52 protein-coding genes and 1 other annotated feature (2 of these 53 running past the window's edge) are annotated in these 57,671 nt (G+C 34.9%); of the genes, 48 read left to right on the top strand and 4 right to left on the bottom strand.

Annotated elements, in window-relative coordinates; genetic code table 11:
* From CHB72_RS03195 to CHB72_RS03185, 3 genes are all read left to right on the top strand, one after another.
* Positions 1-656: the 3' portion of a permease gene (locus CHB72_RS03195; protein ID WP_089281428.1), read on the top strand. The gene continues 328 nt to the left of window position 1, outside the view; only the last 656 of its 984 coding nucleotides appear in the window; the start codon falls outside the window, past its left edge; its stop codon occupies positions 654-656.
* 68 nt (positions 657-724) lie between these two features.
* Positions 725-937 carry a hypothetical protein gene (locus CHB72_RS03190; protein ID WP_089281427.1) on the top strand — a complete coding sequence of 71 codons (213 nt, stop codon included), beginning with the start codon at positions 725-727 and terminating at the stop codon, positions 935-937.
* A 207-nt stretch (positions 938-1,144) separates the two neighbouring features.
* On the top strand, positions 1,145-1,375 hold the full coding sequence (locus CHB72_RS03185; protein WP_089281426.1) for a glutaredoxin family protein: 231 nt from the start codon (positions 1,145-1,147) through the stop codon (positions 1,373-1,375).
* 148 nt (positions 1,376-1,523) lie between these two features.
* On the opposite strand, the gene CHB72_RS03180 is transcribed toward CHB72_RS03185, so the two are convergent.
* On the bottom strand, positions 1,524-3,338 hold the full coding sequence (locus CHB72_RS03180) for a heme NO-binding domain-containing protein (protein WP_089281425.1): 1,815 nt from the start codon (positions 3,336-3,338) through the stop codon (positions 1,524-1,526).
* A 259-nt stretch (positions 3,339-3,597) separates the two neighbouring features.
* Here CHB72_RS03180 and CHB72_RS03175 point away from each other — a divergent pair, with 259 nt between their 5' ends.
* From CHB72_RS03175 to CHB72_RS03155, 5 genes are all read left to right on the top strand, one after another.
* On the top strand, positions 3,598-3,789 hold the full coding sequence (locus CHB72_RS03175) for a hypothetical protein (protein WP_089281424.1): 192 nt from the start codon (positions 3,598-3,600) through the stop codon (positions 3,787-3,789).
* 88 nt (positions 3,790-3,877) lie between these two features.
* Positions 3,878-4,109, top strand: a binding site (T-box leader).
* 61 nt (positions 4,110-4,170) lie between these two features.
* Entirely contained in the window at positions 4,171-5,166 is a 996-nt protein-coding gene (gene trpS / locus CHB72_RS03170) for a tryptophan--tRNA ligase (protein ID WP_089281423.1), read from the top strand.
* 21 nt (positions 5,167-5,187) lie between these two features.
* On the top strand, positions 5,188-5,871 hold the full coding sequence (locus tag CHB72_RS03165; protein WP_089281422.1) for a YczE/YyaS/YitT family protein: 684 nt from the start codon (positions 5,188-5,190) through the stop codon (positions 5,869-5,871).
* 70 nt (positions 5,872-5,941) lie between these two features.
* Complete coding sequence (locus tag CHB72_RS03160; protein ID WP_089281421.1) at positions 5,942-6,124, top strand: alpha/beta-type small acid-soluble spore protein; 183 nt, start codon at positions 5,942-5,944, stop codon at positions 6,122-6,124.
* Positions 6,125-6,456: 332 nt separating this feature from the next.
* Positions 6,457-7,167 (top strand): DUF881 domain-containing protein, encoded by a 711-nt coding sequence (locus tag CHB72_RS03155; protein WP_089281420.1) that lies wholly within the window; start codon positions 6,457-6,459, stop codon positions 7,165-7,167.
* Between the two features lie 61 nt (positions 7,168-7,228).
* On the opposite strand, the gene CHB72_RS26240 is transcribed toward CHB72_RS03155, so the two are convergent.
* The gene (locus tag CHB72_RS26240) at positions 7,229-7,402 is read right to left on the bottom strand and encodes a hypothetical protein (RefSeq protein ID WP_176431165.1); all 174 of its coding nucleotides are present in this window, start codon (positions 7,400-7,402) and stop codon (positions 7,229-7,231) included.
* Between the two features lie 141 nt (positions 7,403-7,543).
* The gene (locus tag CHB72_RS03150) at positions 7,544-7,816 is read right to left on the bottom strand and encodes a hypothetical protein (RefSeq protein ID WP_089281419.1); all 273 of its coding nucleotides are present in this window, start codon (positions 7,814-7,816) and stop codon (positions 7,544-7,546) included.
* Between the two features lie 164 nt (positions 7,817-7,980).
* On the opposite strand from CHB72_RS03150, the gene CHB72_RS03145 reads away from it, so the two are divergent.
* From CHB72_RS03145 to CHB72_RS03040, 22 genes are all read left to right on the top strand, one after another.
* Positions 7,981-8,589 (top strand): hypothetical protein, encoded by a 609-nt coding sequence (locus tag CHB72_RS03145; protein WP_089281418.1) that lies wholly within the window; start codon positions 7,981-7,983, stop codon positions 8,587-8,589.
* Positions 8,590-8,940: 351 nt separating this feature from the next.
* Positions 8,941-10,305 carry a putrescine aminotransferase gene (locus CHB72_RS03140; protein WP_089281417.1) on the top strand — a complete coding sequence of 455 codons (1,365 nt, stop codon included), beginning with the start codon at positions 8,941-8,943 and terminating at the stop codon, positions 10,303-10,305.
* Entirely contained in the window at positions 10,302-10,520 is a 219-nt protein-coding gene (locus CHB72_RS03135) for a hypothetical protein (RefSeq protein WP_207652480.1), read from the top strand. Before CHB72_RS03140 ends, CHB72_RS03135 begins: the two co-directional genes overlap by 4 nt.
* 134 nt (positions 10,521-10,654) lie before the next feature.
* Positions 10,655-12,448, top strand: a complete 1,794-nt coding sequence (locus CHB72_RS03130; protein WP_089281416.1) for a sigma 54-interacting transcriptional regulator — start codon at positions 10,655-10,657, stop codon at positions 12,446-12,448.
* A gap of 487 nt (positions 12,449-12,935) precedes the next feature.
* Positions 12,936-14,195 carry a saccharopine dehydrogenase family protein gene (locus CHB72_RS03125; RefSeq protein ID WP_089281415.1) on the top strand — a complete coding sequence of 420 codons (1,260 nt, stop codon included), beginning with the start codon at positions 12,936-12,938 and terminating at the stop codon, positions 14,193-14,195.
* 37 nt (positions 14,196-14,232) lie between these two features.
* The gene (locus CHB72_RS03120) at positions 14,233-14,628 is read left to right on the top strand and encodes a 4Fe-4S binding protein (RefSeq protein ID WP_089281414.1); all 396 of its coding nucleotides are present in this window, start codon (positions 14,233-14,235) and stop codon (positions 14,626-14,628) included.
* Between the two features lie 2 nt (positions 14,629-14,630).
* A complete protein-coding gene (locus CHB72_RS03115; RefSeq protein ID WP_089281413.1) occupies positions 14,631-16,421 on the top strand; it encodes an aldehyde ferredoxin oxidoreductase family protein in 1,791 nt (596 codons plus the stop codon).
* A gap of 9 nt (positions 16,422-16,430) precedes the next feature.
* Positions 16,431-16,661, top strand: coding sequence for a MoaD/ThiS family protein (locus CHB72_RS03110; protein WP_089281412.1), 231 nt, complete (start codon positions 16,431-16,433; stop codon positions 16,659-16,661).
* A gap of 165 nt (positions 16,662-16,826) precedes the next feature.
* Positions 16,827-18,449 (top strand): sodium:solute symporter family transporter, encoded by a 1,623-nt coding sequence (locus CHB72_RS03105; protein ID WP_089281411.1) that lies wholly within the window; start codon positions 16,827-16,829, stop codon positions 18,447-18,449.
* A 92-nt stretch (positions 18,450-18,541) separates the two neighbouring features.
* The gene (gene speB, locus CHB72_RS03100; protein WP_089281410.1) at positions 18,542-19,441 is read left to right on the top strand and encodes an agmatinase; all 900 of its coding nucleotides are present in this window, start codon (positions 18,542-18,544) and stop codon (positions 19,439-19,441) included.
* 141 nt (positions 19,442-19,582) lie between these two features.
* Positions 19,583-20,410, top strand: a complete 828-nt coding sequence (speE, locus tag CHB72_RS03095; RefSeq protein WP_089281409.1) for a polyamine aminopropyltransferase — start codon at positions 19,583-19,585, stop codon at positions 20,408-20,410.
* Between the two features lie 86 nt (positions 20,411-20,496).
* On the top strand, positions 20,497-20,952 hold the full coding sequence (locus CHB72_RS03090; protein WP_089281408.1) for a pyridoxamine 5'-phosphate oxidase family protein: 456 nt from the start codon (positions 20,497-20,499) through the stop codon (positions 20,950-20,952).
* A gap of 161 nt (positions 20,953-21,113) precedes the next feature.
* The gene (locus tag CHB72_RS03085; RefSeq protein ID WP_089281407.1) at positions 21,114-22,070 is read left to right on the top strand and encodes an ROK family protein; all 957 of its coding nucleotides are present in this window, start codon (positions 21,114-21,116) and stop codon (positions 22,068-22,070) included.
* A gap of 81 nt (positions 22,071-22,151) precedes the next feature.
* On the top strand, positions 22,152-23,210 hold the full coding sequence (locus CHB72_RS03080) for an oxidoreductase (RefSeq protein ID WP_089281406.1): 1,059 nt from the start codon (positions 22,152-22,154) through the stop codon (positions 23,208-23,210).
* Positions 23,211-23,636: 426 nt separating this feature from the next.
* Positions 23,637-24,644, top strand: coding sequence for a sugar-binding protein (locus CHB72_RS03075; RefSeq protein WP_089281405.1), 1,008 nt, complete (start codon positions 23,637-23,639; stop codon positions 24,642-24,644).
* Between the two features lie 11 nt (positions 24,645-24,655).
* Positions 24,656-26,182 (top strand): sensor histidine kinase, encoded by a 1,527-nt coding sequence (locus tag CHB72_RS03070; protein ID WP_089281404.1) that lies wholly within the window; start codon positions 24,656-24,658, stop codon positions 26,180-26,182.
* Positions 26,160-27,764 (top strand): response regulator transcription factor, encoded by a 1,605-nt coding sequence (locus CHB72_RS03065; RefSeq protein ID WP_089281403.1) that lies wholly within the window; start codon positions 26,160-26,162, stop codon positions 27,762-27,764. The genes CHB72_RS03070 and CHB72_RS03065 overlap by 23 nt, the downstream gene beginning before the upstream one ends.
* Positions 27,764-28,843, top strand: a complete 1,080-nt coding sequence (locus CHB72_RS03060; RefSeq protein ID WP_089281402.1) for a sugar ABC transporter substrate-binding protein — start codon at positions 27,764-27,766, stop codon at positions 28,841-28,843. Before CHB72_RS03065 ends, CHB72_RS03060 begins: the two co-directional genes overlap by 1 nt.
* Before the next feature lie 346 nt (positions 28,844-29,189).
* Positions 29,190-30,251: a sugar ABC transporter substrate-binding protein gene (locus CHB72_RS03055; RefSeq protein WP_089281401.1), complete on the top strand. Its 1,062-nt coding sequence runs from the start codon at positions 29,190-29,192 to the stop codon at positions 30,249-30,251.
* A 79-nt stretch (positions 30,252-30,330) separates the two neighbouring features.
* Positions 30,331-31,863, top strand: a complete 1,533-nt coding sequence (locus CHB72_RS03050; RefSeq protein ID WP_089281400.1) for a xylose ABC transporter ATP-binding protein — start codon at positions 30,331-30,333, stop codon at positions 31,861-31,863.
* 26 nt (positions 31,864-31,889) lie between these two features.
* The gene (locus CHB72_RS03045) at positions 31,890-33,095 is read left to right on the top strand and encodes a sugar ABC transporter permease (RefSeq protein ID WP_089281399.1); all 1,206 of its coding nucleotides are present in this window, start codon (positions 31,890-31,892) and stop codon (positions 33,093-33,095) included.
* 258 nt (positions 33,096-33,353) lie between these two features.
* The gene (locus CHB72_RS03040) at positions 33,354-34,616 is read left to right on the top strand and encodes a competence/damage-inducible protein A (protein ID WP_089281398.1); all 1,263 of its coding nucleotides are present in this window, start codon (positions 33,354-33,356) and stop codon (positions 34,614-34,616) included.
* 150 nt (positions 34,617-34,766) lie between these two features.
* On the opposite strand, the gene CHB72_RS03035 is transcribed toward CHB72_RS03040, so the two are convergent.
* On the bottom strand, positions 34,767-35,789 hold the full coding sequence (locus CHB72_RS03035; protein WP_089281397.1) for a LacI family DNA-binding transcriptional regulator: 1,023 nt from the start codon (positions 35,787-35,789) through the stop codon (positions 34,767-34,769).
* Positions 35,790-36,601: 812 nt separating this feature from the next.
* Here CHB72_RS03035 and iolG (CHB72_RS03030) point away from each other — a divergent pair.
* The 18 genes from iolG (CHB72_RS03030) to CHB72_RS02950 all read left to right on the top strand — a co-directional run.
* Complete coding sequence (gene iolG / locus CHB72_RS03030) at positions 36,602-37,615, top strand: inositol 2-dehydrogenase (RefSeq protein ID WP_089281396.1); 1,014 nt, start codon at positions 36,602-36,604, stop codon at positions 37,613-37,615.
* A gap of 116 nt (positions 37,616-37,731) precedes the next feature.
* Positions 37,732-38,691 (top strand): sugar ABC transporter substrate-binding protein, encoded by a 960-nt coding sequence (locus tag CHB72_RS03025; RefSeq protein WP_207652479.1) that lies wholly within the window; start codon positions 37,732-37,734, stop codon positions 38,689-38,691.
* 100 nt (positions 38,692-38,791) lie between these two features.
* Positions 38,792-40,297 carry a sugar ABC transporter ATP-binding protein gene (locus CHB72_RS03020; RefSeq protein WP_089281395.1) on the top strand — a complete coding sequence of 502 codons (1,506 nt, stop codon included), beginning with the start codon at positions 38,792-38,794 and terminating at the stop codon, positions 40,295-40,297.
* A gap of 32 nt (positions 40,298-40,329) precedes the next feature.
* Positions 40,330-41,346, top strand: a complete 1,017-nt coding sequence (locus CHB72_RS03015) for an ABC transporter permease (RefSeq protein WP_242975015.1) — start codon at positions 40,330-40,332, stop codon at positions 41,344-41,346.
* Positions 41,347-41,610: 264 nt separating this feature from the next.
* The gene (gene iolG, locus CHB72_RS03010; protein WP_089281394.1) at positions 41,611-42,639 is read left to right on the top strand and encodes an inositol 2-dehydrogenase; all 1,029 of its coding nucleotides are present in this window, start codon (positions 41,611-41,613) and stop codon (positions 42,637-42,639) included.
* A gap of 230 nt (positions 42,640-42,869) precedes the next feature.
* Entirely contained in the window at positions 42,870-43,880 is a 1,011-nt protein-coding gene (gene iolC / locus CHB72_RS03005; protein WP_089281393.1) for a 5-dehydro-2-deoxygluconokinase, read from the top strand.
* A gap of 146 nt (positions 43,881-44,026) precedes the next feature.
* Positions 44,027-45,406: an aldehyde dehydrogenase family protein gene (locus tag CHB72_RS03000; RefSeq protein ID WP_089281392.1), complete on the top strand. Its 1,380-nt coding sequence runs from the start codon at positions 44,027-44,029 to the stop codon at positions 45,404-45,406.
* Between the two features lie 14 nt (positions 45,407-45,420).
* Positions 45,421-46,248: a class II fructose-bisphosphate aldolase gene (locus CHB72_RS02995; protein ID WP_089281391.1), complete on the top strand. Its 828-nt coding sequence runs from the start codon at positions 45,421-45,423 to the stop codon at positions 46,246-46,248.
* A gap of 61 nt (positions 46,249-46,309) precedes the next feature.
* Positions 46,310-47,119 (top strand): 5-deoxy-glucuronate isomerase, encoded by an 810-nt coding sequence (locus tag CHB72_RS02990; RefSeq protein ID WP_089281390.1) that lies wholly within the window; start codon positions 46,310-46,312, stop codon positions 47,117-47,119.
* Between the two features lie 20 nt (positions 47,120-47,139).
* Positions 47,140-49,080, top strand: a complete 1,941-nt coding sequence (gene iolD / locus CHB72_RS02985) for a 3D-(3,5/4)-trihydroxycyclohexane-1,2-dione acylhydrolase (decyclizing) (protein ID WP_089281389.1) — start codon at positions 47,140-47,142, stop codon at positions 49,078-49,080.
* Between the two features lie 170 nt (positions 49,081-49,250).
* Positions 49,251-50,147, top strand: a complete 897-nt coding sequence (gene iolE / locus CHB72_RS02980) for a myo-inosose-2 dehydratase (protein ID WP_089281388.1) — start codon at positions 49,251-49,253, stop codon at positions 50,145-50,147.
* Between the two features lie 378 nt (positions 50,148-50,525).
* On the top strand, positions 50,526-51,365 hold the full coding sequence (locus CHB72_RS02975; protein ID WP_089281387.1) for a sugar phosphate isomerase/epimerase family protein: 840 nt from the start codon (positions 50,526-50,528) through the stop codon (positions 51,363-51,365).
* 233 nt (positions 51,366-51,598) lie between these two features.
* A complete protein-coding gene (locus tag CHB72_RS02970; RefSeq protein ID WP_089281386.1) occupies positions 51,599-52,615 on the top strand; it encodes a Gfo/Idh/MocA family protein in 1,017 nt (338 codons plus the stop codon).
* Between the two features lie 34 nt (positions 52,616-52,649).
* Positions 52,650-53,519 (top strand): sugar phosphate isomerase/epimerase family protein, encoded by an 870-nt coding sequence (locus CHB72_RS02965; protein ID WP_089281385.1) that lies wholly within the window; start codon positions 52,650-52,652, stop codon positions 53,517-53,519.
* Between the two features lie 309 nt (positions 53,520-53,828).
* The gene (locus tag CHB72_RS02960; protein ID WP_089281384.1) at positions 53,829-54,554 is read left to right on the top strand and encodes a GntR family transcriptional regulator; all 726 of its coding nucleotides are present in this window, start codon (positions 53,829-53,831) and stop codon (positions 54,552-54,554) included.
* A gap of 732 nt (positions 54,555-55,286) precedes the next feature.
* Positions 55,287-55,457, top strand: coding sequence for a hypothetical protein (locus tag CHB72_RS26965; protein WP_207652477.1), 171 nt, complete (start codon positions 55,287-55,289; stop codon positions 55,455-55,457).
* Positions 55,458-55,505: 48 nt separating this feature from the next.
* Positions 55,506-56,315 (top strand): Cof-type HAD-IIB family hydrolase, encoded by an 810-nt coding sequence (locus CHB72_RS02955; RefSeq protein WP_176431163.1) that lies wholly within the window; start codon positions 55,506-55,508, stop codon positions 56,313-56,315.
* A gap of 870 nt (positions 56,316-57,185) precedes the next feature.
* Positions 57,186-57,671 carry the 5' portion of an HAD family hydrolase gene (locus tag CHB72_RS02950; protein ID WP_089281382.1) on the top strand. 264 nt of this gene lie beyond the right edge of the window, so the window shows 486 of its 750 coding nt (coding positions 1-486); the start codon lies at positions 57,186-57,188; its stop codon lies beyond the right edge, outside the window.

Raw genomic sequence — 57,671 nt, 5'->3', positions numbered from 1 at the left:
AGGCTGGGATCCCTCTGGGGGTTACTTTTACTTTTTTAGTGACTTCTCCCATAGTAAATGAAATTGCCTTAGGATATCTCTTTGTTAGCTTTGGACCTAAAATTGCCATTCTATATACCCTAGCTGGTATGGCTATCGGGATTGTAACGGGACTAGTGATTGAAAAATTCAATTTATACCATCTAGTAGAAGAATATGTTTTTAAGATAAAAATAGGAGAGACAGCAGTAGAAGAAATGACCAAAAAACAGCGATTAATTTATGCAAAGGATAGTGTTGTAGATATCGTAAAGGATATTTGGATTTATGTTGTAATTGGTATTGGTATAGGAGCATTAATCCATGGATGGGCTCCAGAAGAATTATTAGCCAAATATGCTGGTCCAAATAATCCACTAGCTGTTTTTGTAGGTGTTCTCTTTGGAATTCCGCTATATTCTAATGCGGTTGGCACAATCCCTATAGCGGAAGCCCTTATTAATAAAGGGGTCGGTGTTGGTACAGCCTTGGCTTTCATGATGTCTGTTGTAGCTTTATCTTTACCCTCTATTATTTTATTAAAGAAGGTAATAAAACCAAAACTAATAGGCATTTTCGTGGGCATTACCGGCATAGGGATTGTATTAGTAGGATTTTTATTCAATTGGATATTGTAGTTTTTGTATATATTTTCTAATTATGTGTCAGAATAGAACTAGAAAATCTATAGAATAGAGGTGATTTTGTGCAAGAAAAGAGAGATATCGTTTCCTTTATTGAAGAGCTGGACAAAACAGATGGTTTTTTTAATAATATCAATGAAATCAATAAGTATAACATGGGGGCGATTATTGAACTGATACAATACAACAATATGAAAGAATTCGGAAATCCCATATATACAAGAGATGAAATACGAAGAGGAATCAAAAAATATTTGACAAAAGTAAGCAATTAATGGAAAATATATAAATATAATTATATTATTATTTTTGTTGAATAACATAAGATAGTAAAGATACTATGATTTAGAACTTCAACAAAAGTATCTAGGCGTAATTATAAGAGAAGATATTCTTTAAGTTTGCAATACAAACTCATTTGATTAAGATAAGAAAATCATGGGTATGTAAAACTTGAAACATTATTATAAGGAGGAATAAAAATGAGTAAAGAAGTAGTGGTTTTCACCAGCAATACATGTCCACATTGTGTTACTGCAAAAGAATATTTTAAAGAAAAAGGTATTGAATTTACAGAAAGAAATGTTCAAACGGATCCAGAAGCTCGAAAGGAATTAATGCAAAAGGGTATTATGGCAGTTCCCGTTGTAGTAATTGGTGGAGAAACAATTGTTGGCTTTGATAAGAATAAAGTTGAAGAATTATTAGGGTAAATACAACAGGCGGAGAATTTCTCCGCCTGTTGTACTGTTGAAAAACTCTCATCTTCTTCGTTGCTTCTAAAAACCAGCACCCTCGCGTATTACTGTATACCCGAGGATGCTGGTTTTTTTGCCTCGAATCTGAAGATTTTCCAACAGCTTATATTTTGTACTTTTGAAGTTCTGTTTTGAAATTTTTTGTTAATGCTTCTAACAATGCGATGTTTTCTGACAGTTCTTTTACCTTCTCGGAATATTGGGTAACATTAGCACTCATTTCTTCAGAGGCTGCTGAGTTTTCCTCAGAAATAGCTGCTAAGGAATGAATATTTTCTATAACCTTTGTAAGATTTTCAGTTTCTGTTGAAAGTTGATCAATTAATTTTACAATTACGTTAGAAACACCGACAATTTGATTGGTAGAGGACTGGTTATCTATAGTAACCTTTTCTAAGGTTTCATTGCTGGACTCTAATTGATGATATTGAGTTTCAATTTCCTTCACAAACCCTTCTATCTGTTGTATAAAGAAAAGAAGATTGCTATTAATGTCTTTTACTGCATTCTTAGAGTTTTCAGCTAATTTCCGTATTTCTTGCGCTACTACAGTAAAGCCTCTTCCTGCTTCTCCAGCACTAGCAGCTTCAATAGCAGCATTAAGAGCCAATAGGTTGGTTTGATCTGCAATAGATTCAACAGTAGAGCTGATTTCCATAATTTTCGTAGCTTGAGAAGATAGATCCTTCCCTTGTCTATTGACAGTAGCAAAGTTATCCTTCACATCATTAATCATGGTAGTAACATTCTTCACATCATTAAAGGAGCGCTCTAAGTGATGAACTGCATTTTCCAATTGATTTTTACCTTCAGTTTCTTCATCTACGATTTTGTTAAGTGTAGTAACGTATTGATCTAACACACTTACAGCATCCTCTGTTTCCTCTGCTTGATTGCTGGCACTCAAGGCAACCTCATGCACCACACCTGCAATGGAATCTGATAAGTTTTTCATATTGTCTGCAATGATGGAAAATTCATGTACAAAATTGTTCATATCATCTGTTCCACCCTTGAGGAATAAGAAGTCCTTTTTGATAGTATTTTTAACATCACTAAAAAGATGAAAGGTATCCTCCAGTGTGTCATTGGTCTTCACAATCGTTTTACTACCTAAATCATACTCACCAATTTTTTTCATTTCCTCAATGAACTGCTTCATAGGACTTAAAATAACAGAAGAACCAATGAATGTAGATACTAGAGTAACACCAGCAATAACACCATTCATTACAAGAGCATCAGTACCTTGTAGGAGAAGTAAAGCTATAAATACAATCAGCGTAGTAAAAACACTGATTTTTGCAGGGATACTTTTCACTATACCTAAACCCAATATTCTTGAAAACTTAGCATTCACTACTTTATCAAGAGATTTTTCTAACTTGATGTTAACTATCATATATTTTTTTCCATTGTCAGCAGTACCAGAATCTATAATCGTATATTCAATCTTTTCATTAAAAAATGCCGCACTGCCTTCTAATAGCCCTAAAAAATAATCAAATAGTCCTCTTTTTGATTGATAGGTAATCTGAATCTCTTTCTCATTGATTTCTTTAGCCACGAGACCAGGTGGATTAGCCCCTTTAATCATTTTGGTTAATTGAGCATGTACATCATCCATCATCATAAGGAAACCCTTTAAACTATGTCTTTCAAAATAAGATGGGAACCATTTTTGAAAAGATTTGATGTTTTGTCTTCCAACTTCTCTCCATATAGAATTCACAGGCTTATTTGCTTGTTGAGAAATATGTTGAAAAACAGAAAAAATTTCATGATCAGGGATATCTTCTAATGGTGTAATAATTCTATTAACTTCCCAACCAACAGACTCTACTGCGTTGTTCACTACTGCATCATCAAAAATAATTCTTAAGCTAGCTAACCAAGTTGAAACAACAGTACCCTTCATAATCTCACTCCTTTTAAATTAGGTCTAATTATTTATTGATTGTTTCAAATGCTATAATTTAACAAAAAAGCACAATACAACAGCATTTTCCAAAACCTTACAATATAAAGTTAGTACAATTATACCAAAAAAACATTCTAATAAACAGATATAAAAAGTAAGATATTTGATAATCATGAGAAGAAAAAAAGGATATGGTTATTAGAATATGATATAATACAATAAATAGAGCAATCCTATACATAGGAGGGTGACTTTGATGGGAAGTACCTTATACCAATTCTTTAATTTAATCTTAATTGTTGTTTTATTAGCTGTTCCTATTGTAATTACAGTTTTATTATTGAGACATTTTGGTAAAACTAAAAGTAGTATAGAAGGCGAAGAATTTCTTATTGAAAAGATAAGGGAATTAGAAAGACGAATCGAAGTTTTAGAAAGTCAGGAGTAAGAAAATTACCAATGGAATATCTTTGTTGACACTGGAGAAAATATCAATTATAATACTGACAAACTACTATTAATTTAAAATAGAATATAAAAAAACGATGATTAAGATAAGTAAAAATAGTGACTTCCTTAAAGCGAATCGATGATGGTGAAAGATCGATAGAGAGGCTATTTTGAATGGACTTATGAGTGCAGGCTGAAGAAATAGTAGGCTTTGACGGTTACTTCCTCCGTTAAGGAAGGATTGAAATTTTCAATCATAAAGTGAGTGCTTGACACTAACTAGAGTGGTACCGCGGAGAAAAACTCTTCGTCTCTAAAAGATCTTAGAGACGAAGAGTTTTATTTTTTAAAATTATATTGAGATAAGGAAGGTGGAAAAATGACAGAGCAAAATGAAAAAGTAATTTTTAGTGGTGCACAGCCTACGGGTAGCTTGACTTTAGGAAACTATATTGGAGCTATACAGAATTGGAAGGCTTTAGAACAAGATTATCAATGCCTTTATTCTATTGTAGACTTACATTCCTTAACGATAAGACACGATCCTAAGGTTTTTAGAGAATCCTGCTTATCATTTTTAGCCCAGTATTTAGCCTGTGGTTTAGATCCAGAAAGAAATATTATTTTCTTTCAATCCCATGTACGGCAGCATGCTGAGCTAAACTGGATTTTAAGCTGTAATACCTATCTGGGAGAATTAAACAGAATGACACAGTTTAAGGAAAAATCTGAAAAGCATAAGGATAATATCAATGCAGGTTTGTATACTTACCCGGTATTACAGGCAGCTGATATTTTATTATATCAGACTAATCTTGTGCCTGTAGGAGAAGACCAACGACAGCACATAGAATTAGCTAGAGATATAGCTATTCGCTTTAATAATGCTTATGGCAAAACCTTTGAATTGCCAGATATTTATGTCGGGAAGGTGGGGGCAAGAATTATGAGTCTTCAAGAGCCCGAAAATAAAATGTCAAAGTCAGACTCCAATGTAAATGGAACGATTTTTCTGCTGGATAGCAATGATGTTATTGTTAAAAAAATGAAACGATCAGTTACTGATAGTGAAAATACAGTTGTCTATCGAGATGAACAGCCTGGTATTAAAAACTTAATCACCATCTATTCAAAGCTGGCGGAATGTAGTGTTCAGGAGGTGGAAGAGAAATATGCAGGCAAAGGCTATGGTACGTTTAAAGGGGATTTGGCAGAAATCGTAGTGGAAAGCTTAAAGCCTTTTAAAGATAAGTATGAAGCATATATGACAGATCCTGATTATATAGTAGGAATATATAGAAGAGGCGCTGAGAGAGCGGCAGAAATTGCCGAGAAAACAATGAAGGGTGTACGAGAAAAGATAGGCTTAGTATAATAGTATAATGGAGATGAATAGATGAAAAACAAGAAAATTGTTATGAGGATTATACGATTATTTGTCGGGCTATTTATTTTTGCCGTTGGTATTGTAATGACCATTAATGCAAATATTGGATTGCAGCCTTGGGACGTTCTACATCAAGGGATCGCTGTTAACACTAATTTAACTATAGGCCAAGCAAGCATAGGGGTAGGGGTACTACTATTATTAGTTAACTTTTTCTTAGGAGAAAGAGTGGGTTGGGGGACGATAGCCAATATATTATTTATTGGAACCTTCATGGATTTAATTATGAAAAATAACATGATCCCCATTGGAGACAATTTCTTTTCAGGTTTAATTATGGCATCGATTGGAATGTTCTTATTAGGTTTAGGATCCTATTTCTATCTTGGCTCAGAGCTGGGCTCAGGCCCTAGAGATGGAATAATGATAGGTCTGACAAAACGAACAAAAAAGCCTGTTAGTTTGATTAGAAACAGTATTGAAGCATCCGCATTGGCTGTGGGTTATTTGTTAGGCGGTTTTGTAGGGATTGGAACTGTAATCATGGCTTTAACAGTAGGATTTTTTGTAGCCTTCGCCTTTAAAATTTTTAAATTTGATGTTAGTAAAATTCAACATAGATTTATTGATGAAGATATTAAATGGATTAAAGAACAATTGAAAGCTAAGGCTAAAGAAAGAGCAGAAAGCTAAAAGCAACTTGAAAAACCTTCCACTTATAAAACATAAAAGATCCTTTATACTAAGTATAGAGGTGATAAATATGAATCAAAAAAGAAGACCTGTTGTTCCAGAGGCTAGACAAGCGTTAAATACCTTTAAGGCAGAAATTGCTAGAGAACTAGGCCTGCAGGATGAAACTCATGCTGGTTATGTAGGTGGAAACATGGTAAAAAAAATGGTGGAAGAAGCAGAAAAATCATTGACACATTTAGGAAGGTCTTAGCACCTTCCTATTTTTATATACTAGGAAAGTTCTACTTTCCTAGTATATAAAAATAGGGGTTGTAGGGGATAAAATCCCCTGCCCGCCTTCAGGAAGGTGCTCAGACAGCTTTGCTGTCGTCGAAGGAAACCTAGGGTTTCCTAGCGAAAGCATCGAAGATGCTTTTTTAAAATTATTTTACAAAAACAACCTCTAGAAGTATTTGAAGTTTTTCGGTTTTTCATTTGACTATTCCTTTAGGAACAGGTATTATTTTTATAAGAGTAGAAGCAAAATAGACGTTATTAGAAGAACCATTATTTAAATAAGCGGAGACCAAAGGAAGTGGGATATTGAAAAAAACCAATATTTCTATTGTATTATTTTTACTTTTTACGATATTTGGCATCATGATAGGGATTCACATAAATGCTTTAAGTGACATGGGAAATCCGTTACAGCTTCCCCTTGAAGGTGGAGTTCAAGTACAAGAGGTTGCAGATTTAAGAAAAGCTAATGAAGATATGAAAACAAAAATTATGGAATTAAGAACTCAAGTAGAAGCCTATGAAGAAGAGCGGGCTACAGAAAATATTGTACTAAAGGATTTAAAAACAAAAGTCAACGAATATAAAATGTTGGCAGGATATCAGATGGTGGAAGGACCTGGTATAGAGATTATATTAGAGAGTAGTTTTGAAGAAAACATAGCGGAACTTGTTGAACAAAGAAAGTATTTGATTAACCTAATAAATGAATTAAGAGTATCGGGGGCGGAGGTTATTTCTGTTAATAACCATAGGATTACTACTAGGACAGAAGTGACTTTGGCGGGAGACCATATTAACGTAAATGCTACAGCTATAGCACCTCCCTATATAGTGAGGGCTATAGGAAATATTGAAGGATTTGAACGTTATGTGACTTATAGAACCTTATTATTCGATTTAATGCAGGGTGATGGAATAAATACAAACATCCAGTTCAATGAAGAAGTTAGAATTCCTGCTCTTAGTAAGGAAAAACCAATACAATTCTTTGAGACTACTGAAAATGCCAACTAACAAAAAACAACAAGACTATTTATAGTATTGTTGTTTTTTGTAATGATTAAATTATTGAACATTAACATATCTGTCTAATGGTTGTTTGAGACTTAAAGGAATCCATTGTTTCGTCTATTGTCTCTTCTATTGCTAAAACCTTTGAGTTATGGCTTTTAAAGGTGTTTATTTCATCTATATGAAAGACTGTAATACTAAGACCTATCAATATTATGGTTATTACTTTCTTGAACATAATCATACCTCCTTTATTAACTCTAATTAAATTTCTATATAAAGATAATATTCTTTGGAGAATATACCTTTATACGTTATATTTTTTGCAAAAGAATAAAAATTATTTGGGGAATAAAAGGAGATATTTACATATATTAAATTATGATTTGATAAAATAATTCTTTGCTTTTTTTACATAGTTATAAAAAATCATTACAATAAAGCCCCAAAGCAATAAAGAAGCAATAGAAAATCTTCGGGCACGAGCAACGATCAAGAAAGCCGCCACTAAAAGGGAAGAAATGTAAGTATTATGATTTTTAAAATTATCGATAATTTTTTGTCCCAAAATTATTCTATCAACAATTGTGAAAATTATAAAAGTCTTAATCCATTCTAACATTAAAAAAGTACCAGTATTGATATATTCCATAACCTATCACACTCCAAATTTATTATTATCTATTAAATTTTATTATTTTGGAATTATATTATTATATTATATCATATTAAGTAGTACAACTATGCAGGAGATTTAAAGGAAATAAAGATGTATAATGGAGAATAAAACAATTGATTAAAGAGAGAGGATAAAAGATGAAATGGGAAAAAGCGGAAAAGTATAGAAAATATAAAAAAGACCCTTTTTTGAATGAAATGTATCCCCAAAATCCTGAAACTGGAAACTTAATTATAGAAATTCTTTTAGAAAAGCATATTTATCTTTTTAATGAATGGGATAATGCCTCCTTCAAAAGACGGGACCTAGATCCGGACTTAATTTATTTTTTAGAGGAATGTTTTCAAGAGATACCTCTTAAATATGATATTCAACTAAATATTGCTATTACTGAAGAAGAAAGGGATTTAGCAAGAGAAGCTGATATTATTAAAGGCATTAGAACCCAGTATACTCACTATTTACGTGCTGAAAAGAGGAGTTTAAAAGAATTATTCATGAAGGCAGTACTTTATGTGATTACAGCATTTTTATTATTGTTAGCAGCCTCAGTATTAGAAGGATGGTTAATAGTACATCCTCTAACTACTACTTTGCTGCAGGGATTTTATGTAGGAGGTTGGGTATTTGCTTGGGAAGCTATATCTAGCTTTTCCTTTAATAGAGGTCCAATAGTAAGAAAGGTAAAAGAACATCAGCGGTTTCTAAGAGCTCCAATACAATTTGTATATATGAAACAAAAGTAATATTTTCGGTCCTCTGCTTTTGTCCATCGGCTTATCTCAAATTTGAGATTGGTGGTCTCGAATCTGACAAAGCAATATTAAATAAGAGAAACCTAATACTTCTTAAAAACCCATAAAATTATCTCAAAATTGAGAAAGTTTTATGGGCTTTTAAGAAGTATTTTTATATGTCTCTTAAAACACTCCTAAATATTCTAATAGAACACAATATATAAACATTGGAAACTCAAAAAGTAGAGATGGAGTACAAGTGATACTTTGAAACATCTAATTATTTGGTTAGTTTTGGCATGGGTCTTGCTTTTAATAGTAGCTAAAGGGAAAAAGAAAAAATAGAAGGAGGAAAAGTGCATGAAGACCGATAAAAAAGCAGCCTTACAGGAAGCTCAAAAGGTATTAGATTTTATTATTAAGGAAGAGTTAACGGATGTAGAAAAGGATCAGATTGTAAAGGACTCCATAGAAAATTTCAATGAAAATGTTAATCCAGGGTGGTTAAACTATCGAAAATCTGTATCCACCAATGAAGCTTTTGTTGAGTGGGAGGATTCTGTGGAAACTTTCAAGGATTTATACGGCAATGAATTTATTGATTGTCTAGGAGGCTTTGGCATTTACACTTGTGGCCATAGAAATCCAGAAATATTGAAATACGTACAGGCGCAACTAAATCGATATGCTCTACATAGCCAAGAACTGGTAGATCCATTAAGAGGCTACTTAGCAAAGATACTGGCAATGGCAACACCAGGGGATTTGCAATACGCTTTCTTCTGTAACGGTGGGGCGGAAGCAGTAGAAATGGCATTAAAACTAGCAAGATTAGCATTAGGAAAGCACTACTATATTTCCACAGTAAACGGATTTCATGGTAAATCCTATGGAGCAGTGTCTATGGGGGGGAAAGGCACCTATAGAAAACCTTATCTTCCCATGATTCAAGGGGTACAGCATGTAGAATACGGTGATGCAGATGCAGCAGAAAAAGCGATTAAAAATCTAATAGCAGTAGGAGAAACTGTAGCTGCTATGATTGTGGAACCAATCCAAGGAGAAGCAGGAATTATTCTACCACCGGAGGGGTATCTAAAGAGGCTAAGAGAAATATGTGATCAATATGATGTATGCCTAATCTTTGATGAGATACAAACTGGGATGGGGAGAACAGGAACCATGTGGGCATGCGAATATTACGATGTGGTGCCAGATATCATGACCTTTGGAAAAGCCTTTGGTGGAGGAGTGATGCCAATAACAGGAATCATAGCAAGACCCCATTTATGGACAGAAGAAATTAAAGAAAACCCGTGGATTTTAGGCTCTCCAACCTTTGGTGGAAATCCAGTATGCTGTGCAGCAGCCATAGCAACTTTGAAATTTATGTTAGAAACCGATTTGCCCAGACAAATAGCAGAAAAGGGTGACTATATGATGAATAAGCTAAAAGTGCTGCAAGAAAAGCATCCAATATTGGTGGAGGTAAGAGGAAAAGGCTTCTTAATAGGTTTAGAATATCCGACACCAGAAATAGGTTGGGCGGTGTCAAAGGGATTATTTAAAAGAAGAATTATGACAGGAGGAACATTGATAAACTCTAAGACCAATAGAATAGAACCGCCGGGAATTATCAGCTATGAAACCATTGATACCATTATACAAAGATTAGATGAAACCTTAGCAGAGGTGGAGGAAGAGAGTATGCAGGAGAGGAATTGACCGTTAGTAGACTAGTGGTTAATCAACCAAGCTCTACTAGTGCTGGTGGCAGCTTGTACAATGGTTTTGCTCCTACAACTACCCTTGGCTGCGGAACTTGGGGAAATAACAGTATTTCTGAAAACTTTACCTATACGCATATGTTAAATATATCCCGCATAGGCTATGATATGAAAGACAAACAAGTACCGACAGATGAAGAAATATGGGAGTAGAGTAAATGATTAACAGGTTAAGGAGGTTTATGAATATGTAACTTTTTGATAATAGCAGGAGAATTCAACAAGAACTAGAAGTTAAAATATACCAAATATTTTGTTGATTTTCGATAATTAAAAGGGTGGTTTTTATGGTAAACCTGAAGAAAATAGCCCATACTGTTCAACAAGTGGCAGAAGCAATTTCACTGGCTGTAGGTATTGAAACGGAAATCGTAGACGATGAATTAACTATTGTAGGGGGCACAAATTTATACAGGGAACGGTTAGGACAAAAAGAAGAATCTGGAAATATTGAAAACAATTATCTCTATGGGCGAGTTCTTCAAGAAGGAGAAACTGCTGTTGTCGAGGATGCAAGAAGGGATATCACCTATGATTATTCCACTGTAATAGGAACAACACAGGAATTAGCTGAGATATGTACCCCTATTAAAGCAAAAAATAAAATAATAGGTATTATTGGTTTGGTTGCCTTTACCAAAGAACAGCAGCAACATTTGTTGAGAAATAAAGAGAGTATGATACTGTTTGTTGAACGAATGGCAGATTTATTGGCTTCAAAGGCCCTGGAAACAGAGGCTCTCCATCGAATTAAGACGATACAAAACGAAATCATGACAATTCTAGAAACCATACACGAAGGCATGTTGGCTATTAATGAAAAAGGCCATATAAACTATTGCAATTCCAACGCAGAGGTGTTACTACGGTCTCTGAGGGAGCATATCGTTGGGAAGCATATCTCTTATTTCATGCCAAATACTCCCGCGCTGAAGGTATTGGAAAATGGTGAAGGCTATACGGAAAATGAAGAAATCTATAAAAAGGAATATAGTAATTTTCACTTTATAGTAACTGCTAGAGCTATTTCGGGAAGTACAAAGCCCAGAGGTGTAGTCATATCTTTTAGAGATATTGTTGAAGCTAGAAAATTAATCTACAATATGAGTGAAATGAGTATGAGCTATACATTTGAAGATATTGTAGGAATCAGTGATAGTATAGTCAAGGTAAAAAAACAGGCTGATCAAGTTGCTAGGGGCTATTCTACTGTACTTATTACAGGAGAAAGTGGAACCGGAAAGGAATTGTTTGCTAGGGCAATACATTATTCTAGCCCAAGAAAGAAAGGACCTTTTATCACTGTGAACTGTGGCGCGATCCCTGAAACGTTATTGGAAAGCGAACTTTTCGGTTACGAACGGGGAGCCTTTACTGGTGCAAAGGAAAAAGGAAAGGTTGGAAAGTTTGAATTGGCAGATGGGGGCACAATTTTTCTGGACGAAATAGGGGATATGCCTTTACACCTTCAAGTGAAATTATTACATGTATTGCAAAATAGAAGGTTTGAAAGAGTAGGGGGCAATAAAACTATTTTAGTAGATGTAAGAGTAATTGCTGCCACGAATAAAAACTTAGAAGAAATGATTAACCACAAAAAATTCCGCGAAGATTTGTATTATCGATTAAGTGTTATCCCTCTCAAAATACCTCCTCTAAGAGAACGACAAGATGATATTTCACTCTTAAAAGATTACTTCCTAAAAAAATATAACGCATTTTTGAATAAGAGCATTAAGGGTTTTTCAAAGCAAGTAGAAGAGTTATACCGTACTTATAACTGGCCGGGAAATGTAAGAGAGTTAGAAAATGCAGTAGAATATGCTGTCAATATGACATTTTCCAATGAAATAGAACTAGATGCTGTGCCTCCAAGAATAAGAAAGTATTATCATACCCCGAGCGTGGGGGAAAAAGAGTCAACACTACAGGATTGTCTAAAAAGATTAGAAAAAGATATATTCCTCAAGAAGATAGCAGAAAAAGGTGAAAGCCAAAATGCTAAGCTAGAAATTGCTGAAGAACTAGGAATCAGTAGAGCAACTTTGTATAGGAAATTGGCTGAGCATAATCTGTCTTAATAATGAGAAAATAGGATATAGCGTTCTCAAATTTAAGATGGGCTAGGAAATCATAAATATATTTACTTTTTGATAAGCAAAGTATCAATCATGAGACTGTTATATAGATAACCAATTTTAAACTTTAATTGCACTCTGTGAAAGTGACTGACAGCAAATCAAAGATTTGGGTCATCTACTTTTGATATACACGGTCTACGGTTTCGCCCAAAAACCCATGGGCTGCAAATGTAGCCCTTAGTACATGGAAATTTGCAGACATATATTTATACATCAATCATAATTTGAATATTATGAATATTTAATCTACTACAAGGTATTAAAATGGTATAATTCTTGCAATGAAATTCAATATGAGAATAGAGAGGAGGTAATGGCATTCAATCCATATAGAGATTTACCATGGGATTTCACCTAGCTGTACTAACCTTTTTTAACGGGTAATTATATGAAGCATGTTATATATAATTAAAATGGAGGGTTAGTTATGAAGGTGTTATTAATTGGAGTCGGCGGAGTTGGAGAAGCAATTGCAAAAATGAGTGAGAAAAGGGATTGGCTTGATCAAATGGTTCTAGCAGATTATACATTAAATAGAGCTAGAGAAGTACAGAAAAAATTAGGAGATGAAAAAAGATTTTCTATTGAACAGATTGACGCAAAGAATAAAGATGGAATGATAGCCTTAGTTAAAAAATATGATATTGATCTAATTATGAATGGATGTGATCCATCTTTAAATCATACTATCTTTGATGCAGCTTATGGAGCTGGGTGCAATTATATGGATATGGCTATGACCTTGTCAGAACCTCATCCAGAGGATCCCTACAATAAGACATTTGTTAAATTAGGAGATTATCAATTTGAAAGAACCAAACTATGGGAGAAAAAAGGAATTCTTGCCATTGTTGGGTCAGGAGTAGAACCAGGAATGGCAGACGTATTTGCTCGATATGCATCAGATTACTTATTTGACGAAATAGAAGAAATAGGTATCCGTGACGGTAACAATATGACGGTAGAAGGTTATTCTATACCCTTTGGATTTTCCATATGGACGACAATAGAGGAATGTCTAAATCCTCCTGTAATTTGGGAAAGAGGTAAGGGGTGGTTTACAACAGAGCCCTTCTCAGAGTCTGAAATTTTCCATTTGCCAGAAGGTATTGGACCTGTAGAAGTAGTTAATGTTGAACATGAAGAGGTACTTTTAATTCCTAGATATATTGATAAAGGATTAAAACGGGTTACTTTCAAATTCGGCTTAGGAGATGACTTTATTACGATGTTGAAAAATCTAAAGGAATTGGGACTACATCGCACTGAAAAAATCAAGGTAGGAGATACATATATTTCTCCGCGGGATGTAGTGGCAACATCAGCTCCAAATCCAGCCCAATTAGGACCTAAGATGGTAGGCAAAACCTGTGCGGGAACTTGGGTAAAAGGAAAAAAAGACGGTAAGGCAAGACAGGTATATTTGTATCAAGTAGCTGACAACCAAGAATGCATGAAAAACTTTGGAAGCCAAGCAATTGTAGCACAGACAGCTTTTCCTCCAGTTATTATGATGGAATTAATCGCCAGGGGAATCTGGAAGGGAAAAGGAGTTTATGGACCTGAAGCCTTTGATTCAGTGCCTTTTATGGATAAAATGGAAGATTATAAATTTCCATATGGCATGATAGAGATGGATTCAGAATATAAGGAAATGTTGAAGGAAGAAGAACTTGTGAAGGTATGAGAAGATAAAACACTTCAAGGTTAAAAGGGGGCATATTATGGGATTGAAATTTATTGAGGATAAGTGTATTGGGTGCAAATTGTGTCACTTAGCATGCTCAGGAGCCCATGAAGGAGCTTTTAATCCGAAATTAGCCAGACTATCAGTGGAATCCTATTATCAAAATAAAGGCCTAGTCATAGAAGCTTATGTCTGTACCCTCTGTGGTAAATGCGTAGATGCCTGTCCAACCTCTGCTATTACCCTGAAAAATGGACGGTTATACTATGAAGTAGAATATTGTATCAACTGTGGTATTTGTGTTAATACATGCCCTGAAGAGATCATTGTACAGAAGGAAGAAAATGTGGGGATATGTGATCTTTGCGAGGGGGCACCTTGGTGTGTAAAGTTCTGTCCTCATGGGGCATTGACATATGAGGAGGTGAAGTAGCGATGTTAGGTTATCAAAACAAGGTATTGCGAATTGATTTAAACAATAAAGCAAATTCTACGGAACCTCTAAACATGGAATGGGCAAGACAATACATAGGTGGAAAGGGCTTGGGTATTAAATATTTATTTGAAGAGTTAAAGCCAGGAACAGATCCTTTTTCACCGGAAAATAAACTAATTTTTATGGCAGCTCCATTAACAGGTACAACGGTCCCTTGCTCAGGAAAATTAGCAATTATATCCCGTTCACCTGCCACCGGAACCATTTTAGACTGTTCTATTGGGGGACACATAGCATCAGAAATTAAATTTGCTGGATATGATGCAGTTATTATTGAAGGCGCAGTAGATACACCAAGCTACATTTATATTGAGGATGAAAAAGTAGAGATTCTATCAGCCCATGAATTGTGGGGAAAGGGTTCACATGAAACAGAAACTACGTTGCTTCACAGGTATGGAAAAGATTGTAAGATATTAAGCATAGGACCAGCAGGGGAAAATTTGATACCAATGGCTTGCATTAATTCTGATTATTATAGACAGGCTGGCAGAGGTGGTATTGGCGCAGTGATGGGGAGTAAAAATATAAAAGCCATTGTTGTAAAGGGCAATGGTAATGTTAAAGTTGCAAATATGAAAGAAACATTAGGATTTATTAATCATATGATGCATGAAAATACCTTAACCGATGACAATTTATGGGCTTATACCGATGGTACTGCTATGATTGTAGAGATGTCTCAAACCACTGGTATACTTCCAACTAGAAATTTTCAGGACGGAGCATTTCAGAGCTATAAAAATATCGATTCAGAGGCAATGAAAAAGGTAAGAGCTGGTAAAAAGGGATGTGGAAGCTGTGCTTTAGGATGTGGAAACTTTACAAAGATAGGAGAGACTGTAGTGGAAGGACCTGAGTACGAAACAATCGCTTTGTGTGCATCAAATTGTGACATAGGGGATTTAGAGGCTTTAGTACAATTCAATAGTCTATGCGATGACTTAGGTTTAGATACCATCAGTACTGGAAATACCACCGCCTTTGCTATGGAATTAACTGAAAAGGGAATTAAGGACTTCGGCTTGAGCTTTGGAGATATTGATGCCTATTTAAAAGTACCAGAAATGATAGCTAAAAAGCAGGGAATAGGTGCAGAGCTGGCTTTAGGTACTAGAGAACTAGCTAAGCGATATGGCGGCAGTGACTTTGCTATGCAGGTGAAAGGATTAGAGTTTCCAGGCTATGAGCCAAGAGGTTCATGGGGGATGGGATTAGCCTATGCTACCTCTGATAGAGGGGCTTGCCATATGAGGGCGTGGCCAGTGGCTCAAGAAGCCTATGGTGATGTAGATCCATTCACCACAGAAGGGAAAGCAGCTATGGTGATTGAACTACAAAATTACAATGCAGTTAAATTTTCTTCAATTATCTGTGATTTTTGGGCATTGGACTTAGAAGTGTTAAGTCAAGTTTTAAACGCTGTGACAGGAGAAAAGTTTACTGTCGAAGAACTGGATAGGATTGGGGAAAGAGTAGTAAGTATTGGAAGACTATTTAACCAAAGAGAAGGATTTACTAGTAAAGATGACACGCTACCTAATAGAATATTTAACGATGCTTTAAAATCAGGAGCTACAGCTGGCAAAAAAATACCTAAGGAAGACTTTGAAAAGATGCTTGTCCAATATTATACTATAAGAGGGTGGAATGAAGATGGTACGATAGGACAAGAGAAACTAGCAGAGCTACAGCTTATAGAAGCAAAGACAGCTATGGAAGAAGCTTAAGGTGGCCCCATGAAGACAAAAATCACACTAATGGGACCCTTAAATAAATATTTTAATGGTACAAAAACAAAAAAAATTACTCTTTCAAGTCATGCAACAATAGAAGATTTGCTTAAAAAAATAGGTCTTCCTAGGGAATATGTAAGTATTGTAGCAGTGAATGGAGCTAAGGTATCGTTGGATGATAGCTTGCAAAATGAGGATGAGGTAGTTATCTATCCCCCTGTTTCAGGGGGATAGAGGAAATCTTGACTAGGAAACATTATTGGGTTAAAGTCTATAGTAGTAAAGGTATTTTCGTGAAGCCTCTAAGGATCTATGGAGTAGCACAACAAATTTCAGATTATTCTGAATTTTGTTGTGGGATTAACAGTTTATAGTACGAAATAAAGGGGGGGAATATTAATGGGAGAACCAGTTGTTGGTATTTTTGAAACAGCTAACTGGATTTTAGGCCTATTAGTTGTTTATATAGGGGTTATCTTGTTTTTAGGATTCAAATATTCGGGCAAAATTGAAGAATCTGATGACTTGGCATTAGCTGGTAGAGGATTGACACTTCCATTTATGGTACCATCGATTGTAGCAACTTGGATCTGTGCTGGTGCCATAATGGGAGCTGCTGGACAATCTTATCTTTGGGGTTTCCAAGGTGTTATTTTTGACCCCTTTGGTCCTGTAATGATGATGTTCTTAGTAGCTATTTTTTTCGCATTTCGCTTAAGGAGATCCGGTTATAGTACAGTAGTAGACTTTTTTAATTCAAGATATAATAAAAAGATGGGTATTTTATACTTAATCATTCAAGTGATTTCTGCTACAGGATGGCTAGGGGGACAGCTAGTTGCACTGGGAATCATTGTAAATCTAACAACCGGCTTTAATATGGTGGTTGCCACGATTATTGCCACCATTGTTGTTATCATAGTAACCTATTTTGGTGGACTATGGGCTCTGTCTAGGGTGGATGCCATCGGTTTTATTTTAATTATTGTAGGATTATTAGTTATGTTCCCTGTGGTATTAGGAGAAGTAGGAGGCTTCAGTAATTTCTTAGCTACAGCTGAAAACTGGGGAGAGTTGCCAACCTTTGCGATTACACCTGTTGCTGCTGATGATGGAGGTTACTTATGGTATGCTGGTATATTGGCTATTATGTACTATGTTGCAGCTTGGACTTCTTTAGGAATAGGAGATATTAATAGTCAGGTGTTACTACAAAGGGTATTGGCAGCAAAGGATGAAAAAACAGCTGTCAGAGGCTTTGCTATTAGTGGTGTGTTGTATTTAGTTTTAGGTTTGATTCCTGTCTCAATTGGTATTGCTATGTTCAGTTATGGTCTGGAGTTACCTTTAAATCAAACTGAGATGGTATTACCTTGGGTAGCGGATTATATGTTATCACCAGTTGCAGGCACCATATTTATCGTTTCGTTAGCAGCGGCTATTATTAGTACTGTTGGCGACAACTGTTTAATTGTTTCTACACTTGTAGGTCATAACTTATACCAGCACTTTAGACCAGGTGTTACTCAAAAACAAAGATTAAAGGCAATGAGAACTTCGATACCGATTGTTGCAATAGTAGCTATGTTAATTGCATTAATGTTTGGAGCTGTTTACAAGCTTATTGTATTTAGTGGAGCTGTTTCTCTTGCCACCATTGTTGCACCATACGTAATGGGATTTTTCTGGGAAAAATCCAACAGCAAAGGAGCTATTGCTTCCTTCTTTGGAGGATTAATTACTTGGGGAGTATCCTTTATGTTGTTACTGCCCATTACAAGGGATGCTAACTTTGAAGAGGAACTTATAGAAGCAGGAGTAGCTATGGATTGGGCCGTCTGGGATGCCCTTTATATGGCATTGGTTCCAGCGGCAATTGTGGGCTTTGGTTTAATCATTATAGTTTCCCTAAAAACACAGAAATCAGATCCACCGAGGCCGTTTGTCAATGCAAAAGGTGAATTAATGGATGATAAACTTTTCTTCTGGTCAAAGGATAAAGTTACAAGTGAAGTAAAATGATTCATTGAAATTTTACCACCTTTTCTTTAAAATAGGAAGGGTGGTAAAACTTTGATATGGGTATAATATTTAAAAAATAGAGGAGGAGTTCTATGAAATATCGATTGCCGTGGGGAGAAATCTATACAGATCAATTAGAAAATGCAGATATTGCTATTCTAGGAGTCCCTTTTGATAGTGCAGTAAGTAATAAAAAAGGTGCTGCTGAGGCGCCAGATAGAATCAGAGAACTTTCAAGGATATTGCCCGCAGTTACAGAAGAAGGATTGTTATTAAAAAACTTGAAGGTTTATGATCATGAAAATGTTGAAATTACTTTAGATTGGGAAAAATATTTTAGAAAAGTGGAAGAAACAGCTATTGAATTAATAGGAAGCGGTAAATTTTGTATCTTTATTGGTGGAGATCATGCTGTCACGATACCATTAGAAACCGCCTTTACAAAAGTGCATAAAGGTGAAAAGATAGGGATTATCCATTTCGACTCTCATCCTGATATTATTGACACCTATGATGGGCATCCATGGTCCCATGCGTGCACGCAACGAAGAGCTTTGGAATTAGATGCTATGAAACCAGAGGGGCTAACCTTTATTGGATTGAGATCCTTCATGGAGGAGGAGTTGGAGTATTTTGAAAAACATCCAGAAATTAAAATTATTAATGCAAGGGAAGTTTATCGTAAGGGCATAGACTATGTTTTAGAGACAGTAAAGGAAAAATATAAAGATTATACAAAGATATATATTACTTTGGATATAGATGTATTAGATCCTGCCTTTGCACCAGGAACAGGAACTCCTGAGGCAGGAGGTTTAAGTACTAGAGAACTGATGGAACTAGTAAGAGAAATGGTATTGACATTGCCAGTTGAAGTAGTTGATATTGTGGAGGTTTCTCCTCCTTTAGATACTTCTGATATTACCAGCTGGGCGGCTTTGAAAGTAATATACGAGGTTTTTGGTGCAGTGTATAGAAAACGAAACAAATAAGTTGCCTGTTAAAGGGATACAGATGTAAATGAGCAGAATATTTAAGAAAAATCAGAAGTATATTATATACATACTGAAGGATATATGATATAATTTACCTGTTTTACAATAATTTTGAAAAAGTACTAAGGAGGAAGAACATTGTCAATTATTTTAAGTGAATATCATTCTCCAGGTCTTTCTGTGAACTGGACTGTAAAAAAAGTTTTATATGAACAGCAATCAGACTTTCAACAGGTAACCATTCTAGATCTAGAAGAGATGGGAAGAGCGTTGGTTTTAGATAATATAATTCAAGTAACTTTAAAGGATGAATTTGTCTATAATGAGATGATTACTCATGTTCCTTTATTTACTCATCCAGCTCCAGAGAGGGTGTTAATTATTGGCGGTGGAGACGGGGGAGCAGCTAGGGAAGCTGCAAAGCATGCTACAGTAAAACAAGTAGATATGTGTGAAATTGATGGGAAGGTTATAGAGGCTTGTAGAGAGCATCTGCCAGAAACTAGCGTTTCATACGACCATCCTAAGGTAAATCTTGTTATAAAAGATGGCGTACAATTTATAAAGGACCATCCTAATACCTATGATGTTATTGTCATAGATTCTTCTGATCCAATTGGTCCTGCTGTAGAATTGTTTGGTGCAGATTTTTATAATAATGTACACCGAGCTTTGAAGGAAGACGGGTTATTTGTATGCCAAAGTGAGTCTGTATACTTCCATCAACATATTATAAAAAGAGTAAATGATGCTCTTAAGCAACTATTTCCAATAACAAGAGTATATACGGCTACTACACCGACATATCCAGGATTCCTTTGGAGCTATACAATGGCTTCTAAGAAATATGATCCTTATGATAGAATGCATGTGGAAAAACAAGCAGTACAAACAAGATACTATAACCATGACATATATAATGCTTGTTTTGCATTGCCTAACTTCATAAAAGAGGGACTAGAATAGAAGTAAATAGTTAATATTGACATAAATAGAAGCTAGATCATACAATTTGGTCTAGCTTTTTAAGTCTATAGAAGGAGGAGAAAAAAATGAGAAGAAAAGATCGAGAACTAAAGGAAGCATCTGAAATAAAAGCTATTCTTGATAAAGCTATGATTCTTAGAATTGCCTTGTGTGATGAAGAACGACCCTATATTGTACCTATGAATTTTGGTTATAAAGAGGGAAATATATACCTTCACTCAGCGCCAGTTGGTCGTAAAATAAATTTACTGAGGACAAACAACAATGTTGCTTTTGAGGCAGATGTTGATGTGGAGATTGTAAAAGCGGATAAACCCTGTAACTGGAGTATGAAATATCGCAGCGTAACAGGATTTGGAAAAGCAACTTTCTTAGGGAATGATCAGGAAAAGGTAAAAGCATTAGATATCATTATGGAAAAATACGCAGGTAAAGAAAAATTTCAATATCCAGAAGCAATGGTAGAACGGGTGGCTATCATAAAAGTGGAGATTCAGGAGATTGCCGCTAAGCAAGCGTAAAAGTAGATGACCCAAATCTTCGATTTGGTGTCAGTCACTTTCGCAGAGTGCAAGTAGATGACCCAAATCTTTGACTTGGTGCCAGTCACTTTCGCAGAGTACAATAGGAATTAATATAAAATTAAATACTATAAGAAAACAGATGAAAGAGGTGGATGAGGTTGTACTATGTCGGTGTAGATTTGGGGGGGACCTCCATAAAAATAGGCTTGGTTACAGAAGAAGGAAATATCGTAGAAAAGGTTAGCGGATCTACTCCTGTTAAAGAAGGATTCCAAGGGGTTGCAACCAAAATGAAGGGACTAATAGAAGAGCTTATTGAAAAAGCTGAGGTAGAAAAGAAGGATATAAAGGCTATTGGGATAGGCGTACCAGGGGTTTGTAATGAAGAAGGATTTATATATTTTGCAACAAATCTCTTTTGGCACAACGTCCCCCTTGGTGCAGAAATAAGGGAATTAACTGGATTACAAACGTATATAGAAAATGATGCTACTGTTGCAGCTGTAGCAGAATATATTAAGGGTGTTACCGCAGACACAAAAAACTCTATTTTTTTTACATTAGGTACTGGCTTAGGAGGCGGATTAATCATTAATAATGAGGTCTTCAGCGGCAGCCATGGTATAGGTACAGAGTTGGGCCACGTAGTAGTAGGAGAAAATTTTTATGACTGTACCTGTGGTAACAATGGATGCTTAGAAACCTATGTATCAGCCACTGCTATCATAAAACATTGCAAAAAACTATTAGAGGAAAAACAAGATAGCTTAGTGTATGATCAGGTTCATGGAAATCTAGAAAATATCAATGCAAAGATTATCTTTGATTGTGCCAGAGAAGGAGACATTGTTGCTTTAGAAGTAGTAGATAGAATGGTACATTATTTGGCCATCGGCATAGCTAATTTCATCAATATATTTGATCCAGACGTTATTGCCATAGGCGGCGGAGTTTCTGAAGCTGGTGATGTTTTCCTAGGAAAGCTAAAGGAAGAAGTGAAAAAATATATTTATGCAAAAAGCATGAATGTTACTAAAATTGAGTTAGCGCAGCTGAAAAATGATGCTGGGATTATAGGTAGTGCTATGTATGCTAAAATGAAAATTGAAAAATAAGTTGTGAGATAAATATAGACATGTGTCGGTATATTAAAATTTAGAGGCGAAAATCTATATCAGTAGAGGGGGAAGTACAACATGAATAGAACAATAAATGTGGGAATCATTGGATTTGGTTTAGCTGGAAGAGTGTTTCATGCACCAATTATTAAGAGTATAGAAGGGTTACAACTATCAAAAATTGTAGCTGCTAGACAGGAAGTAGTGAAGTTAATTCAAAAAATTCATCCAGAAGTAGAGACTGTACCAAATGCGGATGTTCTTTTTCAAGATGAAGCAATTGATCTTGTTGTAGTAGCCACACCAAATACTTCTCATGTGGAGTTAGCAACAAAAGCTTTATTAGCTAATAAACATGTGGTAGTGGAAAAACCCTTTACTATTACTTCAAAAGAGGCAGAAGCGTTGATAGAACTGGCAAAAAAACAGAATAAGATAATAACGGTTAACCAAAATAGGAGATGGGATAGCGATTTTCTTACTGTGAAAAAAATAATAGACAATCATTTCTTGGGAAATATTGTAGAATATGAGGCCCATTTTGATCGGTTTAGAAATACAATTAAACAGAACGCTTGGCGGGAAGAACAGATTCCAGGCTCAGGCATGTTATATGATTTGGGCAGTCATTTAATTGATCAAGCTCTGTGTTTATTTGGCACACCGAAAGAAGTGACAGCCCATATCGGGGTACAAAGAGAAGGTGGCAAAGTAGACGACTATTTTCATATCATACTACATTTTGAAAAAGTGAAAGCTATTTTAAAAAGTAGCATGCTGGTACGAGAAGAATTACCTCACTTTATAGTACTAGGAAATCAAGGTTCCTTTGTGAAATACGGTATGGATGTACAGGAGGATACCTTAAAGACAGGGGCTCTACCTTATGATTTTGAGGATTGGGGAAAAGAGCCGGAGGCATTGTGGGGCACTTTAAATACTGATGTAAAAGGAAGTCATTTTAAGGGAAAAGTTGAAAGTGAAATAGGAGACTACAGAGCCTTCTATAAAAATGTATATAGAGCTATTCTTGGAGAAGAACCTCTACAGATAAAACCTGAAGAGGCTAGAAATACAATAAGGGTGATTGAGTTGGCTATAGAAAGCAACAAAGAAAAGAGAACGCTGCCTTTTTAACTATCTGGAATTATTTATCTTAAAAAAATACTAGAAAGCTATTGTTGAGAAGAGAATTCACTAAATAAGTGATAATTCCTTAAAAAAATACAGAGGAAAGCAAAAGGCAATAGACAAATTTATACTATAGAAATATTCCAGTTGATTGACTGCCCTACTAGTTATTTAAAAAATCATTAATAAAACTAGAAACGGGCGGTCTTTTTTTGTTAAAAGATATTATTGTATAGATACTTGCTTCTATACTTGAAATTTAATATGCACGATCTACGGTTTCGCCCTTGACTGAAAACCGTAGTCAAGGAATGCAGATGATTTTTAGAGACTTTTTAATGACAGTAAATAGTGGCAGGATTTTTGATAGGTTTTGCCGAAGTTTACATAAAAACTAACCGTTTTAAAATTGAAGGGAGTAATTATCTGCTTATGAGGGCATTAAAGAAAATTACAGGTTTTATTAATAAAAATATTATCTATATACTAGTTGTGATTATCGTGATCAATGGTATTTATTTATACAGGTTAAGAGAAAGAGAGAAGGAAATTGTTTCTCTGACCCCTAAATATCATTTTTTCTTTATCGGACAAAACGCAGTAGACCCCTTCTGGAAGCAGATAAAGCAAGGAGTGGAAAGTGCTGCAAGGGATATGAATGTAGTAGTGGAATATAATGCTCCTAGATTTAACAATGCTGAGGAGGAGCTAAAGTATCTAGATATAGCTATTACCTCTAATGTTGATGGTATCATTACCCATGTATCGAATGGTATAGAATCTATTGAACGAATCAATGAGGCTTATCTTAGAGGGATCCCAGTTGTAACCATAGAAAATGACAGTAAGACCAGTAATAGAGATGCATTTGTTGGAACCAACAGCTTTCAGCTGGGGAAGGAGGCTGCCCAATTGATGGTTAATGCCACTGAAGGGAAGGCGAATATAGCCATCATTGTAAGCAGTGACTTTGAACTGGATTCTTTAAACCAAAACTTAAAAATAAATGGATTTTTAAGTGGTATAAAGGATTATCCTGATATGAAGGTACTAGAGGTACATACTTCGAGAATGGGAATGATTAGTGCTGAAGAAATTACTCAATCAGTTCTTAATAGCCATCTGGAGATTAATGCTATACTGACAACCAACGCGGTAGATACCCTAGGAGCAGCTCAGCTTATTATTGATTATAATAAGGTTGGTGAAATTACTTTAGTAGGTTATGGAGATATGGAAAATATTCTAAGATATATAAAAATGGGAATTATTTATGGAACAGTGATGAGTGATCCCTATAGGATGGGCTATGAAAGCCTCATGGCCTTGATGAATCTAAAAGAAGAAAAAAGTGTATCTACTTTTATAGATACAGATGTAAGGGTAATTACAAGAAATAATCTTTATGAATACGAAGAGAGTATTGATATTATTGAATAGACGGTGAAGACATGGATAAAAGTATTTTTAAATTTACAGGGATTAGAAAGAAGTTGATTATTTACTATCTAATTACAACCTTATTGTTGGGGATTACAAGCGTTTTTTCCTATTATAACGCAAGGATTGTACTAACGGGACTTAAAATAATCATTAGTGATTATGTCTACCTTAATGATTTAAACAATGACGTTCACTTATTGATGACAGAAGTTGAAAAATATCTAACAACGAAATCCTCCGATGCATTATTAAACTACTATACAACATATAATAATCTGGAGAAAAAAGCTGATGCAATTGATAGAAAGGCTGAATATGACATAGATCATCTCATGTTAAAGGATATTGGATACATGATAGACAATCTACTTATTGAAACGGATCATGCAGTAAATGCAAAAAGAGGAAGAATTAGTAGTCAGTATATAGCCCATTTTACAAGGTCTAATGAAATCAGAGAGCATATAAAGTTCTATATTAACAATTTATTGAATCAAAAGCTTCAAATGGGATCTGATAAATATGACAGTATCACCAAGAACATGACTTTTATTAGCTATGTAAATGTTTTCATTATTGTAGCTTCTGTACTATTAAATATTTTTCTTGCCATCTTTTTTACCTATCGATTGACAAAACCTATTATTGAACTATCCCACTCTGCTGAGAAAATAGCAGAAGGTGATTTTGATATAGAGCCTGTAAACATTGAAACCAATGACGAGGTCCATGTACTTGCGAAGGCTTTTGACAAGATGGTAGTAAATATCAGAAGTTATATAGATGAGATTAAGAAGCAAGCAAAGGTTGAAACGAAATTGAAGGAGCAGGAAATGGAAAATCTTAAAATGAAGAGTTTATTGAAGGATGCAGAATTAAAGTCTCTTCAATCCCAGATACAACCCCACTTTCTTTTTAATACTTTAAATGCCGCTGCTCAATTAGCAATGATGGAGGGTGCTGATCAGTCATCAGAATTTATTGAAAGAATTGCAAATCTTTTTCGTTATAATTTAAGAAAAATAGATGAACCAGTAACGCTGCAGGAAGAAATAAATTATGTAAAGAACTATATGTATATCTTAAAGATACGATTTGGCGATAAAATTGATTTTATAACAGATATTGATAGTGAATTGTTAGAGAAAAAAGTTCCTTGTACCATTATCCAACCTATTGTTGAGAACGCATTTATACATGGGTTGGAAAATTTGGAGAGGAAGGGGAGGATACACTTAAATATAAGAGCTGTTGCTGAAAAAATCTTAATAGAAGTAATAGATAATGGCATCGGTATGGAGGAAGAACAGGTATTAGCTTTAATTTCTAAGGACATTGATACTGCAAGTATTAGCAAACATGCTACTGGTATTGGTGTATATAATGTAATTGACAGATTAAGAATATTTTATAATATTGACAATATAAGTGAAATCATTGAAATTGATAGTAAAATAGAACATGGTACAAAGGTTATATTAAAATTACCCTACGATAGGGAGGTGCTTTTGGATGATCAAACTGTTAATTGCTGACGACGAGCATATTGTAATAGAATCTCTGAAATTTATTATTGAAAAAAGTCTCGATGGGGTAGAGATTGTAGCAACAGCTAGATCAGGAAGAGAAGCAATAGAAAAGACATTAAATCTAAAACCAGATGTTGTACTTATGGATATTCATATGCCAGGAATTAATGGCATGGATGCTATTCGACATATTAAATCTACTCATCCAGATGTTCTATTTATTATTATTACTGCTTATGAGTATTTTCAATATGCAAAGGATGCTGTAAATTTAGGGGTTTTTGAATACCTTTTAAAGCCAGTAAACAGACAAAAAGTGATTAAAACCATTCAAGATGCTAAAGAAGTTATTTATAACAGAAGAGAAACAATTCAAAGAGAAATGATACTTAGGGAAAAAATTGATAAAATTATCCCGCATATGGAGGGGCAATTTATTTACTCTCAATTATTAAATAGCGGTATTATAAAAGATATTAATTTTTATGAAGAAATTTTTGCAACAAAACTGGAAAAGGGCTATGTTATGATGGCGATTGTTAAAGAAATAGAAAGCTTAGGGAAGGAAGAGAATTTAAAAAATAGTCTCCTAAAGCAGAAATTTTATAATTTTTTTCAATTAGAGCTAAAAAATTTAACTCGATGTCTTATTGGACCTCCGTTGCTAGATAGAATAACTGCCTATATTCCTATAGTAGAAGATATGGATGACTACGAAGTAAGAAATCAAGCTATCGATTATGGGAAAAAAATAATGATGAAAATCAATAAATTAATGAAAATAGATTATACAATAGGCATCGGTAAGAGCTATGACATCCAGCATTTTTCTCAATCCGTCAACGAAGCATATATAGCTACATCTCTTTCGGAGGAGAATGACGTCATTCATTTTGAAGATATCCACTTTTCTTCTAATACAACTGCTGACTATCCTGCTGGTAAAGATAAAATGTTGCTTCATAAGATACTAACAGGAGAATTGAAGGAAGTATTAGAAATCTTTGAAGAAATATTTTGGTGGATGTCTACCTATTATAAGGAGGATATAGATCAAATAAAATCAAAGCTGATAGAGCTCGTCATACTGATACAAAAAACAATCCCTTCTTCTGTTGAAGGAAATTACAAGTTAGAGGATGGATATTTAATACAAATTTTAAAAATAAAAAATATAGAAGAATTAAAAATTAGTTATCTAAATTATTTAAAAACAATCGTAGTTAATTTAGAGACTTCAAAGGAAAAGGAAATAAAAGGTCTAATTACAAAAGCTATAAAATATATTGATAAGAACTTTAATCAAAATATCAGTCTAAACGATGTAGCTAAGGAAATGAATATGAGCTATCATTATTTCAGCAAATTTTTCAAAGACTCTACTGGTGAAAATTTCGTGGATTATTTAACGAATTTGAGAATTGAAAAATCTAAAGATATTTTGAAGGATGCTACAGTGAATGTGAAGGAAGTATGCTTTGAAGTAGGATATAGTGACCCTAACTACTTTAGCAAAATATTTAAAAAGATAACAGGGATGACACCAACAGAATATAGAGCAAATGGGTTATCACAAGAGGTGATGTAATGCAATTAAAAGGAAAAGTAAAATATCTTACGGTTGCGGTCTTATCTATGATTCTTGTTGTTTTAGTTTTTCGAACAATAGATTTATTAAAAACCTCTCGTACTAAGAGTAACAACCAAAAAGTTACACACCAGAAGGAAGAAACTATAAAAATCGGGTTTTCCTTAGGAACCTTGAAGGAGGAACGCTGGTTAAAGGATCGAGATATTCTTATGGCAAAAGTAAAGGAGCTGGGGGCAGATATCATGGTATTAAATGCTAATAATGATGATCAGGATCAAATAGAACAAGTAAAATACCTTCTTGACCAGGATATAGATGTCCTAATTCTTGTTCCAAATGATCTTAGAAGAGCGTCTACAGCAGTTGAACTTGCCAAGAGACAAGGGGTTAAAGTAATATCCTATGACCGATTGGTGTTAAATTCTAATGTAGATCTATATATATCTTTTGATAATGAAAAAGTAGGAGAACTAATGGGGCAGTATATATTAAGCAAAATGCCTAGTGGAAACATTCTGGTTGTCAATGGGGCCACTAGTGATAATAACACAAAGCACATTAAAGAAGGCTATGATAAGATTTTAGGCCAGAAGATAGAGGATGGCAGCATTCGTGTTGTTGCAGAGGAATGGGCATCAAACTGGATGAAGGAGCATGCCTTTAAAGTAACCGATGAAGTTTTACAGTTAGGAAAGCAGATAGACGGCGTTATAGCAGGAAATGATGGTTTAGCAGATGGTATTATTGAAGCGCTAGCACAGTATAGACTGGCAGGCCAAACGATTGTTGTAGGACAGGACGCTGACCTAGCTGCTTGTCAAAGAATCGTAGAAGGTACACAGCTGATGACGGTGTATAAACCTATAGAAAAGCTGGCGGAGGCAGCTGCGCGGATGGCCATTCAACTAGCAAAGGGTGATGAACTAACTAACATAAAAAATACCATCAATGATGGGGCCTATGATGTTCCTTATTATGTATTGGAACCTATTGCAGTAGATAAAAACAACATGGAGGCTACCGTAATCAGGGATGGATTTCATAGGATAGATGAAGTGTATAGGAATTTGCCGTAAAAAGTTATTAAAAATAGTTCAATGACGATGTCGTTACTGGACTATTTTTTTTTGCCTTAAAATATTGCTAGAAAAAACATTAAAAATGCGAAGTAAGCAAAATAGTAAAGTATAACCTAAAATCCTACAGAGGCAAAACTGTATGAAAAGAAGAATGAATCAATAAAGTTTTAATAGGAAATAGAATAATTACAAAATAAATTTTAAAAAAGAGATTTGAGGCAAACGATTTCTAGGAATATAAACGAAGTTTTAATTTACATCTATTTAGAGCGCAAATGAAGCTTTAAATAAATGCAATTAAAATAATAAACATGTTATAAAAAAATTAAGGGGGACAAATGTTATGAAGAAAACTAGAATGTTAGCATTACTTTTAGTGGCTGTATTGATGATTACCTTATTTACAGCCTGCAGCAAGCCTGCTGAGCCTACAACAGAGCCATCAGGTGAAGAAGAAGTAGCAGCTCCAGTTGAAGAAAAAATTCGGGTAGGTTTATCACTTCCAACACAAAGAGAGGAAAGATGGGTAAGAGATAAGGAAAAGATGGAAGCAGTAGCTGCAGAAATGGGTGTTGAACTTCTTGTTAGAGTTTCAGATGCGAATCTACAAGAACAAATTAATCAAGTTGAGTCTTTATTAACTCAAGGAATTGATGTATTAATCTTAGCTCCACATGATGCTTCAGCGGTTGCATCCTTAGTTGAAAAAGCTAAACAAGAAGGTGTGCCAGTAATATCCTATGACCGTTTAATTACAAATTCTGATAAAGTAGACATCTATTTATCCTTTGACAACGTAAAAGTTGGAGAATTACAGGGTAAATACATTACAGAGCAGGTAGGAGAAGGAAATTATATCATTATGTCTGGTGCTCCAACTGATAATAACGCTACATTGTTCAAGCAAGGGGCTATGAAGTATATTCAACCATTAATCGATGCTGGAAAGATTAAGGTAATCGCTGAACAGGCAGTAGAAAACTGGGTACCAGAAAATGCATTAAAAATCGTAGAAGCAGCTTTAGCAGCAAACAATAATGAGGTAGATGCTATATTAGCACCTAATGATGGTACTGCTGGAGCAGCTATCCAAGCTTTAGCAGCACAAGACTTAGCAGGCCAAGTTCCTATTACAGGACAAGATGCTGAGAAAACAGCAGCTAAGAGAATTGTCGAAGGAACACAGTCTATGACAATTTTCAAGGATACAAGAGACCTAGGGGAAGCTGCAATTGGAATTGCTGTTAAGTTAGCTAAAGGCGAAAATGTTGCTACAAATGGAGAAGTAGACAATGGTGTATTTGACGTTCCTTCTGTATTGTTAGAACCACATGTTGTAACTGCTGACAATATACAAGAATTATTAGTAGGAAGTGGATATATAACAGAAGCAGATCTACAGTAGCAAGTAACTTTGTTTATTACCTTGAAGGAGGAATAGCTTAATCGTTATTCCTCCTTCTTTAAGAAAGGTGGATAGCCCTATGAGTGAATACGTTTTGGAAATGAAAAATATTATAAAGGAATTCCCTGGTGTTAAGGCACTTGATCATGTAAATTTTAAAGTAAAAAAAGGAGAGATTCATGCACTAGTAGGGGAAAATGGAGCAGGAAAGTCTACTTTAATGAAGGTTTTAAGTGGTGTATATCCTCACGGTACCTATGAAGGAAAAATTCTTATTAATGATGTTGAACAAAGATTTAGCAATACAAAGGATAGTGAAGCAGCAGGAGTAGGAATTATATACCAGGAACTGACCCTAGTGAAGCAAATGAATATATGTGAAAATATTTATTTAGGCGGTGAATTTAATCGTTTCGGTATAATTGACTGGAACAAGGCAATGGCAGAAACCCAAACAATCTTAAAAGAAGTAGGTCTATCAGCAACCCCTGATACAAAAATTGTTAACTTGGGTATAGGAAAACAGCAGATGGTAGAAATAGCTAAAGCATTATCAAAGAATGTAAATATTTTAATACTAGACGAACCTACCGCTGCATTAAATGAAGATGACAGTGAAAATTTATTAAATATTATTAAGAAGTTAAAAGAAGAAGGAATAAGCTGTATTTACATTTCTCATAAACTGAAGGAAATTAAAGCTATAGCCGATACAATAACAATTTTAAGAGATGGTCAGACGATTGAAACCTTTGTAAATGATGAGAAAGTTAATCAAAACCGAATTATAACTGGTATGGTAGGCAGAGAAATCACTCAATTATTTCCAAGAAAGGAACATACCCCAGGAGAAATCGTTCTAGAAGTAAAGGATTGGACTGTATATAACCCTGAGCTTCCTGATAAAAAAGCAATTGATCATGTTAGTTTTCAAGCAAGAAAAGGAGAAATCTTAGGGATTGCTGGATTAATGGGCTCTGGAAGAACAGAATTAATGATGAGTATCTTTGGTGCATATGGGATCAATAAAACCGGAGAGACATATATAGATGGAAAAAAGGTAGAAATTAAAGATCCAAGAGACGCTATAGAAAAGGGATTATGCTATCTCTCGGAGGATAGAAAAAAAACCGGGTTAGTGCTAATGATGGATATCAAAGAAAATATTACTCTTGCTAGCCTAAATAAAATAGCAAGCATTTCTGGAATAAATGAAAATGAAGAAATCAAGGCAGCTAACTATTATGTAGATGCCTTAAAAATAAAAACACCTTCTATTGAACAAAAAACAATGAATTTAAGCGGAGGAAACCAACAAAAGGTTGTTATAGCTAAATGGTTAATGGCAGCCCCAAAGGTGTTGATATTAGATGAACCAACCAGAGGGATAGATGTTGGAGCCAAGTATGAAATATATAACATTATGAATGATTTGGTAGAGCAGGGGGTAAGTATCATTATGATTTCTTCAGAATTACCAGAAATTCTAGGCATGAGTGACAGAATACTGGTTATGCATGAGGGAAAACTGACTGGAGAGTTAGATTGGAAAGAATCAAGTCAGGAGGATGTTATGTATTATGCAACAGGTGGAGGTTTAACAACATCTTGATGATGTATTAGAGGAGGTTAAAATTCATGATAAGTAAATCGAAAAGCAATCAAAGTGCGATAGATATCATTAAGCTATCCCTTAGAAATAATATAAGACAATATACCATGTTTATTGCCCTTATCAGTATTATGATTATTTTTTCATTATTAAGTGATGTTTTCTTGACTCCAAGAAATCTATCGACCTTGTTTTTACAAACAGCTCACATTGCAATATTGGCTTGTGGCGTTGTATTAGTCATTGTAGCAGGACATATCGACCTATCGATTGGTGCTGTTGTAGGCTTATTAGGCGCCATCGTAGCGATATTGCCTGCCCGTTATGGTATAGGCATTGTTCCTGCTATGCTAATTACTCTTGTCATAGGGGCTTTGATAGGACTGTGGCAAGGCTATTGGGTAGCCTATCGAAATGTGCCTGCCTTTATCGTTACATTAGCAGGAATGATGATCTTTAATGGATTGCTGCTGGGGGTAACTAAAGGAGAAACTGTTGCTACCAGTAGTGTTTTTAACAAACTAGGACAAGGATACATGCCAACCTTATTTTTTGAAAGTACACCTAGAGATATGATTCCCCATGACACAACGGTAATTATATGGATATTAGTGATTGTAGCATATATATGCTTAGAGTTTAGAAGAAGAAAAGAAAGAATAAAATATGGGTTTGATATACTGCCAAAGTCGTTGTTTCTATTAAAGACATTTTTAGTAATTTTACTAATATCAGCAGTTTTTTCAGTGATGGCCTTCTATCTAGGCATTCCTTACTCTATTCTTATTTTAATGGCAATAGGTAGTTTGTATACCTTTATTACAACTAAGACCACCTTTGGTCGACATGTTTATGCTATTGGTGGAAATAAAGAAGCGGCTAAACTATCAGGTATTGATATCAGAAAACGAACTCTTTGGATTTTTATCTCCTCTGGCATTCTAGCAGCCATTGGAGGCATTATCTACACCGCTAGGGTCGGATCAGCAGCAGCTTCAGCTGGACAGAGTATGGAGTTGGATGTAATTGCTGCGGCTATCATTGGAGGCACCAGTACATTAGGAGGAGAAGGCACGATTGTAGGTGCCATTATAGGAGCTCTAGTCATGTCTACCTTGAATAATGGGATGTTGCTCCTAGACGTAGGAACAACTCAAAGACTGATTGTTAGGGGTTTGGTATTACTAGTAGCAGTATGGATTGATATTACTTCCCGAAAGAAAAATGCATAGGGAAGAGCATATTTATACAAGATCTAAAATTAATTCAATAGATATGGTTTTATCCTTTTATAATTTCCTCCCCCTAAAAACAGCATGACTGTCAAAATAGACAATCATGCTGTTTCTCTGTTTTTGTAATAATGGTAAAGAATAATAATATAATCATTACAATAGAAAATTGGAACTTGTTTCAAATAAAAAACAAGACTATACTTAAAGATATCAATAAGTAAGACGAAGTACTAAACTAGATAAAGAGGTGGAAGAATGAAAGCAGAAATTATAGCAGTAGGTACAGAAATTCTTTTAGGAGATATTATCAATACGAATGCACAATATATTGCAAAGCGATTAGCGGATATTGGAATTTTTGTATATCATCAAACAGTAGTAGGAGACAATCCAGAAAGAATTAAAGAAGTGTATGAAATAGCCTTTAATAGAGCAGATCTTGTGATTACAACGGGAGGACTTGGGCCAACAAAGGATGACTTAACAAAGGAAATTGCAGCAGAATATTTTAATAAAGAATTAATATTAGACGAAACTTCTCTTCAGAGTATTGAAGAATTTTTTTCCTTTAGAAAACAGCCAATGAGTGAAGGAAATAAAAAGCAAGCATACTTTCCAAAAGGAGGGATCATTTTAAAAAACATGCATGGTACGGCTCCAGGATGTATCATCAAGGAAGATGCTAAAATGTGCATCCTTTTACCAGGTCCCCCTAGAGAGATGATCCCCATGCTAGAGGAGGAAGCGATTCCTTATTTAAGCCAATACCAGAAAAGCACATTGCACTCTAAAGTATTACGTATTTGTGGCATGGGAGAAAGCTATATGGAGGAAATGATTAAGGATATCATCCAACAGCAAAGTAACCCGACAATTGCACCCTATGCAAAGGAGGGAGAAGTCACTTTAAGAATTACAGCTAAGGCAAAGACTAAAGCGGAAGCTGAAGATCTAATACATCCAGTAGAAATGGAGATTCGAAGCAGGTTAGGAGAGTATATTTATGGAGAAGGAGATACTAATCTGGAGGAAGTAGTAGGGAAACTATTAATAGACCATCAGTTAACCATAGGGACAGCAGAATCCTGTACTGGAGGGCTTTTAGCAGGAAAACTAGTGAATTGTCCAGGAATTTCTTCTGTTTTTATGGAAGGAGTGATTACCTATAGCAATGCCTCAAAGATGCGACGCTTAGGCGTAAAACCTGAAACTTTGGATCAATACGGTGCCGTCAGTAAAGAAACAGCTGGAGAAATGGCTAAGGGAGTTGCTGAGTTAGGAAATACAGATATTGGCATAGGCATCACTGGCATAGCAGGGCCTGAGGGAGGAACAAAGGAAAAACCTGTGGGGCTAATGTATATAGGAATGTATATAAAAAATGAGCTTCATACAAAAGAACTGTTTTTTAAAGGAGACAGACAAAAACTAAGGAATTTTGCAGTAGTCCAGACCTTATGCTGGTTAAGACGATTATTAATAGAGAAAGAACTAGATAAAGTAAATTCCCTCAGTTAAAGCTTGAATATTGGGGATTCTAGTTTATCTGAATATAGATAAGTTGTACTACCTACTCATATGACTAGATCATCGAAATTTTAATTTGGTGGTAGATCGGTAGCTGTTTCATCTAAGAGAGGTGTCTTAACAAAAGATAAAGGCGATTAATTATTGATTAGTCGCCTTTGCTACAGATTTGCTATTCAACGTAGTTTTTCTTACAATTAACTCAGGTTCTAGAATGATTTTTTGCATAAATTTTGCTGTTTTATTATTAATTTGATTAATTAAAGCTTCGGTAGCATATTTTCCTATTTCATATTTCGGTTGTGAAATAGTTGTTAGTTGTATTTGAGGAAAGGCAGCATATTGAATATTATCAAATCCGACAATACCAAATTCATCTGGAACAGACAAACCTAATTCCCCTACAAACTGCAATACGCCAAGGGCATTAAAGTCATTAACAGCAAAGGCTGCATCGGGTGGATTTTCTAACCCCATAAGTTTTGTCATATTAGCATAACCAGTTTTGAAGTTGTAGTCTCCATAAACAATAAGAGATTTATCAATTTTGTAATTGGATTGCTTAAAGGCATGTATATATCCCTCTAATCTTTCTATGGTTGAGTAAGAATCTTCTATACCACCTAAAAAGGCAATCCTTTTATATCCAGCTTCAATTAAGTGCTTTGTGGCTAGATAGCCACCTTTGAAGTTATCAATTTCGATATAACTATGTTTGCTTTCTCTAGGCATCTTGTTTAATAGAACCATAGGAATATTGCTATTAGAATAGCTACAGGGTCTGTCACAAGCTGGCTTAATGATAATTCCATCGACTCTTTTTTCCAATAAGGCTTTCAAATAGGAGCTTTCTTTATCCACATCCCAACTAGTATTACATAAGAATACATTGTAACCTAACTTGCTGGCTGTATCCTCAACACCTCTGGCAATTTCAGGGAAAAAAGGGTTGACAATATCAGGGATAACAAGGCCAATGGTGTTGGTATGTTTCATTACTAGTCCTCTAGCAAGGCCATTAGGTTGATAGCCCATCTTTTCAGCTTCTGCTAAAATTATTTCTCTAGTTTTCTTGCTGATGCCGGGCTTGCTATTTAAGGCTCTTGATACAGTGGCATATGAAAAATTTGTATTTTTAGCAATATCCTTAATAGTAACAATCATAATATAGTCTCCTTAATATAGATGATATACTCATTATGGGACAATTATAACAAACGTTTACATAAAGTTCAAATGATTTTTTGCAAACTGTGGAAGCAAAAGACCTTTTAGGGGTGATACCCTTGTAGAAATCAATAAATTATATCTGAAAATATTGTGAGAGAACACTTTGTTCAATATTTATTGTATTTTGACATTAATTTACCAAAGAGGCGGTAAAATGAAAAAAATAGCAAAATTCTACAGAGGGAAGGAAGCTCACCAAGTGTTTAATACAACTTAATAACAGCAGTATTATAGAATAAAATGTTGGAATAATAACATTGTTAAAAAAAAGATTATCGAAAGAATATTTAGAAAACAATATTGACAAGGTAACATGCCTATAGTATTATGAATTTAATGCAATATATAGCAAACGTTTTCTATAATAACGAAATGCTATAAAGAATATTATGAATCAAAATCCTAGTTCAACAAAGTTTTGTAGTTGAAGCAATGGTGACGCAAAAAAGCTAGAAACCGCTAAACAATAACTAATTCACTAGAAAACCCTATAGGATATTCTCCTGTTAGGGGGGAGTTATCGGAGGAAAAAAGAAGGGCGCTATCTATCTTTAAATTGCAAACGTTTACGAATAAAATTCAGAATAGTGCACTATATTAGAGGCTTTATTCCTATTAATCAATAAAAAATCTTCAATGATTTTATGAAATACTAAAAATACAAAATACCTTTTAATAATATAATTAAGAAATGCTAACAAAAGTATTAATTTATATATATTTCAATGAAGGTGAGGAATAATAAAATGAAAAAAGTGAAGATAGGTATTGTAGGATTGGGAAGATTAGGTATTAAGCATGCAGAAAACATTGCCTTTAAAGTACCAAATGCAGAGTTAACAGCGGTATGCAGCACTGTTGAAGAAGAGGTTCATAATGCACAGAAAAGTTGGGGAATCAAATATGGTTATACGAATTACAAGGATATGTTGGAAAACAAAGAATTAGATGCTATATTTATTGCTTCTCCATCAGGATTACACTGTGAACAAATTGAACAAGCATTAGATGCGGGTTACCATGTTTTTTCAGAGAAACCACTAGGTGTTACAGTAGAGGAATGTAAGAGAGCAGAAAAAGCAGTGGAAAGAAATGCAGATAAGATTTTTATGCTAGGCTTTATGAGACGTTTTGATCCATCCTATAGATATGCCAAGGAAAAAATTGATGAGGGAGCTATTGGAAAACCAATTATGTTTAGGGGTTACAGTGTTGATCCTGAAAGCTGTATTGAGGGCTCCATTCGTTTTGCAGCAATTAGCGGTGGACAATTTATAGATATGGCAATCCATGATATTGATTTAGCAAGATGGTTCTTAAATTCAGAAGCGAAAAGTATTTTTGCTGTTGGAGGATGCTATGCTTATCCACAATTTGCAGAGCATCATGATGGAGATACTGTAGCAGCGCTAATGCAGTTTGAAAATGATACAATGGCCTTCTTATATGCGGGTAAGTTAGCCCAACATGGATATAATGTCGAAACAGAAATTGTGGGAACAAAAGGAACCATAAGAATTGCCGCTGTACCACAAAAGAATTTAGTAGAAGTCATCGATACAAATGGTGTAAGAAAGGAATGCTCTCAAAACTTCTTAGAGAGATTTGAAGAATCCTTTGTAATAGAACTGCAGGAGTTTGTAAACTGCATTCTTGAAAACAGGAAACCAGAAATAACAGTATATGATGGAACAAAATCTACAGTGATTGCCTATGCAGCTACAGAGGCATTTAGGGAAAATAAATTAGTAAGACTTTAGTGGAAGACTATAAACTTAATTTCTTGAAAAACTGTAAGTAGCAAAGTAGACAGGAGATTAAGATTATATAATTGCAATGCATTATTTTAATCACAACAAAACAAGGGGGAAAAAAAATGAAAATGAAAAAGATCACGGCATTAGCATTGGTTTTAGTAATGACTTTAGTAGCATTTATTGGTTGTAGTTCAAGTCCAGCTGGTACAGATGGAGGATCAGGTGATGGTAAAATCAAAGTTGGTGTTTCTATAGCAAACTTTGATGATACATTCTTAATGTATATGAAAGACGGTATGGATGCTTATGCTAAATCCTTAGGTGGAGAAGTAGATGTAACTTATGTAGATGCAAAAGAAGATGCTCCAACACAACTAAACCAAGTAGAAAACTTTATTTCTCAAGGTATGGATGCTATCATCGTAGTACCAGTTAATACACAGGCTACAGAGCCTATGTCAAATTCAGCTGTAGCAGAAGGCATTCCTTTAATCTATGTAAATAGAGTACCTGATTATCTACCTGAAGGAACTACATTTGTTGGTTCTGAATCAATTGACGCTGGTATCTTCCAAATGGAATATTTAGCTGAATTATTAGGCGACGAAGGTAATGTAGTAATTATGCAAGGTAGATTGGATAATGAAGCTAGTCAAAAGAGAACAGAAGGAGTACAACAAGTAGTTGCAGAACATCCAGGAATTGAAATTACTAAAACTCAAACAGCCAACTGGTCAAGAGAAGAAGGTATGACCTTAATGGAAAACTGGTTATCTTCAGGAGATAAAATCAACGCAGTAGCAGCTAACAACGATGACATGGCTTTAGGAGCAATTATGGCGATTGAAGCGGCAGGACTACTGGGAGAAATTTTCGTAGCCGGTGTTGATGCTACTCCAGATGCGATTGCTCAGGTAGAAGCTGGAAAGTTAGATGCAACAGTATTCCAAGATGCTAATGGACAAGGTGGCGGAGCAATGGAAGCTGCTGTAAACTTAGCAAAAGGTAACGCAGTAGATCAATATATCTGGATTCCATTCCAATTAGTTACTCCAGACAACTATCAAGATTTTAAATAAGATATATTAATGAAATAATATCCATTTTAAGTATTAAAACACAAAGGATATCAATAAAAGTTGATATCCTTTGTGTAAAATAGAAAAAGGGGAAATGAAAATGGCGACAGAATATATTTTGGAAATGGAAAATATAACTAAACGATTTCCCGGTGTAGTTGCTTTAGACAACGTGCAATTGAAGGTAAGAAAAGGAACAGTTCATGCGTTGATGGGAGAAAATGGAGCAGGAAAATCTACCCTAATGAAAACCATTATTGGTATCAATCAACCAGACGAAGGAACAATTAAATTTAAGGGTGAAAAAGTAGAAATTCCTGATACCAATGCTGCTCTGAGCTTAGGTATCTCCATGATTCATCAAGAACTGAATCCAATACCTCATATGACAGTTGCAGAAAATATTTTTCTGGGAAGAGAGCCCGTTATAGGGAAATCAGGATTTGTAGACAAGAAACAAATGGTTAGAGATGCAGAGAAGCTATTTGACAGACTTGGCATTGCAATCAATCCTCGAGTAAAAATGAAGGAACTAAGTATTGCCAATACTCAAATTGTGGAGATTGCTAAAGCAATATCCTATAACTCGGACTTAATTATTATGGATGAACCTACATCCGCCATCACAGAAAAAGAAGTAGCAAATTTATTCAAAATTATCAGAGATTTGAAAAAACATGAGGTATCTATTATTTACATTACTCACAAAATGGATGAGGTTTATAAAATATGTGATGATATCACTGTTTTTAGAGATGGGCAGTATATAGGTAGTGATACTGCAGAAAATCTTGGTAAAGAAGAAATGATTAAGATGATGGTTGGGCGAGAGCTTAATCAAGTATTTCATAAAGAAGAAGCGGAAATAGGCGATGTATTATTATCAGTTAAGAATTTAACTCGTAAAGGTGAATTTGAAAATGTAAGTTTTGAGCTTAGAAGAGGAGAAATTTTAGGCTTTGCTGGTTTGATGGGAGCTGGAAGAACTGAAGTAATAGAGTGCCTATTTGGGGTTACAAAGGCAGATACAGGAGAAGTTTATGTACAAGGTAAAAAAGTAGAGATTAAATCTCCTGAGGATGCTATAAAACATAAAATGGCTTTGTTAACTGAAGATAGAAAGTTAACCGGTTGTTTCCTTGTACTATCAGTTAAAGATAATATGATTATGGCAAATATAGATAAATTTACAAATGGTTTATTTCTCAACAAGAAGAAAATTAAAAATGTTTGTTTAGAAGAAAAAGATAAGTTGAAAATCAAAACACCGCATATTAACCAATTAATTAGAAATTTAAGTGGTGGAAATCAACAAAAGGTATTGATTTCTAGGTGGTTGTTAACAGATCCAGAAGTTCTTATTCTAGATGAACCTACTAGAGGGATTGACGTAGGAGCAAAGGCAGAAATACACAAGTTGATGTCAAAATTAGCGCAGCAAGGAAAAGCAGTTATCATGATTTCCTCAGAGCTTCCTGAAGTGTTGGGTATGAGTGATAGAGTAGTAGTTATGCATGAAGGAAAAGTTACTGGAGAATTTGAAAGACAAGATGTTTCACAAGAAATGATTATGAAATTTGCAACTGGAACACATAAGGATCATTAAACCCTAAAAAACTGTGAATGGGGGAGCAGGAAATGAAAAACGAATCGGAAAAGAAGGTGGTTACTATGAGTAAAGACTATAAAGAATTAACTAAAGATATATTCAAAAAATATGGTATTGTGATTATTTTCTTAGGCATGGTGGCATTATTATCTGTGTTATCACCAGCCTTTTTACAAACAAGAAACTTGCTAAATGTTGTTAGACAAATATCCGTTATCGGTTTAGTGGCAATGGGTGTTACCATGGTTATTATTACCACAGGTATCGACTTATCTTCTGGTTCAGTAATTGCTTTATCAGCAGTTGTAGCAGCCAGTTTAGCGCAAAGACCTGATTGGGCTGCAGCAAAATTTCCAGGCTTAACTGGGTTACCAGTAATTGTGCCAATAATGGCGGGTTTGGCAGTAGGAACAATAGCAGGATGCATCAATGGAACTGTTATTGCAAAAACAAAAATTCCTCCTTTTATTGCAACGCTTGGTATGATGACAGTTGCAAGAGGGGTAGCATTACTTTATGCTGATGGAAGACCGATTAGTAGCTTGACAGAGTCCTATAACTTCATAGGACAGGGTGAAGTACTTGGCATTCCGTTTCCAATTATTTTATTAGCTATTATGGCGCTTGCTATGCACACCTTATTAAATAATACAAAATTTGGTCGATATGTTTATGCTATAGGCGGTAATGAACAAGCGGCTGTTGTATCTGGATTAAATGTTTCAAAATACAAAATATTAATTTATACTATAGCAGGGTTTTTATCAGGTATGGCAGGTATTGTATTATCAGCTAGAATTAGCTCTGGTCAGCCGGGGTTAGGTTTAGGATATGAATTAGATGCTATTGCTTCTGCAGTTATAGGCGGTACTAGTTTATCTGGAGGTATTGGTACAATACCAGGTACTATTGTAGGTGCTTTAATAATAGGTGTACTTAACAATGGGCTTGACCTATTAAACGTATCAGCTTATTGGCAACAAATTGTAAAAGGGTTAATCATTGTTGGTGCTGTTATTCTAGATGAGAGAAAAAATAGATCATAATATTACGCGGAATTTATCTCTACAAAAGCCCTTATATAATCAATAGGAAATTATAAATATCATTTGCCCCTTCTGTATGTTGTTAAGACTATTCCTTTAGGTGAACAAACTAATCATAATTTCCTATACTGTTTTCTATAAAATAAAAAAAATTTTTAAAATATATCGTAAACGTTTACGATATTTGATAAACTATTTATAAAAGAGTAATACTAACAAATAGCCAAAAGAATTTATTAATTGAAAGAAGGAGAGATGGTCGTAATGGGTCAAAAGATTAAAGTAGGGGTAATCGGTGCTGGAAGAATAGGAAAGCTGCACACTGAAAACTTAGTAGCACACTTTCCGATGGTACAAGTGAAATCAGTAGCGGATCCCTTCGCTGATAAAGTAAGGGATTGGGCGGAAGGATTAGGCATTCAAGTTTTAACTGATAATTATAAAGACATTATCAATGATGCAGAGATAGATGCAGTATTAGTATGCTCATCAACTGACACACATGCTGATATCAGCATTGAAGCTGCTAAGGCTGGAAAACATATTTTCTGTGAAAAACCGGTAGATTTAACTGTAGCAAAAATTAATGAAGCTGTTGAAGCTGTTAAAGAAGCTGGCGTAAAATTTCAAGTAGGCTTTAATAGAAGATTTGACCATAACTTCAAGAAGGTTAGAGAAGTAGTAAAAGAAGGTAAAATTGGAGAAGTGCAAATTGTTAAGATTACTTCTAGAGACCCAGAGCCACCACCAGCACAATACGTACAAGTATCAGGTGGAATATTCTTAGACATGACGATCCATGATTTTGACATGGCTAGATACTTATCAGGCAGTGAAGTAGAAGAAGTCTATGTAACTGGAGCAGTACTAGTAGATCCAGCCATTGGTGAAGCTGGGGATATCGATACAGCTATTATTTCCTTAAAGTTTGAAAATGGAGCTATTGGGGTAATAGACAATAGTAGAAAAGCAGCCTATGGCTATGATCAAAGAGTAGAGGTATTTGGTTCTAAAGGGAAAGTACTAGTTTCCAATGATACCGATACTTCAGCTATTGTTAGTACAGCTGATGGTGTATTCAGCGATAAACCTAAATACTTCTTCTTAGAAAGATATCAAGGATCTTTTATAGAAGAAATGAAGGACTTCTTTGAAGCAATTATAGAAGATAAGAAACCACCAGTGGTAGCTATTGATGGTTTAAAACCTGTATTAATTGCTTTAGCTGCTAAAAAATCATTAGTAGAAGGCAGACCAGTTACATTAAAGGAAATTGAAAAAGAAAATTTTTAATTATTAAGAGCTATATAGATATGTGATCATGAATTTTAATATACTAAGGTCTACATTTGCAGTCCTTGGCTATGATTTTGAGTCAAGGGCGAAACCGTAGACCGTGTATGTTAAAATTCAAGTATAGAGTCACATGTCTACAAAAATAGGTTAAGGTTAAGTTATATATAACTTAACCTTAACCTACACTATAAGAGATTTACAATAAAGAAAAACAAGGTGGTATTGAAATGAACAATTTGAAATTCAATCAAGAAAAACCCATAGATTTAATTGCAATCGGTAGATTGGCCATAGATTTAAACGCAAATGAAATCAACAGACCGATGGAAGAAACCATCACCTTTACAAAATATGTAGGGGGCTCCCCTGCCAACATAGCCATTGGGACTGCTGTACTAGGTCATAAGGCAGGATTCATTGGTAGAGTGGCAGATGATCAATTTGGTAGATTTATTGTTAGTTACTTGGAGGAAAAAGACATTGATACATCTAGCATCGTGATAGATCAATCAGGAGCAAAAACAGGTTTAGCCTTCACCGAAATTAAAAGTCCAACAGATTGCAGTATCCTAATGTATAGAGAGAATGCAGTAGACTTAAAGCTTGAACCAAAAGATATTAAAGAAGAATATATCAAACAGGCAAAAGCTATACTGATTTCCGGTACTGCATTAGCACAAAGCCCTTCAAGAGAAGCAGTATTCCTAGCTTTAGATTTCGCTAGAAAACATGATGTTGTAGTTTTCTTTGATATAGACTATAGACCATATACCTGGAAATCAACAGATGAAACCTCTGTTTATTATAACCTAGCAGCAGAAAAATGTGATGTCATCATCGGTACAAGAGAAGAATTTGACATGATGGAAAGTCTAACAAATCCAGGAAACGACAACGACTTTGTAACAGCAAAGAAATGGTTTGATTACAACGCAAAAATTGTAGTCATCAAACATGGTAAAGAAGGGTCTATCTCCTATACAAAAGAAGGAGAAAGCTTTAAAGGAAGAAGTTTCCCAGCAAAGGTAGTAAAAACCTTTGGTGCAGGAGATTCCTACGCTTCAGCCTTTATCTATGGCTTAATGGAGGGTTGGAATGTAGATCAAAGTATGGAATTTGGCGGCGCATCAGCCTCAATTGTTATCTCAAGACACAGCTGTTCAGATGCCATGCCAACAGCAGAAGAAGTAAAGACATATATTGAAAAATGCAAAAAAGAAGAAGGTCAATCAGTATAATCAAATTTTAATATACACGGTCTACGGTTTCGCCCTTGGCTAAAAAACGTAGCCAAGGACTGCAAATGTAGCCCTTAGTATATTAAAATTTATAAACGCATTATAATATTTCAAGTTATTTAATTCTATAAAGGAGGAAAAGAACTATGGAAGCAAAACAATATGTAGCAGGACTAATGGAAAGAGCCAGAAAGGCCCAAGAAACAATCGAAAACTACACACAAGAGCAGGTAGACCAGCTTGTAGAAGCAGTAGTATGGAATATCGTAAAAGATGGCCCAGCTCAAGAAATATCAAAGCTAGCAGTAGAAGAATCAAGAATGGGTAACTACGAAGGAAAATACAACAAACTAATGGCAAAAGCCAAAGGTGCAGTTCGAGATATGAAGGGAAAAAAATCTGTTGGCGTGATCGAAATCGATGAAGAAAAACAAATCATGAAAATAGCGAAACCAGTAGGTGTTATTGGCGCACTGATCCCTTGCACCAATCCAGAAGCAACCCCTACAGTAAAAGTAGCCCATGCCCTAAAAGGAAGAAACGCTATCATCATGTCACCCCATCCAAGAACAAAGAAAACCAACACCTTCATAGCCAAGATCATGAGAGAAACCCTAAAAAAATATGGTGCACCAGAAGATTTAGTGATCGCCATCGAAGAGCCAACCATGGACATCAGCAACGAACTAATGCAGCAATGCGACTTAATTCTAGCAACCGGAGGAGCAGCCTTAGTAAAAGCAGCCTACTCCTCCGGAACACCAGCCTATGGAGTAGGAGCTGGAAACGCAGTCATCGTAGTAGACGAAACAGCAGATTTAAAAGACGCAGCAACAAAAATCAGAATCAGTAAAACCTTTGACTTTGCCACCAGCTGCTCAGCAGAAAACTCCTTAGTGATACAAGAAAGCATCTATGACGAACTAATCAAAAACCTTCAAGCAGAAGGCGGATATTTAGCAATAGGAGAAGAAAAAGTAAAACTACAAAATGCCCTGTGGGTAGATGGACATCTAAATCCAGCAATTATTGCCCAATCAGCTCAAACTATTGCAGAAGTAGCAGGACTTCAAGTACCAGAAAACACAACATTCTTTATGGTAGAAGAAACAGGAGTAGGAGAAGAACACCCCTTCTCAGGAGAAAAACTTTCAGTAGTAACAGCCCTATTTAAATACAACGAATTTAAAGAAGCAGTAGATCGAGTAAACGAAATCACAAAATATCAAGGTATGGGCCACTCCTGCGGTATCCACTCCTTTAATGAAGACCATATCATGGAATTAGCCTTAAATACAAAAGTAAGCCGTATGAACGTACGCCAAGGCCAAGCACCAGCCAATACAGGAAACTGGTTTAATGGTATGCCCTTCACCACCAGCCTAGGCTGCGGAACATGGGGTGGCAACATCGCTTCAGAAAACATTACATGGAAACACCTAATCAATACCACCTGGGTATCAAGACCATTTGATCCAGTAGTACCAACCGATGAAGAACTATTTGGTAACGTAATGAATGACTAGGAGGCAGCCCAATTATGCTAGTAAACCTTAAAGAAACCCTAAAGGGAATAAAAGAAAAAAAATGCGCTGTCGCTGGTTTTAACGTATTTGGATATGAAGACGCTTCCGCAGTGATAAAAGCAGCAGAAGCCCTAAAAGCACCAGTGATCCTGATGACCAATAAAGTAGCAGTAGCCCATATGCCTATTGAGTACTACGGCCTACTATTCACAGCCATGGCAAAAGATGCAAAAGTACCAGTTTGCATTCATTTAGATCATGCAACAGATATAGACCTAGTAAAAAGAGCAATCGATAGCGGATTTACCTCAGTGATGTATGATGGTTCACAGCTATCCATTGAAGAAAACATAAAAAACACAAAAAAAGTCATAGCACTAGCCCATCCATTAAATGTTTCAGTAGAAGCAGAAATCGGAGCAGTTGGCTATAGCGGAGTAGAAGGCTACAAAGAAGTCTATACAGAACCAGAAGAAGCAAAGCATTTTGCAGAAGCAACAGGAGTAGATGCTCTAGCCGTTGCCATTGGAACCCTTCATAGAATGGAAACACAAGGAGCCAAAATACAGTTTGATCGATTAAAAGCTATACAAGGAGTAACAGATGTACCCCTTGTTATTCATGGATCAACAGGTATAACCGATGAAGACCTATCAAAACTAACAAACTATCATGTAGCTAAAGTTAACATAGGCACAGCCCTTAGAATGATGTTTGGCAAGACCCTAAGAGAAGAGATTTTAAACAATCCAAACGAATTTGATAGAATACCTCTTTTCAAAAAACCTATGATAAAAGTAGAAGAAGAAGCGAAAAAAAAGATGCAGCTATTAGGATTTTAGTAAATAAAAATGTAAGGGAGGACGACCCTGTCCTCCCTAAAAAAAGTAAGGAGGAGGAGAAATGACAGAAAAAAAAGATGTGCATATAAAATCACAAGGAGATTTACAGTACGGGTTTAATAGTATTACACAAATGGATGGTGTAGCCAGCAACATGCTGATGGACTTTGGTATTTACAAAATGAAAAAAGATGAAGTGATTACCAACAGTGCAGCACTAGAAAGAGCATACTTATTAATGCAGGGAGAAGTAATATTTGAATGGGAAGGCAATAAAGTAGAAGCCAAAAGACAATCCCTATTTGAAGAAAGTCCTTGGTGCCTACATTTACCTAAGGATGTAGAAGTTACTATTACTGTACTAAAGGATGATACAGAAATCGCTTTACAACAAACCACTAATGACAAAATCTTTGCCCCAAAGCTATATACTCAAGAGGAATGTAGAAGCGAACAGTTTGGTGCAGGAACATTAAACGAAACTGCAACAAGAACTGTAAGAACTATTTTCGACGATAGAAATGCGCCTGATGCAAATCTTGTAATAGGTGAAGTCATCAATCATCCAGGAAAGTATTCCAGCTATCCTCCGCATCATCATCCACAACCAGAAATCTATCATTATCGTTTTTATCCAGAGGGAGGCTTTGGATTTTCATGCGTAGGGGATGATGCATATAAAGTACAGAATATGGATACAGTAGCTATCCCAGGAGATTTAGTACATCCTCAAACTGCAGCACCAGGATATGCAATGTATTATCTATGGATGATTCGTCATTTAGATGATAGCCGTTTTGGTGAAAGAATTTTTGTTGATGAACACAAGTGGCTACTTGATCCAGATGCTAAAATCTGGCCAGATAAATAGAAAAGTAGGAGGGATAAAGAATGAAAACCATTCGTATGACAATGGCACAAGCTCTTATAAAATTCCTTGACAATCAGTATGTAGAAGTTGACGGAGTTGAACTAAAATTTGTAAAAGGTATTTTCACCATTTTTGGACACGGTAATGTTCTAGGGATAGGGCAAGCTTTAGAGCAAGACCCAGGAGAGTTGATTGTACATCAAGGAAGAAATGAACAAGGTATGGCACATGCAGCTATGGGGTTTACAAAACAGCTTAACAGAAAGCAAATCTATGCATGTACATCGTCAGTAGGTCCAGGAGCTGCTAATATGATAACAGCAGCAGCAACAGCAAGTGCTAATAGAATTCCTGTACTGTTCCTACCAGGAGATACCTATGCCACAAGACAACCAGACCCAGTTTTACAACAAATTGAACAGTATCACGATCTAACCATTAGCACCAACGATGCATTCAAAGCAGTGAGCAAATACTGGGATAGAATTTCAAGACCAGAACAATTGATGACAGCGTGTATCAATGCTATGCGGGTATTAACAGATCCAGCAGATACAGGGGCGGTAACACTAGCCCTGCCACAGGATGTGCAAGGAGAAGCTTATGACTATCCAGACTATTTCTTCAAAAAACGAGTGCATAGAATAGAAAGAAGACCAGCAACTGCAGAAATGATTCAAGATGCAGTAAAATTAATTTCCAAGAAGAAAAAGCCAATGCTAATTTGTGGTGGTGGTGTCCGTTATTCAGAAGCTGCTGATATATTTAAGAAATTTGCAGAAAAGTTTAATATCCCCTTTGGAGAAACACAAGCAGGGAAAAGTGCAATCGTGTGGAGCCATGAGTTAAACTTAGGTGGTATTGGTGAAACAGGTAGCTTAGCAGCAAACACCATTGCTAAAGAAGTAGATTTAGTGATTGGGGTAGGTACAAGATACACAGACTTTACCACCTCATCAAAATGGTTATTCCAAAACCCAGAAGTAGAATTTGTAAACATTAATGTAGCAGAATTTGATGCTTACAAATTAGATGCTGTAAAAGTAGTAGCAGATGCTAAGGTTGCATTAACATCATTATATGATGGATTAGAGAAAGTAGAGTACAAAACAGGATATATCAATGAAATAAAAGAAGCAAGAGAAGCCTATATTGCTGAAATTGACCGTGTGTACGCAGTAGAATACACAGGAGAAGGCTTTGTACCAGAAATTGCCGACCATATTGACAGAGAAGCTGTTTTTGGAGAATTCCAAGAGTTAACAGGATCCTGCTTGACCCAGTCAAGAGTATTGGGTGTCCTAAATGAAATGCTATCAGAAAGTGATATCATTGTAGGCGCTTCAGGCAGCTTACCAGGAGACCTACAACGGGCATGGAGACCAAAAGGAGAAAACACATACCATATGGAATATGGATATTCCTGCATGGGCTACGAAGTAAATGCTTCATTAGGTGTAAAAATGGCAGAGCCCGATAAAGAAGTATACACCTTTGTAGGAGACGGATCCTATATGATGCTGCATTCAGAACTACCAACTTCTATTCAAGAAAGACAAAAAATCAATGTTATTCTACTAGATAACATGACCTTTGGTTGTATCAATAACCTACAGCTAGAGCATGGAATGGACAGCTTTGGAACAGAATTTAGATTTAGAGATGAGGCAACAGGAAAATTAACTGGAGGATTTGTACCTATTGATTTTGCAATGAATGCCGCATCCTATGGCTGCAAAACCTATACAGTAAAGACCATTGAAGAACTGAAAGCAGCGATCATAGATTCAAAGAAACAAACAGTTTCTACCTTGATTGACATTAAAGTATTACCAAAGACAATGATTCATAAATATAATTCATGGTGGCGGGTTGGTGTGGCAGAAGTATCAGAAAGTGAAAGAATTCAAGGAGTTTATAAGAATTTAAGAAAAAATATTGATAAGGCTAGACATTATTAATCTTGTATTATATAAAATGAGACTTAATTCAGAGGGAGTTTTTACTCCCACTGAATTGTAGCCGAATTTACTTCGAGGATGTAGTGCTTGATCTCCCGCTTGAAGAAGCGGGAGTCTTAGCAATACACCGAAGGATAAATCAGCAGATAACGAATTAGGAGGAATAATCAATGTTAAATAAAGATAAAGTAAAACTAGGAATCGCTCCTATAGCATGGACAAATGATGATTTACCAGAATTAGGTGGAGAAAATACTTTTGAGCAGTGTGTAAGCGAAATGGCTTTAGCAGGATTTACTGGAAGTGAAGTAGGCAATAAGTATCCAAAGGATCCAGTAGAACTAAAGAAAGCCCTTGATTTAAGAGGTATTCAAATTTGCAATGCATGGTTTAGCTCCTTTTTAACTACAAAGCCATTACAAGAAACTGTTGATGAATTTATAAAGCATAGAGACTTCCTACATGCTATGGGAGCAAAGATGATCGGTGTAGCAGAGCAAGGCCATAGTATTCAAGGGATGATGGATGTTCCAGTATTAACTCAAAAACCAGTATTTACAGAAGAAGAATGGGAAAAATTAGCTAGGGGGCTAGAAGAACTAGCAAAACTGGCAGATGAAAAGGGTATGTTAGTTTCCTATCATCATCATATGGGTACAGGAGTTCAGACATTAGAAGAAGTTGATAAATTAATGGAGATGACAGATCCAAAGCTGGTACACCTATTATTTGATTCAGGACACTTTACTTTTTCTGGTGAAAATCCAGAGGAAGCATTAAGAAAACATGTTAACAGAGTGAAGCATGTTCATTTAAAAGACGTTAGGAAAGAAGTGTTAGATAAAGTGAAGGCAGAAAATTTAAGCTTCCTTCAAGCAGTGAAGGCAGGAGCATTCACTGTGCCAGGAGATGGAATGATTGACTTTGAACCATTATTTAAAATATTACATGAAAACAATTATGAAGGATGGTTTGTAGTTGAAGCTGAACAAGATCCAGCAAAAGCAAATCCACTAGAGTATGCAATGAAGGCAAGAAAATATATTGCAGAAAAGACAGGTTTATAACCAGCAGTAAATTAAATCAATTCTATAGTTCAATAGCTTAACAAACAAAAATGAGGTTAAATATAATTTAGCCTCATTTTTGTTTAATCCCAAAAAAATAATCAGAAAATTTAATATTTTGTTGCATTATTATAAAAGTTCATATATAATATAAAAAAAGAGCCCGAGCACGTAGGTTCTTGAAAACTTAGAAAACGTTTTAATTTTATAAAAGTGAGACTCAAATCTTTTTTTTAGGCATAAAGTGCCCGAGCACTTAGTGACGAAATAGCAGATTTTTATAAAGTCAAAATTATGCCATAGTCAATAAAGTAAGTTCAATGAATAAAAAGAAATTTTGTTAATAATAATATCAAATTGTGCAGGAGGAATGTAATAATGAAAATGTGTTTTAATCAAGCAACAACTATGGAGAAATCTTCATTGGAGAAGGATTTAGAGTTTTGCGAAAAACATGGGTATGATTTAATTGAAATTAGAACAATGGATAAGTTAAAAGAGTATCTTGAGACTCATACTGTTGAAGAACTTGCAGAATACTTTAAAACTCATCATATTAAACCATATGCTTTTAATGCGCTAGTATTTTTTAACAATAGAGATGAAGCTGGTCACAAAGAGATCAAAGAAGAACTACAGTACATGTGTGAAGTAGGACAAAAAATTGGTTGTAAAAACATCGTTGTAGTACCATTAGTTGGTGAAGAAAAATTCACGAAAACCCAAATTAAAGAAAGTTCTGTTAAAGTATTAAATGAATTAGCAAATATTGCTGAGAAATATGATATCAGACTTGCAGTTGAGTTTGTAGGACATCATCAATGTACAATTAACACTTTTGGTCAAGCATATGATATTGTGCAAGCTGTAAACAGAGACAATGTGGGTATTGTTTTAGACTGCTTCCATTTTCATGCAATGGGATCAAGAATTGAAGATTTACAAAAAGCTGATGGATCAAAAATATTCTTGTTGCACATTGATGATGTAGAAGATTTTCCAATTGGTTCATTAACAGATGCTGATAGATTATGGCCTGGAGAAGGTGTAATTGATTTAGATTCAATGCTTAGAACCCTTAAAGAGATTGGATACAGTGAAATGGTATCTATTGAGCTATTCAGACCTGAATACTGGGAATGGGATATAGAGAAAGCAATAAAGGTAGGTAGAGAAACAACGATAGAAGTTGCAGGCAAGTATTTTCAATTCAAGTAAATATGATAATAATTTCATTCTAAAAAAATCTCCCCTTTTCGTAACCAATAGGAAACTATAAACTTTATAAAATATGGATAAGTTATAGTTTCCGTTATTGGTTTTAACAAAGCAGGTGAGCATAAATAGATGACTATAAATGAAATCAACCTTTGAAGTTGTTGAAGCAAGGTTTTGATACAATGATTATGAAAAGTATAAAGTTATTATAATATTGAGGAGGCGTATATTCTATGACATTAAGAGTAGGAGTAATTGGTACAGGAGCCATTGGTCAGGAGCATATCCATAGAATTACCAATAAATTAACAGGTGCTAAGGTTGTTGCAGTGATAGATGTTAATAAGGAACAAGTCCAAGCTGTAGCAGAAAAAATTGATGCAAAGATTTACGAAACAGGACATGATGTTATTAAGGCTGAAGATGTTGATGCCATTATAGTAACCTCTTGGGGACCTACTCATGAAGAATTTGTGTTAGCTTCAATTGCTGCAGGCAAACCAGTATTTTGTGAAAAACCATTAGCGGTTACAGCAGAGGGGTGCAAGCGAATCGTTGACGCTGAGATAGCTCACGGTAAAAAATTAGTTCAGGTAGGTTTTATGCGTCGTTATGATGAATCCTATCGTCTATTAAAAGAAACCATTGACAATCAACGAATTGGTGAGCCTTTAATAGTACATTGTGCACATCGTAATCCATCTGTTCCACAAGGTCTTTATTATGGTGCTATGCCAATTGTAGATACCTTCATTCATGAAATAGATGTATTACGTTGGTTGCTAAATGATGATTATGTTTCTGTACAGGCGATTTCACCTAGAAAAACACGAGACGCTGCTGAAGATTTACAAGATCCACTTATGGTTTTATTAGAAACAAAAAAGGGTATTAGAATTAATGGAGAGATATTTGTAAACTGTAGATATGGGTACGATATTCAATGTCAAGTTGTAGGAGAGACTGGTGTAGCAAATTTGCCGGAGCCAATGAGTGTGCTTATGCGTAGTGAAGCAAAGCTTTCAACGGATATACTAGTAGACTGGAAAAAACGTTTTATTGATGCCTTTGATGTTGAAATTCAAGAATGGATTAATGATACTCTAAAAGGTGAAGTAAATGGTCCATCAGCTTGGGATGGTTATTTTGCTGCAGTAACAGCAGATGCCTGCGTTGAAGCTATGGAAGCTATGAATTCAGGTAAGATCGTTCCAATCTCTATGCCAGAATGTCCTAAATTTTATCTTTAATCAATTATCTTTAATCAATAGGAGGTATAGAAAGATGAAAATTGCATTTGATCCAGATGTCCTTAGACAACAAAATATGTCAATAACTGAAATGGTACACAACATTGCAGATATGGGATTCAAATATATCGAACAATCCCCACATCCTCAAATATTACCATTTTATAAACATCCAAAGGCAAGTAAGGAAATTGTAACCGAGTATAAAAATGCCTTAAAAGAAACGGGGCTTGAGATTTCTTCTCTAATTACTGTTTACAACTGGTCAGGTCCTGATGAAGATCGTCGTCAGGCTGCTGTGAAAAATTGGAAACGAGCTATTGAAATTGCTGTTGAACTAGGTGTTAATGTAATCAATACTGAGCTTGCTGGCGATCCACATCAGCCGGTTATTTGTGAAGAAATGCTTTACCGATCCATAGAAGAACTTCTTCCAATTCTTGAAAGAGAAGGTGTTCGAGTCGACATTCAATCACATCCTTATGATTTCTGCGAAAATAACAATGAAACAATTGATATTGTAAAATCATTTCGAAGTGATTATATAAAATATCTTTACTGTGCAGCTCATACATTCTTCTATGATGATGGTGTAGGTGATGTGGAGATGATGCTTGATTATGCTGGTGATGATTTAACACATATTATTGTGGCTGATACTTTAAATCACACGAAGCACTGCCGTTACATTGTTAACCCTCCAGGTGTTAGTGCTGCAGTACATCAGCATGTAGGCATTGGAGATGGAGAAGTGAATTTTGATGCTTTTTTTAAGAAACTTCGCCAGATGAAGTTTGGGCAGAGAAAAGATGCAATCGCTGCAGTTTCCTTATTTGGATTCCCAGAAAAAATGCATCAAGCAATTGAGGCAAAAGAAAGAATTGAAAAAGAATTACTTGGCTAATCTTGTATTATATAGAGTAGCAGATCATGGGTACAAGCGTTTATATCAAAAACAAAACAGGTTGATAAAATGAGACTTAATTCAGTGTGAAACTGGGAGTCTTAGCAATACACCGGAGGATGAAATAATAGCTCTTTTTATAATGAAAGTCCCGTTGTCTACAGACAACGGGACTTTCATCTCTTATTTAATAATTTTCAAAAATATGATTGGTATGATTGGATAGATATAATATTTTCGTAGTTCCATTTGTCACAAAATTATGATATCATGAAAAAAACATGCAAAAGGAGTTGGGTGGAATAGATTATGATTCCTAGTTACTTAAAAATAAAAGAAGAAATTGAAAAAATGATAGAAAACAAAGAATTAGCTATAGGAGAACGATTGCCATCGGAGTATGAAATGGCAAACTATTTTAATGTTAGCAGGGATACATTTCGATCAGCAGTTAAACTGTTGGAGCAAGAAGGTAAGCTATTAGTGAAGCATGGTATAGGAACCTTTGTTATTAAGCCATTATCTAGTATACCTAGCAGTCTTGAGAAGTTGCAGAGTATGAGTAGTATGATTCGAATAGCAGGACTAAAGGAGGGAGAAACAAAAGAAGAAATAACGAAGGATCAATGCAATAGGGAATGGGCAGAAGCACTGGATATAAAAGAAGGAACGTCGGTTATTATATTGGAAAGAATAAGAACTGCAAATGACGAACCTGTAGCTCTAACCATTAACATTATCTCAAAAACCAGCAATCTTGGGAGAGTACTTGAGCAAAAAGGATATCTATCTGGATCACTATTCACTTTTTTAGAAAAAGAGTGCAATATCCATATTATTAGAGCTGACACTGAAATAATCGTACCATCAAAGAATGATGCAAATATAAAAAAATTACAAATCACCAAAGATACACCAGTATTATTATTAAAGCAAGTTCATTACGATGAGAGAAACAAACCAATTTTTTATGCATTGGATTATTTTAGAAATGACATATTTAGATTTTGGATTAGAAGAGAAAGGATAGAATGATTAATAGAAAATTTTATACTTTATAAGATTACTAATGAATCATAAATTTCCCAATATGCAGCAAGATGTAACAGAGAATATGAGAAAGATTTCAAATAAAATTTTAAAAAATTTAAAACAATTGACGCAAATTGTTTTTTTTATGGTATACTACAAGTAGAGATGTCTATACATCATACTAGAGGTTTTTTATTGAGAATGACAATACACTGTACAAAGATAAGTACTGATATTTTAATAATTAGTCTAAAAGGAGGTGACGTATACTTTTTTCTAAAAGGCATTAAAGGCAAATAAGTCAGAATATTATACTAAATAAAATGATTCTTATTTAAAAAGGGGGATTATAAAATGCTTGGAAAAAGGTCAAAAAAGTTTCTAGGATTGGTGCTTTTACTACTATCAACCACGATAGTAACGATTGCATGCACATCCAGGGATCTGGGGAATATAAAGAACTGACCGTGTATACTGCTTTACCTGACACAGAGATACCTGTCTACTTAAATGTCTTTGAAACGGAGACGGGCATTCAAGTAAATTATGTAAGACTATCTGCTGGGAATATTTCAGAGGATTTAATGATAATGTTAGGCAATATACAAAATCAGGCTCAGCTCCTGCTAAAAATGTTGCATTAGGTGAAGCATCTATTGGTATCGTTTTTTCCCATGATGGATTAGAACCTTCAGCAGAAGGATATCCAGTTTAGATGGAAAATTAAGGGAGTATATGAGGGACGAATTAAGAAAGTTACAAAGAAGACTAGGGATCACCAGTCTATATGTAACCCATGATCAGGCAGAAGCTATGGCTATATCAGAAAAAAATGGAATGTTTAATGAAGGAGAAGAAGTAAATGTACAATTGGATTTAGACTCTATTCGATTATTATCGAAGTAAAAAGGTATAAAAAAACACAAAAATTTCATAATTTTGGGGGACGAGATAGTGAAATATAAGTTAATTGTATCAGATATAGATGGAACACTGATTTGTAATAAAAAAGAAGTATCAGAAAAAACAAAGGAGCTTGTAGACCATTTTAAAAAAATGGGGGGAAGTTTTACAATCGCTACAGGAAGAATGGAGGCAGCAATTCAACCGATTATTAGTCAGTTAAACATTGATATCCCAGTTATTGTTTATAATGGTTCGGCAGTAGTGAATACCATTACCAATGAAATCATCTATGAATCTAAACTAGATTATGATTTAGCAAAAATAGCTCTTAAGATTTGTAAGAATCATGATTTAGATGCAATCTTATATCTGGATAGAAAGGCATATATTAATAAAATGACACCTTCCATAGCTAAACATGTAGATAAAGAGAAGGTAGGATGTATAGAAGCAGGAGATCTATATGAATTTTTAAAGGTGGCCCCTACAAAAATACTATTTATTGGAGAGGAGAAAGGATTTCACCTTTTTATCAGCCACCTGCAACAAATCACAGAAGTTCCTTTGAATTTTATTTGCTCAGAGCACAATTATCTTGAGTTACTACCAGCGGATGCATCAAAAGGTAGAGCATTACAGATTTTAGCAGATAAATTAGATATATCTATAGAAGAAATCATTGCTATCGGTGATGAGAGAAATGATATCTCTATGATTGAAGCTGCAGGGTTAGGTGTAGCTGTTAGAAATGCAAAAGATGAATTGCAAAAAAAAGCAAATTTCATTACATCCTACGATTGCAATGAAGGGGTAGAAGAGATTCTATACAAAGTAATCAATAATATGGAGATAAAATGAGACTTAATTCAGAGGGATGGTTTTTCCTCTGAATTGTAGCCGAATTTACTTCGAGAATGTAGTGCTAGACTTCAGTCTAGTGAAGCAGTAGGCAAAAGCAATACAACGAAGAATAAAGGGGGTAAATGATGATTTCTAATTACGAACTGGTAGTGAGGTTACTATTATCAGCGGTCATTGGAGGACTCATTGAATAGGGATACATATAAAATTATTTATTTAAAGAATAAATTTCAAAAAAATTTGAATTGGATTGGAAATTGAGTTAAGTAATTATCATATTATATAGTTTTTCTTACCAAATTTAAAATAAATAGATGTTGACAAAATTGGAACTACATGGTAATATCTACTTAAACGTATAAGCAAATCAGGAAAATTTAAATTTAACAAAAAAATAATCCGAACATTATGTAAAATATATTATTTGATATGTTGATAAAATCAGTGAAAATTATTTCTTGTCAAATAAACTAATATGAATTTGATGATAAAAACATTTTTATCATCAACAAGAAATATAGAAGTGATCGATAATAAATAAAATTAACGAAATTAACTTAAACGTATAAGTGGGCTATTTCATTGGAATTCAGATGAGGATATCAATTTAGTTGATAGGTAATAGCTTGCCAGACTTTTTTATATAGTCAAACAACTTCTTCACTACTTAAACTCAAAATTTTGCTTATCAAAACCCATTACTTATCTTTAGAGCTGATGATTTAATTATTTTATATTATTTTTCAGTTGATTGAACATGAGTGATCAGATGTATCAAAAAATATTTATTGGTTCACTTATACGTTTAAGTTACAAAATAAGTTTTCAAAGTTTAATAAAATTACACCGTAAAGGGGGGATATTTATATGAAAATTAACACTGTTTTATTTGATATGGGAGGAACTCTAGAAGACATTTCTTTTGATACTGAAAATAGATTGAAAGCCTCAAAAGACTTAATGGAGTATTTAGATAAAAAATCTATTCCTCTGAATATTTCCTTAGAAGAATTTTTTGAAATATTGCAAAAAAGAAATAATGAGTATGCTTCATGGAGTGAAAAAACATTTATTGAAGCATCTCCCTGTGATATCTGGTCAAAGTGGCATCTAAAGGATTTTAACATTGAGGAAAGAATACTTAAAGAGATAGGTGAGGAACTTGCAGTAATGTGGGAGACAAAGTTTTATAGAAGAAAGTGTAAAAAAGAAGCTCCTGAAATGCTAAAAAGTTTAAAAGATAGGGGGTATAAGCTTGGAATTGTAAGTAACACTTCAAGTCAAACACAGGTTTTCAGTTCGTTGGAATTATACGGAATAAAAGAATATTTTCAATGGGTCTCTCTTTCAAGT

The sequence above is a fragment of the Anaerovirgula multivorans genome (assembly GCF_900188145.1).
Lineage (GTDB): Bacteria > Bacillota > Clostridia > Peptostreptococcales > Natronincolaceae > Anaerovirgula > Anaerovirgula multivorans.
The sequence above is the reverse complement of the archived record's forward strand: the minus strand, read 5'-3'. Positions and strand labels throughout refer to the sequence as shown.

Bases quoted from the DNA above. Each gene is read 5' to 3' on its own strand.
- CHB72_RS03045 (WP_089281399.1), top strand. From the start codon at position 31,890: ATGATAAGTAAATCGAAAAGCAATCAAAGTGCGATAGATATCATTAAG.
- CHB72_RS03020 (WP_089281395.1), top strand. From the start codon at position 38,792: ATGGCGACAGAATATATTTTGGAAATGGAAAATATAACTAAACGATTT.
- CHB72_RS03070 (WP_089281404.1), top strand. From the start codon at position 24,656: ATGGATAAAAGTATTTTTAAATTTACAGGGATTAGAAAGAAGTTGATT.
- speB (WP_089281410.1), top strand. From the start codon at position 18,542: ATGAAATATCGATTGCCGTGGGGAGAAATCTATACAGATCAATTAGAA.
- CHB72_RS02970 (WP_089281386.1), top strand. From the start codon at position 51,599: ATGACATTAAGAGTAGGAGTAATTGGTACAGGAGCCATTGGTCAGGAG.
- CHB72_RS02995 (WP_089281391.1), top strand. From the start codon at position 45,421: ATGCTAGTAAACCTTAAAGAAACCCTAAAGGGAATAAAAGAAAAAAAA.
- CHB72_RS03105 (WP_089281411.1), top strand. From the start codon at position 16,827: ATGGGAGAACCAGTTGTTGGTATTTTTGAAACAGCTAACTGGATTTTA.
- CHB72_RS03110 (WP_089281412.1), top strand. From the start codon at position 16,431: ATGAAGACAAAAATCACACTAATGGGACCCTTAAATAAATATTTTAAT.
- CHB72_RS03060 (WP_089281402.1), top strand. From the start codon at position 27,764: ATGCAATTAAAAGGAAAAGTAAAATATCTTACGGTTGCGGTCTTATCT.
- CHB72_RS03125 (WP_089281415.1), top strand. From the start codon at position 12,936: ATGAAGGTGTTATTAATTGGAGTCGGCGGAGTTGGAGAAGCAATTGCA.
- CHB72_RS03120 (WP_089281414.1), top strand. From the start codon at position 14,233: ATGGGATTGAAATTTATTGAGGATAAGTGTATTGGGTGCAAATTGTGT.
- CHB72_RS26240 (WP_176431165.1), bottom strand. From the start codon at position 7,402: ATGTTCAAGAAAGTAATAACCATAATATTGATAGGTCTTAGTATTACA.
- CHB72_RS02965 (WP_089281385.1), top strand. From the start codon at position 52,650: ATGAAAATTGCATTTGATCCAGATGTCCTTAGACAACAAAATATGTCA.
- CHB72_RS02960 (WP_089281384.1), top strand. From the start codon at position 53,829: ATGATTCCTAGTTACTTAAAAATAAAAGAAGAAATTGAAAAAATGATA.
- CHB72_RS02990 (WP_089281390.1), top strand. From the start codon at position 46,310: ATGACAGAAAAAAAAGATGTGCATATAAAATCACAAGGAGATTTACAG.
- CHB72_RS03025 (WP_207652479.1), top strand. From the start codon at position 37,732: ATGAAAATGAAAAAGATCACGGCATTAGCATTGGTTTTAGTAATGACT.
- CHB72_RS03080 (WP_089281406.1), top strand. From the start codon at position 22,152: ATGAATAGAACAATAAATGTGGGAATCATTGGATTTGGTTTAGCTGGA.
- CHB72_RS03065 (WP_089281403.1), top strand. From the start codon at position 26,160: ATGATCAAACTGTTAATTGCTGACGACGAGCATATTGTAATAGAATCT.
- iolE (WP_089281388.1), top strand. From the start codon at position 49,251: ATGTTAAATAAAGATAAAGTAAAACTAGGAATCGCTCCTATAGCATGG.
- CHB72_RS03165 (WP_089281422.1), top strand. From the start codon at position 5,188: ATGAAAAACAAGAAAATTGTTATGAGGATTATACGATTATTTGTCGGG.
- CHB72_RS02975 (WP_089281387.1), top strand. From the start codon at position 50,526: ATGAAAATGTGTTTTAATCAAGCAACAACTATGGAGAAATCTTCATTG.
- CHB72_RS03035 (WP_089281397.1), bottom strand. From the start codon at position 35,789: ATGATTGTTACTATTAAGGATATTGCTAAAAATACAAATTTTTCATAT.
- iolD (WP_089281389.1), top strand. From the start codon at position 47,140: ATGAAAACCATTCGTATGACAATGGCACAAGCTCTTATAAAATTCCTT.
- CHB72_RS03150 (WP_089281419.1), bottom strand. From the start codon at position 7,816: ATGGAATATATCAATACTGGTACTTTTTTAATGTTAGAATGGATTAAG.
- CHB72_RS03000 (WP_089281392.1), top strand. From the start codon at position 44,027: ATGGAAGCAAAACAATATGTAGCAGGACTAATGGAAAGAGCCAGAAAG.
- trpS (WP_089281423.1), top strand. From the start codon at position 4,171: ATGACAGAGCAAAATGAAAAAGTAATTTTTAGTGGTGCACAGCCTACG.
- CHB72_RS03055 (WP_089281401.1), top strand. From the start codon at position 29,190: ATGAAGAAAACTAGAATGTTAGCATTACTTTTAGTGGCTGTATTGATG.
- CHB72_RS03040 (WP_089281398.1), top strand. From the start codon at position 33,354: ATGAAAGCAGAAATTATAGCAGTAGGTACAGAAATTCTTTTAGGAGAT.
- CHB72_RS03160 (WP_089281421.1), top strand. From the start codon at position 5,942: ATGAATCAAAAAAGAAGACCTGTTGTTCCAGAGGCTAGACAAGCGTTA.
- CHB72_RS03115 (WP_089281413.1), top strand. From the start codon at position 14,631: ATGTTAGGTTATCAAAACAAGGTATTGCGAATTGATTTAAACAATAAA.
- iolG (WP_089281396.1), top strand. From the start codon at position 36,602: ATGAAAAAAGTGAAGATAGGTATTGTAGGATTGGGAAGATTAGGTATT.
- CHB72_RS03130 (WP_089281416.1), top strand. From the start codon at position 10,655: ATGGTAAACCTGAAGAAAATAGCCCATACTGTTCAACAAGTGGCAGAA.
- CHB72_RS03050 (WP_089281400.1), top strand. From the start codon at position 30,331: ATGAGTGAATACGTTTTGGAAATGAAAAATATTATAAAGGAATTCCCT.
- CHB72_RS03185 (WP_089281426.1), top strand. From the start codon at position 1,145: ATGAGTAAAGAAGTAGTGGTTTTCACCAGCAATACATGTCCACATTGT.
- CHB72_RS03145 (WP_089281418.1), top strand. From the start codon at position 7,981: ATGAAATGGGAAAAAGCGGAAAAGTATAGAAAATATAAAAAAGACCCT.
- CHB72_RS26965 (WP_207652477.1), top strand. From the start codon at position 55,287: ATGAGGGACGAATTAAGAAAGTTACAAAGAAGACTAGGGATCACCAGT.
- CHB72_RS03140 (WP_089281417.1), top strand. From the start codon at position 8,941: ATGAAGACCGATAAAAAAGCAGCCTTACAGGAAGCTCAAAAGGTATTA.
- iolG (WP_089281394.1), top strand. From the start codon at position 41,611: ATGGGTCAAAAGATTAAAGTAGGGGTAATCGGTGCTGGAAGAATAGGA.
- CHB72_RS03075 (WP_089281405.1), top strand. From the start codon at position 23,637: ATGAGGGCATTAAAGAAAATTACAGGTTTTATTAATAAAAATATTATC.
- CHB72_RS03175 (WP_089281424.1), top strand. From the start codon at position 3,598: ATGGGAAGTACCTTATACCAATTCTTTAATTTAATCTTAATTGTTGTT.
- iolC (WP_089281393.1), top strand. From the start codon at position 42,870: ATGAACAATTTGAAATTCAATCAAGAAAAACCCATAGATTTAATTGCA.
- CHB72_RS03180 (WP_089281425.1), bottom strand. From the start codon at position 3,338: ATGAAGGGTACTGTTGTTTCAACTTGGTTAGCTAGCTTAAGAATTATT.
- CHB72_RS03090 (WP_089281408.1), top strand. From the start codon at position 20,497: ATGAGAAGAAAAGATCGAGAACTAAAGGAAGCATCTGAAATAAAAGCT.
- CHB72_RS03015 (WP_242975015.1), top strand. From the start codon at position 40,330: ATGAAAAACGAATCGGAAAAGAAGGTGGTTACTATGAGTAAAGACTAT.